The sequence below is a fragment of the Williamsia sterculiae genome, assembly GCF_900156495.1.
Classification (GTDB): Bacteria; Actinomycetota; Actinomycetes; order Mycobacteriales; family Mycobacteriaceae; genus Williamsia_B; species Williamsia_B sterculiae.
Genome location: NZ_FTNT01000012.1, coordinates 115,343 through 173,013 on the forward strand (window position 1 = coordinate 115,343; position 57,671 = coordinate 173,013).

Sequence of the window (57,671 nt, forward strand, 5' to 3'; positions counted from 1 at the left end):
GCCAGGCGCAGCCGATTGCGGCGCACGGCCGCCGGGTCGTCGCCGACGTGGTCGCCGAGGTTGAAGGAGTCGTACGGCGGCGCGGAGAACCCACCGGCCCGGGTGGTGACCACCCGGCGCACCCGGGGTGCGGTCTCCCGCTCGTTCGGTGCGGGCTCGTCGGGTGCCGGCATGGTCCGCTCGGTCAGCGCTTCATGAACGGCGGCACGTCGACATCGTCGTCGTCGAGCGTCACCGGATTACGACGGGGCGCGGCGGGCTGCCGATCGGCGAAGGGATCGCCGCTGGGCTTGTCACCGAACAACGGATCCGACGGTGCGGGCGCGGAGACCTCTCCCGACCGCCCGGCACCGACGGAGGTGCTGCCGGTGACCGTCTCGGCACGCTTCCGCGACGGCGTCCCGCCCTCGAAACCCGCGGCGATCACGGTCACCCGCACCTCGTCGCCGAGGTTGTCGTCGATCACCGTGCCGAAGATGATGTTGGCGTCCTCGTGGGCCGCCTCCTGTACCTGTGTGGCTGCGTTGTGGATCTCGAACAGTCCGAGGTCGCTGCCACCGGCGATGGACATGAGCACACCCCTGGCGCCCTCCATCGACGCCTCGAGCAACGGCGAGTTGATGGCGGATTCAGCGGCCTTCTTGGCGCGGTCCTCGCCGCGGGCCGAACCGATGCCCATCAGCGCGCTGCCCGCGTCGCTCATCACACCCTTGACGTCGGCGAAGTCGACGTTGATCAGACCAGGTGTGGTGATCAGGTCGGTGATGCCCTGCACACCGTTGAGCAGCACCTCGTCGGCGCTACGGAACGCGTCCATCAGGCTGACGGCGGCGTCACCCAGCTGCAACAAGCGATCGTTGGGGATCACGATGAGGGTGTCGCAGGACTCGCGGAGCGCGGAGATGCCCGCATCGGCCTGTCCGCCGCGTCGCTTGCCCTCGAAGGAGAATGGCCGGGTGACCACACCCACGGTCAGCGCACCCAGCTTGCGGGCGATGCCCGCGACCACCGGCGCACCTCCGGTTCCGGTGCCACCGCCCTCACCTGCGGTGACGAACACCATGTCGGCGCCCTTGAGCAGTTCCTCGATCTCGTCCTTGGCGTCCTCGGCGGCCCGCCGACCGACCTCGGGATCGGCGCCGGCGCCGAGTCCGCGGGTGGAATCGCGACCGACGTCGAGTTTGACGTCGGCGTCGGAGAGCACCAGCGCCTGCGCATCGGTGTTGATCGCGATGAACTCGACGCCCTTGAGGCCCTGCTCGATCATGCGGTTGACGGCGTTGACTCCACCGCCGCCGATGCCGACGACTTTGATCACGGCCAGGTAGTTGTGCGGTGGCGTCATGCGCTCGCCTTCCTCGGATTCAGGTCGTGCAGTGTGTACGTGCTGTCTCGCCGGGTCCTCGCCGGAGCCAGCGAGTTCCCTCAACCAAAAACCCTCAACCTAAACCGTAGGGTTAGAGTTATGTCAAGTAGTCGGTTGTCGAGAGGAAAGTTACGCACCGAGCGGCCCACGCCCCGGGAGGCGCGACGGCGTGTCGCTCGATGGCGACGAAATGGACCGGTGGATCGGGTGTCTCAGCGGAATGCGGGGTTGTCCGGGCTGGACACGTCGTAGTGGTCGCCCGGCTGGCTCAGAATCATCCGCAGTGTCGTGGCTTTGTCCCCGCTCCGCTCGGCGTCACCCCATTCGACGGTGCGCTTGTCCTTGAGGACGAGGCCGATGTCGACGCGGGAACGGGCGTCGACCTCGGCGAGCTGACCACGGATGTCGGCGGGCAGACCGGTCACCACGGTCATCACCGCGGTGGTGGCCTCGTCGCCCGGTCCGGGGTGATCGGTCACCAGCTTGGGCACGTCCGGGACCTTGACCCCCTGCGGGAGATCGCCCAGCGTGAACCCGAAACCGGTCTTGTCGTAGTAGGTACGGGCGCCTCCGTTCGCGGCCTGCGCGACGTAGGCGACGGGCACCCGCTCGGTCACCGTGACGTCGATGGTCGACGGGTACGAGCGGCTGACCCTTGCCGACGCGATCCGCGGGATACCCGCGATGCGCTGGGCGGCGCCCATGGTGTCGACCTGCAGCAACGGCACACCGGGCGGAATGGCGGCCCGGCCCAGGATCTCGTCGGAGGTCACCGCGGCGTTGCCGCTGACCGTCGTCGACCGGACCGACATCAGCGGTGTGAAGTAGGCGACCAGGACCAATCCGACCACGGCCAGGATGGCCAGCACCGCGACGATCAGGGTGCGCGCACCGCGGATCCGGGCACGGGGCCGGCGCGGGGCGCGGGTTGCCACCCGCTCGGCCGACGCCTCCGCGTCGACGTCTCGCCCCGCCTCGTCCCGATCCTCGTGGTCGTCCCAGGAGTCGTGGTCGTCCCAGGAATCGTCCTCGTCCCAACTGTTCCGGTCGTCGGCGACCGGGGCCTCGCGCTCGAGCACCGAGGTGCGGCGGGCGATGCGGTCGTCGCGGTACCGGCGATCACGATCAGACATGAGGGCCTCCAGATGTCGGGTCGTCGGGAACGTCGGTGGCCTGGCGCACACGCAGGGCCTCGACGATCTCCGGGCCCTGCATGGTGATGTCGCCCGCACCGACGGTGAGGATGAGGTCTCCCGGGCGAGCCAAGGCCGCGACCTGATCGGCGACCGCGGACAGGTCGGGCTGGTACAGCACCGGAACGGTCACCAGGTCGGCGATGCTACGACCGCTGACCCCGGCGATCGGTTCCTCGCGAGCGCCGTACACGTCCAGCACCACCACCTGGTCGGCGAGGTCGAGAGCGGTGGCGAACTGGGCTGCGAAGGCCTCGGTCCGGGAGTACAGGTGCGGCTGGAAGACGGCGATGACCCGACCGCCCGTGGCGTCGACGATGTGCCGCGCCCCGGTGAGGGTCGCGCGCACCTCGGTCGGATGGTGGGCGTAGTCGTCGTACACCGCCACCCCCGCGACGTCGCCACGCAGCTGGAATCGTCGGTGCACGCCGGAGAACGACTCGACCCCGGTGACGGTCTCGTCGAGGCCGCTGCCGGCACTGACCGCGCCGACGATGGCGCCGAGGGCGTTGAGGGCCATGTGTTCACCGGGCAGGGTGATCGCGAGGGTGCGCTGCCCGACGTCGGCGAAGGTGACGCGCAGCTGACCCCCGGCCGCATGTGGTTGCCATTCGTCGAGCCGGGCCACGTTGGTGACGGTCGGCACCCGATCGGCCAGGGTGCCGCGGCCGTAACCGAGGACGGATCGCCCGTCACCGAAACGGGCGACGGTGCGCTGCGCCAGTGCGACCGCGCCGGGGTCGTCGAGACAGATCACCAGCACCCCACCGGGGGCTATGCGGTCGACGAAGTCGTCGAAGACCTGCACGTAGGCCTCGACGGTGCCGAAGAAGTCCAGGTGGTCGGCCTCGATGTTGGTCACCACCACCACGTCGGGGGTGTACTCCAGCAGCGAGCCGTCACTCTCGTCGGCCTCGGCGACGAAGATGCCGCCCGCGCCGTGATGGGCGTTGGTGCCCGACTCGTTGAGCTCTCCCCCGACCGCGAAGGACGGGTCCAGACCCGCGTGCTGCAGGGCCACCACCGCCATCGAGGTGGTGGACGTCTTGCCGTGCGTACCTGCGATCAGCAGGGTGCGGTGTCCGGCCATCAACATCGCGAGCACCCGCGGTCGTAACAACACCGGGATGCCCCGTTCGGCGGCTGCGACGAGCTCGGGGTTGGTCTTGGGGATGGCGGCATGCGTGGTGACCACCACCGTCGGACCGCCGGGCAGCAGGTCCAGAGCGGCCGGGTCGTGACCGATGCGTATGAGGGCTCCGCGGGCGCGCAGCGCGATCACCCCGCGGCTCTCCTTCGCATCGGATCCGGACACGTCGCCACCGCGGGACAGCAGGATTCGTGCCAGACCGGACATCCCGGCCCCGCCGATACCGACCATGTGCACCCGCTCGAGTTCGACGGGCAACCGCAGGTCGGAGTCCTCCAGTGTCCCCCGGTTCATCGCGACCGACCCCGTGGCCTGCGCCCGTCGGGACGATGCCCCTCGGCGACCTCGATCGCGGCCCTGGCCACCGCGGTCGCGGCATCGCGGTGACCGAATGCCGCTGCGGCGGTACTCATCCGCTGCAGAGCAGAACGGTCGGCGAGCAGTGCGGGCACGTTCTCGGCGACCCAGTCGGTGGTCAGCTCGGCATCGTCGATCAGCAGTCCACCCCCCGCCTCGACCACCGGACGTGCGTTCAGCCGTTGTTCACCGTTGCCGTGCGGTAAGGGTACGTACACCGCGGGCAGACCCGACGCCGAGACCTCCGCGACCGTCATCGCACCGGCCCGACAGATCACCAGATCGGCTGCGGCGTAAGCGAGATCCATCCGGTTGAGGTAACCGACGGCGACGTAGGGCGGAGCACCCGCGGGCGAGTCGGGTGACACCGTGTTCTTGGGGCCGTGTGCGTGCAACACGCCGATCCCCGCCGTTCCCAACGCTTCTGCGGCACCGGCGACGGACTCGTTCAGCGTTCGTGCGCCCTGCGAACCGCCGAACACCAGCAGGGTGGGTGCCTCGGCGGACAGTCCGAAGTAGTTGCGCGCCTGCGATCGTGTCGCGGCGCGGTCCAGAGCGGCCAGTGACCCGCGCACCGGGATACCGACCACGTCGACCGAACCCCGTGCCTCCAACCCCGATCCGGCCACCGCGGCGAGCACCCTGTCGGCGAAGCGGGCACCCACCTTGTTGGCGATCCCGGCGCTGGCGTTGGCCTCGTGGATGACCACCGGGATGCGACGGCCGCCCCGCAGATGCGCGCGAGCCGCCAGATAGGCGGGCAGCGACACGTACCCACCGAATCCGATGACGACGTCGGCCCGGACCTCACGCAGCACCGTGGCGGCCGAGCGGACCGACGACACCAACCGGGTCGGCACGGTGAACAGGTCGGTTCCGACCTTGCGCGGCAGCGGAACCGGCGGGATGAGCCGCAGGTCGTGGCCGCGGTCGGGCACGATGGTGGTCTCCAACCCGCGGGCAGTACCCAGCGCGGTCACCCGGATCGTCGGGTCGATCCGGTGCAGGGCGTCGGCAACGGCCATCGCGGGTTCGATGTGTCCGGCGGTGCCGCCACCGGCGACCACCACCGACAACGCTGCGCCGGTCTGGTTCTCGGCGGTCATCGACGCCGACCGCCACCGGTCGACATCGGCGGTTCGTGATACCGCTGCGGGCCGGCCCGACGCGCGCCGGGAGCGGGCGGGGTGTAGCGCGGTGGCGGCGGATAGGGTCCACCCGGCGCGACCCGACCGTGCAACGGTGCGGTCGACCGCGCGGGCCGCTGGCGGGTCTGTACTCGCTGGGGGGCGGCCTTCGCGGCCGATTTCGGGCGACGGGCCGCCTGACGGCCCGCGGCCGGACGGGGACGCGCATCACGAGATCTCCGACCCGACAGCCGCTCTCGCAGCTGGTCGACCCGCGACGGGGCGTAGGCCACCGGCTGCGGCAGCCGCAGAATCCTGCCCAGGCGTCCTTCGCCGTCGTTCGCCAGGGCCGCCACCGCATCCGGCTCGTGTCGTGCGGCGTTGGCCAGCAACCCCATCATCACCAGGATGGTGAAGGTCGAGGTGCCGCCCGCGGAGAGCAGCGGCAACTGGATACCGGTGACCGGCAACAGCCCGATGACGTACCCGATGTTGATCACGGCCTGCGCGGTGACGAGCACCGTGATGGTCGCGGTCATCAAGCGCAGGAACGGGTCCACCGACCGCATCGCGATCCGCAGCCCGACGAAGGCCAGTACCGCGAACAGTGCGACGACCAGCAGACCGCCGATGAGACCGAGTTCCTCACCGATGATGGCGAAGATGAAGTCGTTGTGCGCGTTGGGCAGATAGTTCCATTTGGCGCGGCTCTGCCCCAGTCCCACACCCCAGATCTGCCCGTTGGCCAGTGCGTACCGGGCCTGTCGAGCCTGGTATCCCGCGCCCTGGGGGTCGTTGCTCTGCCCCAGGAAGCTCATCACGCGTTGTGAGCGGTAACCCTCGGCCATGGCCAGGACCGCGGCGAGCACGATGCCGGAGACGACGAACGCGACGAAGACCCGGATCGGCAGACCGGCGAACCACAGCAGCGCACCCACGATGATGGCGATGGTGATGGTGGTCGAGAGATTCGGCTCCAGGATGATCAGGGCGCAGATCACCACCGCGACCGGCAGCAGCGGGACCAGCAGTTCGCGCATCGACGCGTTCTCCCGGCGGCGTGACGCGAGCAGATGCGCACCCCAGACACACAGGGCCACCTTGACCAGTTCGGAGGGCTGCACCGACAACCCGCCGACGGTGAACCACCGACGCGCACCCTGGGCCAGGGTGCCGATCCCCGGGATGAGGACCAGGGCCAGCATCAGCGTGGTGGCGATCATCGCGGGTGCCGCGGCTCGCCGGAAGAAGCGGATGGGCATCCGCAACGTGACGTAGAACAGCACGGTCCCGAGGATGGCGAACACCACCTGGGTGGTGAACAGCCCGTAGGCCGAACCGCTCTTGGAGTATCCCTCGACCGACGACGCGGAGAGCACCATCACCAGACCGAACAGGGTGAGCAGGAAGGACAACGTGACGATCAGGTGGAACGACGCCAACGGTCGACTGAGAACCGCCGAGGCGACCGCCCGCGGCGACACGGTGCGCGCCACCCGGACACCGGTCTGCAGCGCCGATTCCGAGGACCGGACCTGACGGCGCGAGCGGACGGCGGTGGCACCGCGGGTCGGGGTGGTGTCGGGGGTCGCGTCGGTGTCGGACGCCGTGGTCATCGAGCGTCCCCGCCGAGGCGGCGGGCGGCCGCGGCGAAGTCGTCGCCCCGCGTGCCGTACCCGGCGAACATGTCCAGTGAGGCCGCCGCCGGGGCCAGCAGGACCGGGGTCGCACCGGAGTCGGCCCGACTGAATCGCCACGCGATCCGCACCGCGCGGTCCATCACCGATGCAGCGGTGTCCCGCCGATCGCCCTGTCCGAATACACCGTCGTCCGGCAGATCGTGTGCGGACAGATCAATGCTCGGCACGTCCCCAACTCGACTCGTGGCCTCCACCCGGCCATCGTCCCTTGTGAATACTGTGACGGTTGGGACATCTGGGGCGTGTCGCTCGATCGCCTCGACGATCAGCTCGCGGTCCACCCCCAGCAGCACCACGGCGGCCAGTCGGTCGCGCACCGCGGCGATCAGGTCGTCGACCGAGGCGCCCTTGAGCTGACCGCCCGCGACCAGGACCACCCGTGGGTGCGCCAGGATCGACGCGGCGGCCGCATGGGGGTTGGTTGCCTTGGAGTCGTCGAGGAAATGCACACCGTCGATCTCGGCGACCGACTGCCCACGATGCGCCCCCGGGCTGAACCCGGCCAGGCCGTCGCGCACCGCCTCCGGTGTGATCCCGACCGCGAGGGTGAGCGCGGCGGCGGCGAGAGCGTCGAGGCGTCCGGGCGGACCCGGCGGACGGACTTCGTCGGCATCGATCAGCGGTCGAGGTTCCGGTCCGAACGCGGCGTCGACCAGTGTGCCGTCCACGACGCCGAGTTGACCGGCGATGGGCGCGTCGAGGGTGATGCCGACCGACCGCCCCGCGACCCGCGGGGCCAGCGATGCCGCCCCCGGATCGTCGATCCCGATCACCGACACCGGCCCGCGCAGCGCCCCGCTCTTGGCCGCGGCGTAGGCGGCGAAGGAACCGTGCCAGTCGAGATGATCCTCGGCGACGTTGAGCACCACGCCCGCCGCAGGCACCACCGACGGCGCCCAGTGCAGTTGGAAGGACGACATCTCCACGGCCAGCACATCCACCCGAGGATCGAGTTGCAGGGCGTCGAGCACCGGCAGGCCGATGTTGCCGCAGGCGACCGCGGACGCGCCCGACACGTCCAGGATGGCAGCCGTCATCGAGGTGGTGGTGGTCTTGCCGTTCGTGCCGGTGATCACCAGCCAGCTCCGCGGCGGACCGAAGACACCCGCGGCGTCGAGCCGCCAGGCCAACTCCACCTCACCCCACACCGGGATCCCGGCCGCGGCGGCGGCGGCCAACACCGGGTTGTCGGGGCGGAACCCGGGTGAGGCGACCAGCAGATCCAGTGTCTCGATCCAACCGGGATTCTCGGTCAGCCGGGAGGCGGAGACCACCTCCACACCGAGTTCGTGGCCGATCCCCGACCGGGCCACGGCGGGGTCGAGCAACGCCAACCGGTCGTCGAGGACGGTGACCTCGGCGCCGATGCCGTGCAGGTAGCGAGCCGCCGACGCCCCCGCGGTCCCGCCGCCCGCCACCAGGACGCGCGATCCGGGCAATCCCCGACCGATCGGTGCGACGGGATCGACACCCGTCATCTCACGCCCCGCCGCTGGCCAGGAATTCGCTGTAGAACAGCGACAACCCGAGCGCACACGCGATCGCGGTCAGCAACCAGAACCGGATGATCACCGTCGTCTCGGCCCAACCACCCAATTCGAAGTGGTGATGGAACGGGGCCATCCGGAACATCCGTCTGCCGGTGGTACGGAAGAAGGCGATCTGGATGACCACCGAGACGATCTCGGCCACGAACAGCGCGCCGATGACCACGGCCAGCAACTCTGTGCGGGTGGTGATGGACAGCCCGGCCAGCAGCCCGCCGAGGGCCAGTGAGCCGGTGTCACCCATGAAGATCTTGGCGGGTGCGGCGTTCCACCAGAGAAAGCCCAGGCAGGCTCCGCCACCGGCGACCGCGATGAGGGCCAGGTCCAGTGGGTCGCGCACGTGGTAGCAACCGGGGCTGATCTCGCCGACACCCTTGGGGCCGCCGACGCAGGCGTTGCGATATTGCCAGAAGGTGACCAACACGTAGGAACCCAGCACCATCGCCATCGACCCCGCGGCCAGACCGTCGAGTCCGTCGGTGAAGTTCACCGCGTTGGACCAGGCGGACACGATCAGCCAGCAGAACACCACGAACGCGATGGAACCCATGCCGATCGCGGTGATGTCGCGGACGTAGGACAGGGTGGCCGACGCCGGTGCGTCACCGGACTGGTTGCGGAACTGCAGGGCCAGCACCCCGAACAACAGCGCGGCGATCAGCTGACCCACCGACTTGGCGGTCTTGTTCAACCCCAGGTTGCGGTGTTTGCGGATCTTGATGAAGTCGTCGAGGAATCCGACCCCGGCGAGCACCGTGGACAGACCCAGCACCAGCAGTCCGGAGGCGCTCGGCCCGGGCCCGCCGGTGACCACACCGATGAGCTGGGCCACCCAGTAGCCGACCCAGAGCGCGGTGATGATGGCGACGCCGCCCATCGACGGGGTGCCGCGTTTGGTCTGATGACTCTGCGGGCCCTCGACACGGATCTCCTGACCGAAGCCCTGCCGCGAGAACACCTTGATCAGCACCGGGGTGAGCAGTATCGCCACCGCCAGTGCCACCACACCCGCTACCAGGATCTGCCGCACTACCCGTCCTCATCTCGATGTCCACCCCGATACGCCGTACCCCGCCCCGACGTGGGCCGGGCGTCCGACGTCCCCGGGACATCCAACAGGCTGCGCAGTCGCTGCCACAACTCGGCCGCGCCGCCCGCGACGTGGACTGTGTCACCCTCCTGCAGTTGCCCGGCGATCAGCGTCAGTGCGGCATCCGCGTCGGGGACCGACGCGGCCTCGTCGCCCCACGAACCCTCCATCACCGCACCCTGATGCAGGGCCCGCATCGCACGCGTCTCACCCACCGCGACGACCTTGTCCACCGCGAGGCGCACCGCGAGCCTGCCCACCCCGTCGAAGGCGACCGCCCGATCGTTCTCCGCCTGGCGTCCCTGCGGATCGGCACCGAGGTCGTCGGACGTCGCGGCCGCGTCGCCGACGACGAGCCAGATGCGCCGGCGCCCCTCGGCACGAGCGGCGCGGACGACCTCCTGCACCTGCCGACGCACCTCGGCGGCGTCGACCGGGCCGTCGCCACCGGTGAGGGTGACGTCCGACGGCGTCACGGTCGTGTTCCCGGCAGGCCGGTGTGGTCACGGGTGGCGTCGTCGATGGCGTCGGCGAGCACCAGTCGGTCGTCGAAGGGATACTTCACCCCGTCGACTTCCTGTCCGGCCTCGTGACCCTTGCCCGCGACCAGCACGACGTCACCGGGCCGGGCCCAGTTCACGGCCCGTGTGATCGCCGCGCGGCGGTCACCGATCTCGACCACCGCGGAATCCGGTGGCCGCAGATCGGCCGGGACCTGATAGGCGCCGGCGAGAACGGCGCGGCGGATTTCGGCGGCCGTCTCGGTGCGCGGGTTGTCGTCGGTGACCACCAGCAGATCGGCGCCACGTGCCCCCACGGCGCCCATGATCGGACGTTTCTCGGTGTCCCGGTCGCCACCTGCCCCGACCACCACCGCCAGCCGACCCGTGGTCTGCGCTCGCAAGGTCGCGATCACCGCCTCCAGTGCCGCGGGCTTGTGTGCGTAGTCGACGACGGCGAGGAACGCCTGCCCACGATCGACGGTCTGCACCCGACCCGGTACCGCCACCGACGCGATCGCCCCGGCGGCGACCGCGGGATCGACTCCCACCGCATCCGCGAGGCCCACCGCGACGAGCGCGTTGGCGACGTTGAAGCGTCCGGGTAGCGGGACGTCGAGGGCGAACTCACCGTGCGGCCCATCGACCGTCACCCGCTGCGAACCGTCGGCGGCGACGGCGGACTCCCCCGCGGTCCAGTCCGCGGGGTGTGCACCGGCGGCCACCGTGGTCGCCGACGCCGGGCCTCGTGCCTCGCCAGCGACCTCCACCATTCGTTCGCCCCAGGAGTCGTCCACACAGATCACCGAACGTCGGGCCCGCACCGGCGAACCGCGGCCGAACAGCCTGGCCTTGGCGGCGAAGTAGTCCTCCATGGTCGGGTGGAAGTCGAGGTGATCGCGGGAGAGATTGGTGAACGCACCCACCGCGAAGTCGCAGCCGTCGACGCGACCGAGCTCGAGGGCATGGCTCGACACCTCCATGACGACGGTGTCGACCCCCTGCTCGATCATCGCCGCGAGCATGGCCTGCAGGTCCGGGGCCTCCGGCGTGGTCAACGCACTGGGTTGTCTGCGGCCGGCCACCCGGGTCTCGACGGTGCCCAGCAGTCCGACGGTGCGGCCGCCTGCGGCCAGCGCCGCCTCGGTCAGATAGGACGTGGTGGTCTTGCCGGACGTTCCGGTGATCCCGATCAGCGTCAACCGTCGCGACGGATGGTGGTGGATGAGTGAACTGGCGGCACCCAGAACGGCACGAGGATCGCCGACGACGAGCACGGCACACGCGAAGTCGCCGGACCCGTCCCGGCCGCCGATCATGGCGGCCCCGTCGGCGTCGGTGAGCACGGCGACCGCGCCGCGGGCGACGGCGTCGGCCACGAACTGCGCCCCGTGTGCGCGGCGGCCGGGCAGCGCCGCGAAGAGGTCACCTGGCCGAACCTGCTGCGCCCGCAGGGTGACCCCGCTGACGGTGATACCCGAGGGGTCGACGTCCGCGACGCGGGCGCCGGTTGCGGCGATCACCTCACCCAACGGTGTCGGCTCGGTGTGCCGCGGCCGCAGCGGCCCGGAACCGTCGCCGGTACCCGCAGGTGTCATGTCCCCGTCCTACCTCTCCGCGATGCGCTTCTCCCCCACCGCACGTGGGGTCGCGCACCGACCACCGTCGCGTCCCCGCCATCCGGGGTACGACCCGGTGTCAACTTACCGAGGCCCGGTCAGCCCGCTTGCAGCACCAGCTTCGGCGCCTGCTTCGCCGACAGCGGCACGTGGTTGCGCTGCAACATCCAGCCGGCGATGGTCGAGAACAACGGTGCGGCCGACTGCCCACCCGAACCATCGGTGCTGCGGGTGGGGGCGTCGAGCATGATGCCGACCACGTAGCGCGGATTGTCGGCGGGTGCGATGCCGGCGAAGGTGATGTTGTAGCTCGACTCGGAGTAGCAGCCGCACGCCGGGTCGACCTGTTGCGCGGTACCGGTCTTACCGCTGATCTGGTAGCCGGGCACCGCTCCCTTGGCGCCGGTGCCCTGCTGTTCGCCGGTCGGGTCGTTCTGTATCACCGCACGGAACATGTCGCGGACGGTCCGGGCGGTCTGCGGGCTGACCACCTGCACCCCTGCCGGCTGCTCACGCTCGCCGGTGTCGGACACCGAACGGATCACCCGCGGCGGCACCCGCATGCCGTCGTTGGCGATGGCCTGGTACATCCCGGTCATCTGCAACAGGCTCATCGACAGGCCCTGGCCGATGGGCAGGTTGGCGAAGGTGCCGCCCGACCACTGTGACCGCGCGGGCACCGAACCGCCGGACTCGGCGGGCAGGCCCACCCCGGTGCGAACGCCGAGACCGAACTTCTGCAGCATCTGCGCGTACCGGTCCTCGCCCACGCGCTGCGCCAGCATCAGGGTGCCGACGTTGGACGACTTACCGAAGACGCCGGTCGTGGTGTACGGCGCGGTGCCGTGTTCCCAGGCGTCGTGCACCGTGGCCCCGGCCATGGTGATGCTGCCGGGAACCTGCAGCACCTCGTCGGGGTTCGTCAGTCCGTATTGGATCGCCGCGGAGGCGGTGATGATCTTGTTCACCGAGCCCGGCTCGAACGGCGAGGTGACCGGCAGGTCGCCCAGTTCGGCCTTGCCCTGTTGGTCCAACGGCTGTGACGGGTCGAAGGTGTTGTCGTTGGCCATCGCCAACACCTCACCGGTCTTGGCGTCGAGCACCACCGCCGAGGCGTTCTTGGCCCGGGACATCTCCTTGGCCTTCTGCACCTCGTTCTGCACGAAGTACTGCGTGTCGGCGTCGATGGTCAGTTCCACGTTGGCGCCGTTGACCGCCGGGTGGACGTTGCGGGTGCTGCCGGGGATCACCGCACCGTCCGAACCGCGGTCGTAGGTCTGTGAACCCCCGGTACCGGCGAGCACAGAATCCATCGACGACTCGAGTCCGATCAGCCCGTTGCCGTCGAAGTCGACATCGCCGACGAGGTTGGCGGCGAGTTGCCCGCCCGGGTAGACGCGGACCTGTTGTCGTTCCGCTCCGACCTCCGGGAAATCCTGGGTGATCTGGTCGGCCGTGGCCGGGCTGATGGCCCGCGCCAGATAGACGAAAGTGTCGTTGCTGCGCAGTTTCGACTCGACGTCCTGCGCGCTCACCGAGCCACCGAGTCGATCGTGCACACCCTGGGCGATCTGGGCTATCCGCGTGTCGGTGTCGGGCAGTTGCGGGTTCTTCCGGTGCGCGTCGTCGATCACCGCGCGCTCCTTGACCGGCTGGAAGGTCAGCGCCCGCGCGTCGTCGGTGTACGCCAGCGGTTTGCCGTCGCGGTCCAGGATCGATCCGCGCAGGGCGGGCATCGCCTCGGTCACGGTGCGTTGCTCGGAGGCCTGTTCGGCCAATCCCGGAGCCTGAATCGTCTGTAGCACCAACATCTTCACCGCGACGACCACCACGGCGATGAGGATGACAGCGGTGGCGAGCTTGTGCCGTAGGACGAATTGCCGTCCACCGCCGCCCCCGGAGGTCTTGCCCTTGCCACCGCCCCGCGGTGGGTGGCCCCCACCGGAACGGACCGGACCGGAATGGGTACGCCCACCGCGGCCGTACAGGGCGCGGCCGACTTTGCCGCCGGCCCCGGGACCGTTGCGGGTGGGCGCCGACGGCGTGGCCCGGCCGGGTGCGGGTCGGCGGTACTCGGCGCGGGTCATCGCCGTGCGATCCGGACACCGACCGGAACACCTGCCGGGGCGCGATGGCTACTCATGGTCAGCAATTGTCCACGCTGTCAACGGCTGTTCTGCTGATTTGCCGTCGGCGCGCCGCCGGTCGGTGGCGTATTGGTCACCGCCGAGCCGGCGGACGGGGTCTGACCGGCGTTCGGGGAACTCGCCTGGGGCAACACGTTGGTGGCGATCTGGGTCCCCGGTGCGGTCGGTGCGCTGACCGGGGTCTGTTGGGTCGCACCGGAATTGCTCGTCGATCCGGATCGCGCGGAGGTCGGGGCCGAACCCGACGACGGTGCGGCCGACACCGGAGTGTTCAATGCCCGCTGCGGCTGTCCCTGCACCGGCTCGGGGTCGCCGAGGACTCGGACCTTGCCGTTGGCACCGGTCAGGACCCGGGGGGCGTCGGTCGACAGCACCATGCCCAGTTGCGCAGCCCGCTTGGCCAGTTCCGGGGCGGAATCGCCCGCCTCGAACAACTTCTTCTCCGCATCCCGCTGGTGGAGCAGCGAGTCGTTGCGATCCTTCTCGACGCCGAGGCGGTAGGAGTCCTGCGCCGACCGGGTGGACAAGAAGAGCGTCAAGGCCAGGCCGAGGAACAACATGGCGATGATCACCACCACGAACGGCGTCCGGCGGAGCAGGTCCATCGGCGACCGCAAGGTGAGCGCGCGACGGCTCGGCGCCTGGGCGACAATCGCTTCGGGCGCGGCCGTGCGGCCGGCCAGACGTTTGCGACGACGATCGAGAGCCCGCTGCGCGGCGGGTGACCGATTGGCACGAGCACTACCGTCGGCGGCCCCGGTTCTACCGCGGTTACGGGTGGACGTCGCGGGGCGACGCCGCGATCCGGTGTCGCTGCCGCGCTCATCGACGACGGTCATCGCTTCTCCTTCGACAGAATTCGTTGCACGGCACGCACCCGGACCGACGCGGCACGCGGATTGGTCTCGATCTCGGCCTCGGTGGCCTGTTCCGCTCCCCGCGTCACCAAGCGGAATTCGGCTTCGGTGCCCGGTAATTCGACCGGCAGGCCCGGGGGTGACGTCGACGTGGTGCGATCGACGAACGTGCGCTTCGTGATTCGATCCTCCAGCGACTGGTAGCTCATCACCGTGACCCGCCCGTCCACGGCGAGCCGGTCGAGAGCGACGGGCAACGCCGCACGCAGCGAGGCGAGTTCGGCGTTGACCTCGATGCGCAGGGCCTGGAAGGTTCGCTTGGCCGGGTGACCACCGGTCCGTCGGGTGGCCGCAGGGATGGCCGCGTAGAGCAACTCCACCAACCGGCCACTGGTGTCGAACGGCGCGATCTCGCGCTCGCGCACGATCGCCGAGGCGATACGGCCGGCAAACCGTTCCTCACCGTATTGCGAGAGAATTCGCGCCAGTTCACCGTGCGGGTAGGTGTTGAGCACCTCCGCCGCGGTGAGCGGGTCGTCGGGGTTCATCCGCATGTCCAGCGCGGCGTCTACGGCGTAGGCGAAACCGCGGTCGGAACGGTCGAGTTGCATCGACGACACCCCGAGGTCGAACAGGGCCGCGTGGTATCGGTCCACTCCGGCATCGTCGAGGACGTCGCCGATCTCGTCGTAGCGGGCATGGGCGAAGGTGATGCGATCGGCGAACGGGGCCAGCCGGCTGCGGGCCTGTAGCAATGCGGTGGTGTCCCGATCGATGGCGACGATGCGCAGATCCGGGAACCGCCGGGCGAAGGCCTCGCTGTGGCCGCCCGCCCCCAGGGTGGCATCCACGAACACCGGTCTGGCAGCACCGTCGATGGCCGGGGCGAGCAACTCCAGCATGCGCTCGGCCATCACCGGAACGTGTCCGAATTCACCCGAGACCTGGTTCACCTGCTCACCTTTCGTGGTGACCGCCGTCCCGGTCGGACTGCCGAGGGTGGTGATGAACCGGGGTCTCCGCCCGATCGCGAACCTGGCGCTGGGGAAGTGCGTCAGGGTCGGATCGGGCAGAGGCCTCGGCTCACCGTGGGATGTGGTCGCCCGCATCTCGTGAGCTCGCCACCTACAGGCCCGAGTCCAGCGACTCGAACCCGCCTTGCGAATAGCTCTCCTCGTGCTCACCCTGGTAGTCCTGCCACGCCTGCGCGTCCCAGATCTCCAGGTGGTCCATGTTGCCGATCACCACGCACTCCTTGGCCAGGTTGGCGTAGGTCCGGTGTTTGCTCGACAGGGTGATCCGGCCCTGCCCGTCCGGCCGCTGCTCCTCGGTGCTCGCGGCCAGGTTGCGCTGAAACGACCGCGCCTCCGGATTGAGCTTGGCGGCGGCGATGGCGCGCTGGGCCAACTCGGCGAAGTCCTCGCGCTTGTACACGGCGAGGCTGCGATCCGGTCCTTTGGTGACCATCAACCCTCCCGCAAACTCGTCGCGAAACCTCGCGGGCAACGTGAGCCGCCCCTTGTCGTCCAGCTTGGGCGTGTAGGTGCCGAGGAAAAACGCCACGACACCTCCCGCCTACACCTCGGAGGTGGTATCCCCTGAGCTGTTGTGACCACAGTACCCCACTTTCCACCACTTTCCACCCCGTAGGCGGCACTTCCCCCCACCTCAGCGCAAAGCTGCAGCTCAAAGCGACGATTGGATCGAGGCATTCGAATTCACCCGGCGTGTTCGACACCTGTGTCAGCGCGCTCACCAGCACCTATGCCCACATGCACCCCAGGCACGAGAGAGCGGACACACAAGGTGGAGCAAAGTGGGGTGACGGTGGAATCGCGTGGCGAGAGTGGGGTGATCACCGGCGGGTCTGGCCGGTACGACCAGCTCCGCACGACAGCAGGGCCGCGCATCTCGACGATGCGCGGCCCCGGTCAGCTGACTGACGTGGTGGAGGGTTACTCCTGTTCGAAACGACGGTTGAAGCGGTCCTCCATGCGTTCGGAGAACTTGCGGCTCGATCCACCGCCCTTGCGCTTGGACTGGCCGGTGCCGCCGGACTGGTCGGTCGACGACTGCGCTTCGGATCCCTTGGAGCCGAAACCCCACAGCGCCATCAAACCGGCGCCGAACATGACGAGGAACCCGACAAGACTCAGAATCGGGAAACCGCCGATGGTGACGTTGACGACCAGACCACCGATGAGCAGAACCAACCCGACGACGAAGATGACCGCCGCCTGGGCACGCCTGCGCGTGGTGGAGCCACCGAGACGTCGACGACGGACGCTCGAAGCGAACTTCGGATCCTCCGCGTACAGCGCGTTCTCGATCTGTTCGAGCATTCGCTGCTCGTGCTCCGAGAGTGGCACCGCCCCTCCTCCTCAAACAGATCACAGTTCCGACCACTCCGTGACCACCGGACGATGGCTTCGAAGAAGGCGCGAACCCGCACGCTCGCGGGCTCTTCCACAATGATACGAGCTTGTGGATTCTGCGACCACTATAACCGTGTGACGTCTTCGATTTGCCCGGTGGATCATCTCCGCCGGGTGGGTCGGACCACGGCAACCGACGCCCGGTCAGGCCGAACGGGCGACCTGATCGTGACGGACTCCCCGCTCGTAGTCGGTGATGACGGCATCGACGTCGTCGAGCAGCCCGCGCACCCGGCCCTCGATGTCGACGATGTCGGCATGACCGATGGTGCGGTCGAGACCGGCCTCGATGTCGGAGCGCAGACGCGACATGCCCGCGAAGTAAGAGGCCGCCGCGGCCAGCGACGGCACCGCTCGGGGCAACCGAGCCCAGGCGCTGTTCGAGGTGCGGCGCGCACCGGGGTTCTCGCGAACCGCCAACGCCGCTCCCGCACCACGCAGGGCGGCGACGTACAACAGCCGGAAACGCTCGAGGTGATCAGTGGTGGCGACAGCCTGTCCGACCAGCTCATCCGCGCGGGACAACAGGTCACGCGCCTGCCAGATGGCCCGCGGGTCGGGCGCGGTCACCGCTGCCCCCCGTGCGCGGTTGCTCCGTGCCGTGGTTCCCATTTCCACCACCTCCCTGGCGTGCTCCGCTGTCGACCGATCTGGTCCGGTACAACGCGATCCGATCTCCAGAGCATCCCCGCACCCTCTGACATCCGAGCCGACGTGGGTCGATGCCCACGCCCGGTCCGATGTGTGATGACGGGTCCGGTGGCAGGCGCTTCCCTCGCCCACCACCGGACCGTGGCCGTCGGGTCACAAGTCACTCGCGCTTGCGGAGGTTGAGTACTCGAACACCCGTTCGACCTATTCAATATAACGGGAGCGGTGGCCGGAGTTCAAGGGCCGAGCCGGTCCGCACAGCGACACACCGACCCGACACACCGATACAGGCAGGCGCACCCGTGACCATCCGACTGGTGGAGCTCTCCCCGAGAGATCTCGGCAGCTGGCTGGACCCCGCGTTGTCGGTCTACGTGACCGCCATGGAGTACCCACGCGGCACCGAGAGCCACCGCGCCCCGCTGTGGCGCGAACATGCCCGCAGACCGGGATGGCAGGGCATCGCCGCCGTGCGGTCCGAACCCGGCGCGCGGACCGACACGCTGGTGGGCATCGCCTACGGCTATCGAGGCGGCCCCGGACAGTGGTGGAACGACCAGCTCGCGGCGGGTCTGCGGCGCGCGGGTCGCACCCGACCGCAGATCGACGACGTGGTCACCGACTACTTCGAACTCACCGAACTGCACGTGCACCCGGTCGCGCAGGGACAGGGGGTGGGTCAACTGCTGCTGATGCGGCTGCTGCGCGATCGCGAGGAACGCCGCGTGCTGCTCTCGACCCCCGAGGTGGCGGGCGAGAGCAACCGGGCGTGGCATCTGTACCGACGACTCGGCTTCACCGACGTGTTACGGGGGTTCACCTTCACCGGTGACCCGCGTCCGTTCGCGGTGTTGAGTCGGGCGTTACCCCTGTAGGGCGTCGCGGTGAACGCGCAATCCGCCGACGTGGTGGTGATCGGTGCCGGACACAACGGGCTCATCGCCGCCGCCTACCTGGCCGCCGCCGGTCAGGACGTGCTGGTGGTGGAACGCGACGAGGTGCCCGGTGGGGCGGTGAGCACGGTCGAACGCTTCCCCGGTTATCGAGTGGACCGCGGTTCGTCGGCGCACATCATGATCCGGCACACGCCGATCATCGATGAGCTGCGACTGACCGACCACGGGTTGCATTATCTCGACTGCGACCCGTGGGGTTTCGCCCCGGCCACCGCCGACGGACCGGCCATCGTCTTGCACACCGATCTCGACCGCACCTGTGCGTCCATCGCCGAGGCGTGTGGTCAGCGCGACGCCGACGCGTACCGCACCTTCGTCGGGGTGTGGGCGCCACGGGGCCGAGCCCTGGTACGCGCCTTCTGCGGGCCACCGGGCCCGGTGGCCATGGCGCGCGCGTTCTGGGGTCTGCCCACCCGCGACGGGACCACCGGCCGTGATGCCGGTGGCATGTTGTCGCGGGAATTCCTGCAGTCCGGTGACGACCTGCTCGACAGCTGGTTCACCTGCGAGCGCCTCAAGGCCGCGCTGGCCTGGTTCGGCGCCCAGTCGGGACCGCCGATGAGCGAGCCCGGAACCGCGCCGATGGTCGGGTATGCCGCGCTGCTCCACGACATGCCGCCGGGACGGGCGGTCGGTGGCAGCGGTGCGCTGACCGACGCACTGATGAGCGTGCTCGCGACACACGGGGCACGGGTGCGCACCGGGTGCGCGGCGACGGCGATCCGCGAGTCGCCGGCGGGACCGACGGTCGAGTTGGCCGACGGCAGCGCCGTGCGCGCCCGGCGGGTGGTCGCCGCGTGTCACGTGTTGACCACCCTGGACCTGCTGGACGGTGGCGGGTTCGACCGAGCCACATCGGACCGGTGGCGGCGCGACATCGTGGTCGGCAACGGCATCGGGATGGCGGTGCGCGTCGCCGCCGACGCCCTGCCGCAGTACGCCGGACTGCCGGACGACCTGCCCGAACACGGGGTGCACTCCGCCCTCGGCCTGCTGGTGACCGACCGGGCCCAGCTGTCGCTGGCCCACGGGCAGGCCGCCGCCGGCGTCCTCCCCGACCGACCCGCCCTGGTCGCGATGAGCTACTCGGCCATCGACCCCACACTCGCACCGCCCGGACGTGCATCACTCACCTTGTGGGCGCAATGGCATCCCCGACGGCTCGCCGGTGGACGCGATTGGTCCACCACGGCCGGTGCCGCGACCGCGGGCGTCCTCGCCGAGTTCGAGCGCCACGCACCCGGCTTCGGCGACGGGATCCGCGACGTGTACACCCAGACGCCGGAGGATCTGGAGACCGAACTCGGTCTGCGGGGCGGCAACATCATGCACGTGGAGATGTCGCTGCCGAACATGTTCACCCTGCGGCCGCACCCCGATCTCGCCGGCCGCCGAGTTCCCGGTGCCGACGGGGTGATCCTGGCCGGTGCCTCCACCCACCCCGGCGGCGGGGTCAACGGTGCGGCAGGCCGTGCCGCGGCGGCCATGATCCTGGGCACCGACACCCTGCGCTCACGGGCCGCAGGCGCACTACGTCGCGCGGTACGCGGCCGTCGGACGTGAACCGGCCGTCGTCGACCGTCGCGGTGATCGCGTTGGGGGTCTGCATCGCCGCGCAGATCACCTATCCGCTGGTCACCGCATCCACTCGGGACGCGACCACCGTGGCGGTGGTCCTCGCCGGGGTGGTCGCGATGGTCGCCCATGCCCGGGCGGTCGGCACGTCCCGGCGCACCGTGGCCTGGATGGTGGCGGTTCCGCTCGTGACCTTCGTTGCCGAGACGGTGGGCACCAGGACCGGATTCCCGTTCGGCGCCTACCACTACGCGACCGACCGAGTCGGTCCCGCGGTGGCGTCGGTGCCGCTGGTGGTGACCCTGGCCTGGTTCGTGGGGGTGTACTCGGTGTGGCGGGTGGCCTGCTGGGTGTTCCCACGCCGTCGGGTGGTGCGGGTGGTCACCGCGGTCGTCGCGATGCTCGGCTGGGACCTGTACCTGGACCCGCAGATGGTCGCCGAAGGGCTATGGACCTGGGAACATCCGCACCCGGCGCTGCCCGGAGTCCCGGACGTCCCGCTGACCAACTACGCCGGCTGGGTGCTGGTCGCCGTGGTGGTGTTCGCGCTGGTGGCAGTGCTCGACCGCGTTCGAGGCGGTCATCGGGGGTTCCCGGTGGTCCCGGGTGTCTGGTTCGCGTGGACCTGGCTCGGGTCGGCGCTGGCGCATCTGGTGTTCCTGGACGATCGGCAGCTGGCCGTCGGAGTGCCCTATGGCCTGGTCGCGATGGGGGTGCTCGGGGTGCCCGCGGCCATCCGCGCGATCGAGAAACGGACGGGCCGGACGCGGTGAGAGTCGAGTCGGTGCCGCCGATCGCCGCGGTCACCTGGCACGATGATCCTGTGCCGCATTCTTCCACCGCACGTGCCACGACCACGGGCCGCCGTACCGCCCGGATCGGGCTCGTCGCGACCGTGCTGTTGCTGCTCTGTTCGCCGCTGCTGTCCGGTTGCCTGCAGTCGTCGTCCTACGTCGGAGACCGGCTGTGGGGTGACTTCGTGCTGGCCGAGAAGAACCCGCTGACCGGCAAGGGACCGCAGGTCGACGTACCGCAGTCGATGGCGGGCAACGTCTCGGCGAGCGAGTACAAGCAGGGTGAGATGGTGGGCACCCGGGTCACCTACAACGAGATCAGCATGGGTCAGTTCAACCAGCTCGGTGACCTGATCGGTGAGGCCTACCCCGACTCGACGGTCACCATGGACCTCACCGCCAAACGCAGCGGTGACGTGGTGCGCTTCCGCGGTTCGGGTGACCTGTCGGCGCTGACCGCGGGCAAGGACTACGTGGAGTTCACCGTCCGGTTCTCCGGCCCGGTGTCGGCGAGCAACGGCAAACAGACCACCGACGACTCGGCGACGTGGACCCCCGACCCGTCGCAGCAGGTGCAGATGACCGCCGAGGCCGACTATCCGGATCCGAGCACCGCTGCCTTCGGCGACTGGACCTGGCTGCTGGCCGGGATCACCCTGCTGGTGGTGCTCGCGGTCATCGGCTTGGCGTATGTCTTCCGCGACCGCTCCCCTCGGCCCGGCACGCCGACCGCCGAGAAGGATTCCCGACCGCGGGCCGAGCGGACCTGACGCCGCGCCGGATGCGCAGCGTCGCCGGGTGGGCACCGGTGGTGGTCGCGGCCGTCAACCTCGCGATCGCCGTCGACAACGCACGCCGGTTCCACCGGCTCGACATCCCACACGCCCCGGTCGACACGACTGTCTGGGTGCTGATCCCCGCTCGCGACGAGGCAGCACGGATCGGTCCCCTGATCGCCGATCTGCGGGCCCAGTCCGGTCTCGCCGACCTCCGGGTCCGGATCCTCGACGACGCGTCCACCGACCAGACCCTCGCGGTCGCCGACCGGGCGGTCGACGGTGATCCCCGGTTCGCGGTGCTGGCATCGGCGGCCGCGCCGGCCGACGGTGCGAACCCCAAGGTGGCCGCGCTGCTGACCCTGCTGGACCGCGGGGTCGCGGACGGGACGTCCGACGATCTGGTGATGTTCCTCGACGCCGACGTCCGGCTCTCCCCCGACGCCGTCCCCCGGGCGGCGGCCACGTTCGGCGCGATCACCGCGGACCGCCGTCGTCGGCGGCTACCGGAACCAGGGCTGCTCACCGTCTGGCCCGCCGAGCTGGCCCACGGATGCTTGCAGCAGCTGGTGCAGCCGCTGCTGGCGTGGTCCTGGCTGACGAGTGTCCCGCTGCGCGTGACACAGGGCTCGCTCCGGCCGTCGACGGCGATCGCCAACGGTCAGTTCCTGGTCACCCGACTCGGCACCTACCTCGGGGCGGGCGGACACCGACCGGTGATCGGCGCCGCCGCCGAGGACCTGGCGCTGGCACGACACCTGCGGACGCTCGGATGGGGTACCGAGATCCGCTGTGGCGCCGACACCGCACACTGCCGGATGTACGAGGACGACCACGGTGCCCGCGAGGGGTACCGCCGTTGGCTGGCCGAGCAGTTCGGCGGTGATGCGGGCGCGCTGGCGGTCGCGGCCGTGGTGGTGAGCGTGTACTCGCTGCCCGCGGTCACGCTGGTGTTCGGCACCCGGCGGGTCCGGGCGGCGATCGCCATCGGCCTCGCCGTGACCTCACGACTGCTCAGCAGGCGCGTCGAATGCGGTCGACTGACCGCCGCAGACCTGGCCGGCGCGATAGGTCACCCACTGTCGGCGACGGTGTTCGCCGCCGCGGTCACCGACTCCGTGGTCGCCCGACGGCGCGGGCACCGCAGTTGGCGCGGCCGACGCATCGGTTGACACGACTCAGCTCATCCACCCACGGGTGTGAGCACGTCCAGGCCGAGCCGGGTGAGCACCTCACTGGTCGCGCGCGCGAAGTTCAGGCAACAGAAGTGCAGGGAGGGCGCGCCCTCGGCGATCAACCGTTCCGACAGCTCGGTGGCCAGGTCTATGCCGACGGCTCGCACGGCCTCCCGATCCTCCTCGGGTCCGTCGCCCGCCGCCGCGGTCAACCGGGCCTCGACGGCAGGCGGGATGCTCGCCCCGGACAGCTCGACCATCCGCCGCAACGACTTCAGTGAGGTGATCGGCATGATGCCGGGGATGAGCGGCTTGCGGCCCTGTTCGGGGTCCATCGCCGACACCCGGTCACGCAGCCGGAGATAGTCGTCCACATCGAGGAACATCTGGGTGATCGAGTACTCGGCGCCCGCGCGCAGCTTCCCGACCAGATGGCGGGTGTCGTGATCGAGGTCGGGGGCACGATGATGACCCTCCGGGAACGACGCCACACCGACGTGGAAGTCACCGAGGTCGCGCACCATGCGGACCAGTTCCTCCGCGTATTCCACCCCGTCGGGGTGCTTGATCCATTCACCGAGCGGATCGCCGGGCGGGTCACCGCGCAACGCCAGGATGTTGGTGATGCCCTCGTCGGCGTAGGCACCGACCATCGCACGCAGTTCGGACACGCTGTGCGACACCGCGGTCAGGTGCGCCACCGGCAGCAGCGTGGTCTCGCGGGCCAGTTGCCCGGTGATCCGGGCCGTGCGCTCGCGGGTGGAACCTCCTGCGCCGTAGGTCATGGACACGAACGCCGGTCGCATACGTTCGAAGATGCGGACGGCCCGCCACAACCGGGCCTCGGCCGCGGCGTCGCGAGGTGGCATGAACTCCACCGAGAAGGGCACGGGATCGGAATTCGGGCGGTGGATGACGGCGCCGGGGTGCTTCAGCCGTTCGACGATCGACGACTGGGGACTGGCGTTGCTCACCGGCCCAGCATACGGACACAGGGGGTACACCTTCGGACACCGAGGGGACACGGACACGAACGCCCACCGGCCGGACACGTAATGTTGGCGGTATGAGGCACCGACCCGAGGTCCGCGGGTGACATCCGCGCCCGACACCGGTGTCACGGGTGCGACGGCCCCAGGCGCTCAGCCCTCTCGGACGCCCCGCCGGCTCGCCGACGTGCCGTCGGCGGCGGCCGCGGCCCTCACCGATTTCCTGGACAGTCGTACCGCTCTGACGGGCGCGGTGTCACCGGTGTTCGCCGACGCCGTCGCCGAGATGCGCGCGTTCGTGCTGCGCGGTGGCAAGCGGGTGCGCCCCACCTTCGCGTGGTCGGGGTGGCGATGTGCGGGCGGTGGGGTCGACGTCCCGGAGGCGACGGCGACGCTGCAGGTGTGCGCGGCACTGGAACTGATCCAGGCCTGTGCCCTGATCCACGACGACATCATCGACCTGTCCGACACCCGACGCGGCTTCCCCACCGTGCACCGCGAGTTCGCCGCCCGACACCGCGACCACGGATGGGCAGGCGACTCCGACCATTTCGGGATGTCCACCGCGATCCTGCTCGGCGACCTGGCGTTGAGCTGGTCCGATGACATGGTCGCCGACGCCGGTCTGGCGCCCGAGGCGCGCGACCGGATGGCCCCCATCTGGGCGGCGATGCGCACCGAGGTACTCGGTGGTCAGTACCTCGACATCCTGTCCGAGGCGACCGGCGACGAGTCGCCCGAGGCCGCGCGCCGGGTGATGCGGTTCAAGACGGCCGCCTACACCGTGACCCGACCGCTGCAGCTCGGTGCCGCCCTCGCGGGCGCGTCCGACGACCTGCTCGCGTCGCTGGCCACCGTGGGTGACGATCTCGGCACCGCATTCCAGCAGCGCGACGACCTGTTGGGGGTGTTCGGTGACCCGGCACAGACCGGCAAACCGTCGGGTGACGACCTGGTGGCGGGCAAACGCACCGCATTGCTGGCCGATGCCCTGGCCCGGGCCGACGACAACGACCCGGCCGCGGCCCGCCTGCTGCGGGCTTCCGTCGGCCACCCGCTCACCGACACCCAACTCAGTGAGATCCGGGGCGTGCTCACCGATCTGGGTTCGGTCGCCGCAGTGGAGGACGACATCGCCGCCCGGGTGGAGGCCGCCGTGACCGAACTGCGGTCGGGACCCGCCGACCCCGGCGCCGCCGACGACCTCATCGCGTTCGGCCGCCGCCTCGCCGACCGCGCAGCCTGATGGGCGACGCACCAGACGTCGTCGTCGTCGGCGCCGGACTGTCCGGTCTGTCGGCGGCGCTGCGATTGCAGGGCGTCGGTGCACAGGTCACCGTCGTCGACCCCGCCCCGCGCCCCGGCGGCAAGGTCCGCACCGAGTACATCGGCGGACACGCGTTCGACATCGGGGCGACGGTGTTGACCATGCCCGCCCTGATCGAGGACGCGATGTCCGCGGTCGGTGTGACGCCCGACGAGACCAGGGCCCGACTGGGGTCGGTCCGCCTCGACCCCGCGTACTGGATGCGTTACGCCGACGGCAGCGCCCTACAGGTGCACCGCGACCCGGTACGGTTCGCCGACGCCATCGAGGACACCTTCGGTGCGGACCAGCGGTCCGGGTACCTACGGCTGCGCGACTGGTTGTCGCGACTCTACGACGTGGAGTTCGACACCTTCGTCGACCGCGACTTCGACGGTCTGGCCGACTTTTTCGCCCCGGACACCCGGTCGAGGGCCGCGCGGCTGGTCGCCATGGGCGGGTTACGCACCCTGACCTCGGCGATCGGGCGATTCGTCAGCGACCCACGACTGCAGCGGGTGTTCACCTTCCAGGCGCTCTACGCCGGGGTGCCGCCGAACCGGGCACCGGCGATCTACGCGATCATCTCGCACATGGACGTCGGGCTCGGCGTTTACTACTGCCGTGGCGGTATGGGCACCGTCGGCGACGTGATGGCCGAGGCGTTCACCGCCGCCGGCGGTCGGATGGTGCTCGGTACAGCGGCCACCGGGGTGCGGGTGAGCGGCGGCCGTGCGCGTGCGGTGACCACCACAGACGGTGATCTCGACTGTGCCGCCGTGGTTCTCGGTACCGACACACCCGTCACGGAGCGTCTGCTCCCGCAAGCCGCCCGCCGGCGCCGCATCCGGTGGTCGCCCAGCGCCGTGGTGGTGCACGGCACCCTGCCCACCACGGTCACCGACTCCTGGCCGGGCGGGCATCACACCCTCGACTTCGGCGCCGCCTGGGACGAGACGTTCCGGGAGATCACCGCCACCCCCGGACGACTGATGACAGATCCGTCGTTCCTGCTCACCCGACCCGGCCGCACCGACCCGGACACCTTCATCCGCGACGGGCTGGAGTCGGTGTCGGTGCTGGCCCCGTGTCCCAACCTGCACTCCGCCGATCTGCGTTGGGATGTCATCTCTCGCCCCTACGTCGCGGAGATACTCGACGTCCTCGAGCGTCGCGGTTACCCGGGGATCTCGGGACTACGGGTGCTCCGCGTCGACGATCCGTCCACCTGGGCATCAGCGGATATGCCTGCGGGCACGCCGTTCTCGGCGGCGCACACCCTGTTGCAGACCGGGCCGTTGCGTACCCCGACCACCGTGCCGGGGGTGGCCAACGTGGTGTTGTCCGGTGCGCAGACGCTGCCCGGGGTCGGTATCCCACCGGTGTTGGTGTCCGGGGGTCTGGCCGCGCGCCGAGTGTCCCGTCTTGTCGGTCTGCCGCGGAGCTGAGCGCGGCGTGTCCACCATCGAACTCGGTACCCACGGCGCGACCGCCCGATTCCGGCGCAGCCCGGTCGGGCGGATGGTGATCACCGGGGTGATCGGGTCGGTACTCGTCGCAGTCGGCAGTTTCGGTGTCGGTGACATCCCACGGAACAACGCGTGGCTGCAGAACGTGGGCCTGTCATGGGTGTACTACGGCCATGGCAAGTCGTTGCTGAATGTCGTGTTCTGGGCCGGGGTCGTGCTGCTGGTGCTCGCGTGGATCCGATTGGGACGGCTGTTCTTCGGTGATCGCGGCGCGGGTGATCGTCCGGCGGTGCCGACCCGGGTCCTGCAATGGTCGGCGCTGTCGTGGGCGGCACCGTTGATGGTGGCCGTCCCCGTGTACAGCCGTGACGTGTACGCCTACCTCGCCCAGGGCGCGCTGTTGCACCACGGGTTCGATCCGTACGCCGACGGCCCGGTGCATCGTCCCGGTCCGCTGCTGGATTCGATGGCACAGGTATGGGCCACCACCACCGCCCCCTACGGTCCGCTGTTCATGACGCTGACCCGGGCGGTCACCGCCCTCACCGGTGACCACGCCATCGCCGGCGTGCTGGCCATGCGGATCGTGATGCTGCCCGGACTGTTGCTCACGCTCTGGGCCATCCCCCACCTGGCCCGGCACTTCGGCAGTTCGGTGCCCGCGAGCCTGTGGTTGGTGGCGTTCAACCCGATGCTGCTCATCCACCTCGTCGGCGGGCCGCACGTGGAACTGCTGATGATGGGGGTGCTGGCCGCGGGGCTGGTCTTGGTGCTGCGCGGATCCCACGTCAGCGGGGTGGTGGTGCTGGCACTGGCCACCGCCATCAAGATCACCGCAGGGGTCGCCCTGCCGTTCGTCCTCTGGATCTGGTTGGCCCACCTGCGGGAACGACGTGCGGTGCGGCCGGTGGACGTGGCCCGGGTGTTCGCGGCGATCGTCGGATGCTCGGTGGTGGTGTTCGGGGTGTTCACCCTGATGGTCGGTCACGGCCTCGGTTGGCTGACCGGTCTGGGCTGGGCCGACCGGATCATCAACTGGCTCACCATCCCCACCCTCGTCGCCCACGTCATCACCGTGGCCGCGGCGCCGTTCACCGCGTTGCACCTGTTGCCGGTGCTGTCGGTGACCAGGACCGTGGGCTCGGTGGTGCTGGCGGTGGTACTGCTTGTTTGCTGGTGGCGGTTCCGTGCTTCGGAACGATCGGCGATGCTCGGTATGACCCTCGCGCTGCTCGCGGTGCTGCTGTTGGAGCCGTCCACGCTGCCCTGGTACTACACCTGGGCCCTGGTGCCCGCCTCGGCGTTCGTCCTGTCGCGACGGGTGGCGGCGGTGATCGCCGGTTGCTGTGTGCTGCAACTGATCGTCTTCCAGCCCGACGACTCGATCCTGCTGTACGAACCGGTGCCCGTGGTGATCTGTCTCGCCGTCGCCGCGGTCGCCGGGTGGTCGCTGATCGGCAGACCGCGCCGACCGACGACCCGTCTCCACACCGCGGGGGACGTGCGATGACCACACCGTCCCGACGCCTCGGATATCGACAGGCCCGCGCCGTCACCGCCGAGCACGGAACCACCTACTACCTCGCGACCCGACTGCTGACGCCACCGCAGCGTCGCGCGGTGCACGCCCTGTACGCCTTCGCCCGGCGCGTGGACGACATCGTCGACGTGGACACGGCGGTGGACGTGGATCACGCAGACGTCGGTGACCGGGTCGCAGCGACCGCCGCCATCGACGCCATCGAGACCGAACTGTTCGCCGGGTTGGCGGGCACGACGGTCACCGATCCGGGTCTCGACGCACTGGTCGACACCATCGACACCTTCGCGATACCGCACCATCACTTCCGCGCGTTCCTGCGTTCGATGCGGATGGACGCACCGTCGGATCCACTGTTCCGCAATCGCTACCACAACCAGGACGAGCTCGCGGAGTACATGTACGGGTCGGCGGCGGTGATCGGCCTGCAACTGCTGCCGGTGCTCGGCACCACGACCGGTGGGTCGCTCACCGAGGCCGGTCGTGCCGCGGCGTCGCTGGGTGTCGCCTTCCAGCTCACCAATTTCATCCGCGACGTCGGCGACGACCTGAACCGCGATCGGGTGTACCTGCCCCTCGACGATCTCGCAGCGTTCGGGGTGGACGAGGAGATGCTGTGGGCCTGCCGCCGCACCGGACGTTCCACCCCCGAGCTGCAGCGGGCACTGGCCCACCAGATCGCGGTCACCCGGGCCGAATACCGCCGCGCCGAAACCGGTATCGCGTTGCTCGCCCCCCGGAGTCGACCGGCCATCCGCACCGCGTTCGAGCTCTACCGCGACATCCTCGCCGAGGTGGAGGCGGCCGACTTCCACATCATGCGCACGCGGGTTCGCGTCGGTACCGCCCAGCGATTGCGTCGAGCCGGTCGGGCTTCGCTCGGCCGGTGGTCGGTCGGCTCAGCCTGACGGGGAACGATCAGGCTGACGGGTACGTCCGGGCAACAGGAACGACAGGGCCGCGCCCAGGAGGGTGAGACCGGTTGCCCACCAGAAGGCTTGGTGGAACCCGGATGTTGCGCTCCCACCGCCCCGGGCGGCCGACTCCAGGACGACCGCGAGCACCGCGGTGCCGAAGGATCCGCCGACCTGCTGGGCGACTCGGGTGATGATGCTGGCGTCGGGCATCTGCTGCGGGGCGATGCCGACGAAGGACACGGTCATGATCGGCGTCATCACCAACCCGAGACCGACCCCGCGGATCAGCAGCACCACCATCAGCCACCAGGTCGCCGTGTCTGTCCCGGCGAGCGCGAAGGGCACGGTGGCCGCCGCGAGGATCACGAAGCCCAGCACCGACACGGGCCGGGGTCCGATGTCGTCCGTCAGCCGTCCACCCAGCGTGCGTGAGAGCAGTGCACCGACGCCCTGCGGGATGAGCAGCAGCCCGGCACCCAACGCCCCCTGACCGCGCAGCTGCTGGAAGTACAACGGCAGCAGCAACATCGCGCCGTACAGAGCAATCGCCATCACCGCGAGCAGGAACGATCCGACCGCCAGCGGCCGGTGGGTGAACAACCGGACATCGAGCAACGCACGGCTGCCGCGGCGCAATCCCCACCCGACGAACAGCGCGGTCAGGATGACGCCGATCACCACCGGGGCCCACACGTCACCGCGGCCGAATCCCCCGTTCTTGCTGACATTGCTCAACCCGAAGATCACCCCGACCAGACCGGGGACGATGAGCAGTAGCCCGCCGACGTCGAGCGACGGCCTCGGGCCGGGCGCCGGCCGGTCGTCCGGCAGGATCCGCCAGGCCAACCACGCTCCGACCACGCAGAACGGCACGTTGACCAGGAAGAGCCACGGCCAGTCGAGCCAGTGCAGGATGATCCCGCCGATGACCGGTCCGACGATCGGCCCCAGCGAGGCGGGTAGCCCGATCAGGGCCATCAAGCGGCCCATGCTCTGACCGCGGGCGGCCTGCATGATGAGGGTCATCATCAACGGCATCATCACGCCACCTCCGAGCCCCTGGACCACCCGGAAGGCGATGAGACTCGGCGCGTCCCAGGCCAGCGCACACAGCACCGATCCCAGCAGGAACACCCCCAGCGCCAGTATCCAGAGGCGTTTCCCGCCCAGGCGCGACTGCAGCCAACTCGACGGCGGGATGGCCACGAACATCGCCAGCAGATAGGCGGTGCTGACCCACTGGATGGTGCCGAGCGAGGCGTGCAGATCCTCGGTGAGTTGTCGAAGCGCGATACTGACGATCGTCGCGTCGAAGATGACCGCGATGCCGCCGGCGATGACAGCCATCGCGATGCGTACGACGTGCGGATCGAGTTTCGTCGGCGCCGATGGCGCGGTGTCGGAGGACACAGGTCGGGTCATGAGGCCACCTAAGATGCGTGTGTGTATCTAACGGCACGGTAGACCCGTAGCTTAAGATACGCAAATGGATCTCAACGAACCGCCACGCCGCCGTCGAGGTGCGGCGCTGCAGGAGGCCCTCCTCGAGGCGGCGTGGGCGGAGCTCGCCGAGGTCGGGTACGGCGCGATGACCTACGAGGGCGTCGCCCGCCGGGCCGCGACGAGTCGCCCGGTGGTCTACCGCCGGTGGCCCACCAAGCCGGAGATGACGCGCGCGGCGATCCAGCACTACTACGACCACCATCGGATCACCGCCCCCGACACCGGGAGTCTGCGCGGCGATCTCATCACCCTGCTCGACGACGTGAGCAGTCAACGGGCGGAGGTGGTCGCGACGCTGACCGTGCGCCTGTCCGCCTTCTACGAGGAGACCGGAACCCAGCTCGCCGATCTCCGCACCAGCCTCGTCCACGGTGCACGGCCGATCATGGACCCCATCCTGCACCGCGCCATGGCCCGCGGCGAGATCGACACCACCACCGTCAGTCCCCGCGTGTCCACGGTCCCCCTCGACCTCATCCGCAACGAGTTGATGTTCGGACCGCCGGTCACCCGCGCCACCATCGAGAGCATCGTCGACGAGGTGTTCCTGCCGCTGGTCCGCCGACCAGAAGGCTCGCGCTGAGCCGACCAGAAGGCTCGCGCTGAGCCGAGCAGAAGGCTTGCGCTGAGCCGATCAGAAGGCTTGCGCTGAGCCGATCAGAAGGCTTGCGCTGAGCCGATCAGAAGGCTTGCGCCTGGGCCGATCAGAAGGCTTGCGCCTGGGCCCGGCGGATCATCTCGCGGGCCTGGTGACCGTGGATGGCCACCGCAGGACACACCCCCAGGTCGTCCTGCTCGGTGAACAGCCAGTGCATCGCCTCGTGACGCGTGTAGCCACCGTCGATGAGCACCTCGATGAGACCGGTCAGGTGTTTGGCGATCCCATGGTCGTCGAAGAACAACTCCGGCACCGCCGGCTCACCGTCGCGTCTCAGTGCCAGCAGGTGGTGATCGGTGATCAGGTTGCGCACCCGACCCGTCGACACCCCCAGGCGCGACGCGACGGTCCGTACATCCAGGGTGACGATGTCCTGCGGCAGGAAATCCTCGGTCAGCGGTAAGGAACCCACGGGGCCGAGACTACTCATCCGCCTGCGGGGTTGCCCAACCGCGGCCGGGCACCGATCGTCTCTGAGAGAGGTTCTCAGGCCGCTGCCATGGTTCTCATCGTGCTGTGATCGTTCCGGGACAATCCGTCGATACAGTGACGTGCGTGAACCGTGCCCGCGACGCCCTCCTCGGCGCGCTGATCGATGGGCGCTACCGCATCCGGACGCTCATCGCCCACGGTGGGATGAGCGCGGTGTATCTGGGCGTCGACATCCGTCTCGATCGCCCGGTCGCGGTGAAGGTGATGGACCCGAAGTACGCGGCCGATCCACAGTTCGTCGCGCGGCTCGAATTCGAGGCCCGTGCGGTGGCCAAGCTCAAAGACCCCGGCCTGGTGGAGGTGTACGACCAGGGCGTCGACGGTGACTGCGCATTCCTGGTGATGGAACTCGTCGAGGGTGGCACCCTGCGGGAACTGCTCCGGGAACGCGGGCCGATGCCGCCGCACGCGGTGGTCGCGGCGACGTCCCCGGTGTTGGGTGGGCTCGCCGCCGCGCACCGCCACGGCCTGGTGCACCGCGACGTGAAACCGGAGAACGTGTTGATCTCCGACCGGGGCGAGATCAAGGTCGTCGACTTCGGGCTGGTTCGGGCGATCGCCGACTCCGGACTCACCTCGGCCAGCGTCATCCTCGGCACGGCGGCGTACCTGTCGCCCGAGCAGGTGGCGTCGACCAGCGCGGATGCTCGCAGCGACGTCTACGCCGCCGGAATCCTCATGTTCGAGATGCTGACCGGGCGGACCCCGTTCACCGGCGACACCCCGCTCGCGTTGGCGAACCAACGGTTGCACCGCGACGTCCCCGCGCCCGGTGACCTCATCCCCGGGGTGCCCGACGAACTCGACGAGGTGGTGCTCATCGCCACCTCCCGTGACCCGGCCCACCGCTACCCCGACGCCGGCGTCATGCGGGCCGAACTCGACGCCGTCGCCGATCGACTGGGCCTGCCGCACTTCACCGTGCCCGCGCCATCCCGGTCGGCGGAACACCGGTCGGCGCACAACCTGCGTACCGGCCTGGCCGGTGCGGTCCCGATCGCCGCGGACGACGCGCCGACCACCACCCGATTCGGCGCGGACCCCGCGACCGTGAAGGTCCCCGCGGGCGGTCACCCTCCGGCGGCCGTCGATCCCCGATCGCCTCGACAGCACACCCGGATGGAGACCGGGACGTCGCGCAGGTCCGGTCCGTACCCGGCGCCTGCTCTTGCCGGTGGCGCGACCGCGATGTACACCGGTGATGCCGCCGAGGCGATACCCAGTCCGTCCCTGACCCGGGCGGCCGACGACTATCCGGAACGTCGACGCCGCTCACGACGGCGCACCGCCATCGTGCTCGTTCTGGTGGTGGTGCTCGCCGCCCTGCTCGGACTCGGCGGCTGGTGGCTGGGGTCGGGACGGTTCACCCGGGTGCCGCAGATCACAGGGATGGATCGTGTGGCCGCCGAGCGGGCCATCACGGCGGCGGGTCTGACCGTGGTGGACACCCCGACCTTCCACGACGCGGCCCCGGCGGGCGAGGTGATCGGGGCCGACCCGGCCCCGGGGGCGCAGGTGACGCGCGCCGGCCGGGTGCGGTTGCAGATCTCGGCGGGCCGACCGACGGTACCGGTGATCACGCCCGGCTCTCCGGTCACCGCGGTGCAGGCCGCGCTGCGGGAACGCACCCTGCGCGGCAGCGTCGCCGCCGACGGGGTGCCGTCGGCCTACCCGCGTGGAACCGTGGTCTCGGTGTCCCCGACCTCCGGGTCGTCTATGCCGGTCGACGGGTCGGTCACGATGACCGTGAGCAGCGGACCCGCACCGGTACGGGTGCCCGACGTCACCGGTCGCGACCGCGACGACGCGGTGCGATTGTTGGAGGCGGCCGGTCTGCGGGTCGGGGCCGTGCGGTCGACGTACTCCGCGGCCGAGGACAACGGTCGCGCCATCCGGACCGACCCCGCGGTCGGCAGCCGGGTGGAGTCGGGTAGCACCGTCCAACTGCTGTCGTCCAACGCCATCACCGTCCCCGACGTGACCGGTCTCGACTACTCCGCCGCGCGGGACCGTCTGCAGGACGCCGGCCTGATCGCCGAAGACGGCGGCGAGTCGTCGTCGGGCACCGCGCCTGCGGGCACGGTCACGGCGGCGTCACCGTCGTTCGGCAGCCGCGTGGACCCCGACGACCCGACGGTGCGGTTGCTGATCTCGGACTCGTCGACGGTCCCCGACGTCACCGGCACGACCGTCACCACCGCCCGGGACAAACTCGAACGGGCGGGGTTCGCCGTGTCGGTGCAGGGGCTCACCCGGTCGGGGGTATCGCTCGTGGTCGCGCAGAGCCGTCGCGAGGGTCAGCGGGTCAGGACCGGCTCGACGATCACGATCACCGCCATCCCCTAGACATCGACGGCGCTACCCGCGCAACATCTCCGCGACCAGGAACGCCAGCTCCAACGACTGCTGCGTGTTGAGTCGGGGGTCGCAGGCGGTCTCGTACCGACCGGACAGATCCATGTCGGAGATGTCCTGTGCACCGCCGAGACATTCGGTGACGTCTTCGCCGGTCAGCTCGATGTGGATACCGCCGGGATGGCTGCCCAATGCGCGGTGCACCTCGAAGAAGCCCTGCACCTCGTCCACCACGCGGTCGAAATGCCGGGTCTTGAACCCGGTCGACGACTCGTGGGTGTTGCCGTGCATGGGATCGCACTGCCAGATCACCTTGTGCCCGGTGGCCTCCACCGCGGCGACGATGGGCGGCAGCAGTTCGCGCACCTTGCCGTTGCCCATCCGTGACACCAGGGTCAACCGGCCGGGGACGTTGTCCGGATCCAGCGCCTCGACGTACTCCACGGCGAGTTCGGGGCTGGTGGAGGGCCCGATCTTCAGTCCGATCGGGTTGCTGATCAGTTTGGCCAACGCGATGTGGGCACCGTCGAGCTGGCGGGTTCGATCCCCGATCCAGAGGAAGTGGGCGCTGAGGTCGTAGAGCAGCTTGTCCACACCGTCCGGATCGTGCGGGTCGTCGGCCAGGCGCAGCATGCCGCGTTCGTAGTCGAGCACCAGCGCCTCATGGGAGGCGTAGATGTTGGCCGACTGCAGGTTGGAGTCGGTGACCCCGCAGGCGTCCATGAACCGCAGACCGCGGTCGATCTCGCTGGCCAGCGCCTCGTAGCGCGCGCCCGCGGGCGAGGTCCGGACGAACTCGCGGTTCCAGTCATGCACCCGGTGCAGCGAGGCCAACCCGGCTCCGGTCAACGCGCGGACCAGGTTCATCGCCGCGCTGGCGTTGGCGTACGCGCGGACGAGTCGCGACGGGTCGTGGGCCCGGGCCGACTCCTCGGCGGGGAATCCGTTGACCATGTCACCGCGGTACGACGGCAGGCCGAGTGCGTCGAGGTTCGACGACCGCGGTTTCGCGTACTGGCCGGCGATGCGGGCCACCTTGACCACCGGCGTGCTCGCGCCGTAGGTCAACACCACCGCCATCTGCAGCAGGGTGCGGATGTTGCCCTTGATGTGCGGTTCGGTGTTGTCGGCGAAGGTCTCGGCACAGTCGCCGCCCTGCAACAGGAAGGCGCGACCCTCGGCCACCTCGGCGAGTTGCGCCGACAGCTGCTCCACCTCGGTGGGCATACAGATCGGCGGCACACTCTCCAGCACGGTCCGCATCGCAGCGGCCTTGTCCTCCGGCCAGCTCGGTTGCTGCAGGGCCGGTCGGCTCAACGCGTCGGCGAAGCGCGCGGCCATGTCACCGGGTAACGGCGGCAGTTCGGGGAGTTCGTCGATAGGAACGTCTACGGTCCAGTTCACCACCCGTCCAGCGTAATCCCCGCCACCACGGACTCCGTGACCGAGGGACTTCCACCGGCCGGGATCACCCGGCCGGCTGAGGAACTCACCGGACGAGGGTCTCCTGGATGGCACGCCACTTCGCCAGATTGTGACGCGCATCGGCCAGCGCATCGTGCGCGTCGTCGGGCGCCTTGGGCAGACGGGGACGCTCCGCGGACTCCCACAGCTGCCGCAGTTCGTGGGTGAATCGAGGGATCCCGCGCGGCAGCGCCGTCATCGGACCCCAGAGCTGGCACAGTACGACGTGATCGTAGGCACCCACCCACGCCCACAACTCCACGTCGTCCGGTACGGCCGAACCCGAATCGCCCCTGCCCGACCCGCCAGAGAGGAAGTCCAGGAGATCATCACGGATCCGCGTCCTGCTCTTCCAGACCGGCGAAGCCGGGGACGGGAGCTTGGGCAGCACGTTCGCACGCACCCAGTCTCCCGCGCCCGCCGGGTCGAACTCGGTCGAGACCGCATAGAATTCGCGACCGTCCTCGGCGACGACACCGATCGAGACCAACTCGATGGTGCGGCCGTCCTCGATGAACTCGGTGTCGTAGAAGTAGCGCACCGACCCACCGTAGGCGGTGCCGAACGCCGGAGGTGTCATCAGCGGGCGGGCGTGGCAGAAGGAGTGCGCACGTGAGCGAAAGTGCTCATCCGGGTACGGACACCGTGGGAGGCGTCGACGACGGGCGATCACCTCGGGGTGGGCTCTCCCTGGCCCGACTCGACCGTGCGCTGGCCACCTGGGTCCCGGCCCGACGCACCCGCATCGTGCTGGGCGTGGCGTTGGCGGTGTCCATCGTCTTCGCGGTCGCCGGTGTGCCGTTCACCCCGTCGTTCCTCGACCACCTGCGCTTGGACATCGACGTCTACCGGTTGGGCGCGCAGACCTGGCGGGCCGGGTTGCCGCTGTACAACGACGGGTCGATGCCGTTCACCACCAGCGGTCTGTGGCTGCCGTTCACCTATCCACCGTTCGCGGTGCTGATGTTCCTGCCGTTCACGGTGGTCTCGTTGGCCGCGGCCACCATCGCGATCACCGCGAGCACCGGCGTCTGTCTGGCCGTGGTGGTCGGCGTGGTGTTGCGTCGCCTCGACATCGGTACCGCCGACAACCGCATCTGGCTGACCTGCGCGGTCACCGCGTGTTGTCTGTGGCTCAACCCGGTCTGGATGACGTTGGGCTTCGGACAGGTCAACGTGGTCTTGATGCTGCTGGTGGCGGTGGACATGTACGCGCTGCGACCAGGGTCGCGGTGGCGCGGGGTACTGATCGGGGTGGCCGCGGCCGTCAAGCTGACCCCGTTGGCCTTCCTGCTGGTGTTCCTGGCCTTCCGGGAGTGGCGGGTGGTGGCCCGGGTACTGGGCACCTTCGTCGCGCTCGGTGCCCTCGGCGCGGTGTGGGCGCCACGGGACTCGCTGCACTACTGGTCCAAGACGGTGTTCCACACCGACCGCATCGGCGACCTGTCGGGGGCACTGAACCAGAACATCAACGGGTTCTGGATCCGGGCGTTCCCGGACGCGCACGGCGTGCAACAGGTCCTGTGGATGGTGTCGTCGGTGCTGGTCACCGCCCTGGCGGTGGTGGCCTTACGACGCTGCCCACCGGGCATCTCCACACCTGCCGTCGCAGTGACCGCGGTGTGGGCCCTGCTGGTCTCACCCACCACCTGGGCGCACCACTGGGTGTGGTGCATCCCGGTCCTGCTCACCCTGGCAATGGTCGCGGCGCGCACCGACAGCACCCGAGTGCGACGTGCGTACACGCTGCTGGTGGCGTCCGGACTGTTCGTGTTCGCGGTGGCGCCGTTCCAGTTCCTGCCGCAACAGGAGACCAGGCACTGGACGGTCCTCGGTGACCTGATCGGCAACCTGGACCTGTGGTGGGGGTTGGCGCTGCTGATCACGGTCTGGGCGGTGCCCCCGCGCACGACCGGGAACGGGCCTGGCGTCGACCGCACGACCCGAGACGCGCTACGCGTCGACCACGCACCCGGGGTCGCCGCCACGAGGACGAACGTGCACCCGCGCGAGGCGCTGTCGCCGTTCAGGCAGCGGGTTCGGAGCGCTCGGGCCCGTCGGCCGCGCTCCCCTTCGTGATCGCATCGCCGTCGGGATCCCTCTTGTTCTTCAGGCTCGCGGCGTAGACGTCCACATACTGCTGACCGCTCAGCCGCATCAGCTCGTACATGATCTCGTCGGTGACGGCTCGTTCGATGAAACGGTTACCGCTCATCCCCTCGTACCGCGAGAAGTCCAGGGGCTTGCCGATGCGCACCACCACGCGGGTGGGACGGGGCAGCACGGTGCCGGGCGGGTTGAGCTTGTCGGTATCGATCATCGCCACCGGGATCACCGGCACCCCGGTCTCCAACGCGATCCGCGCCAGACCGGTCTTGCCCTTGTACAGCCGCCCGTCCGGTGATCGGGTGCCCTCGGGGTACATCCCCATCAGCTCACCCGCCTCGAGTTTGCTGCGCGCGGCGATGAGCGCACCCGCGGCGGCGTCGGCACCCGAGCGGTCGATGGGGATCTGGCCCGACGCGCTGAAGAACCACCTCTGGAAGGCACCCTTGAGACCGCTGCCGCTGAAGTACTCCGCCTTGGCCAGGAAGTAGATACGGCGGGGCGCGACGACCGGCAGGTAGAAGCTGTCGACGACGGCGAGGTGGTTGCTGGCCAGGATGGCCGGACCGCGGGTGGGGATGTTCTCGAGACCCTCGGCACGCGGGCGGGCCATCAGACGCAGTCCGGGCCCCATCAGCACGTACTTGAACAGCCAGTACCACATCCCGCGACCAACTCCGTTCGGTTCTTCTGCACGATCACCGATCAAGGTGCTCGCGACCGGATGGCGGCGCCGCGCACATCCGTCGCGTGCGTCCCGACCCCGCCGACTACGACGAGACTCTACCCACCCAGCTGCGCCGTCGGCACCTGCCGCAGGTCCATGCGGGCGGTCTCGGCCGCCCCGATGATGCCCGCCGATTCTCCGAGTTGGGTGGCACGGATCCGGGCGAGTCTGCGGTAACCGGTTCCGGTGACCAGCGCGGCATAGTGCTCGCGTGCCTCGTCCAGGTACAGGCCCGACGCCGCGCCCACACCGCCGGCCAGCACGATGAGGTCGGGATCGAAGATGTCCCCGATCATCGCCAGTCCCAGACCGAGCCAACGGGCGAAGTCGGCGTAGGCGGCCAATGCGATGGGGTCGCCGTCGTTGGCGGCCGCGGCGACCCGGCGCCCGGTGACCGAACCGGGGTCGTCGGCGATGTCGCGGGCAAGCTGACTGACCCGGTTGGGGCCGGATCCGTCCATCGCGCCGTCGACCACCAGCTCGACCACGGTGTCCACCAACGCTGTCCCACTGCAGTACCGCTCCCAGCACCCGAACTTCCCGCACGAGCACGGACGACCGTTGGGGACGACCAGCAGGTGCCCGACCTCGGGCGCCACTCCGAAGCTGCCCCGGTAGAGGCTCCCGTCCTGGAGGAATCCCGCGCCCAGCCCGGTGCCGATGGCCAACACCACGGTGTTGTGCCCGCGGGCGGCCGCTCCGAACCGGTACTCGGCCAGCGCGGCGGCGTTCGCGTCGTGTTCACAGAAGACCGCCATCCCGATCCGCTCGGTCATCTCCGCGGCCACCGCGGCGTCGCGCCACGGTAGATGCGGTGCGAACTGCACGATCTGCCGGTCGGGGGTGAGGAAGCCGGCCACGGCGAGGCCCACCCCGGCGACCGGTCGGCGCGACGCGAGTTCGAACACCACCCGGTCCAGGCACCGCTCCAGCGAACGCACCGTGGTCGGGGTCTGCGCGCGCACCTGGTCCAGGATGCGTCCCTGCTCATCCACCACGGCCGCGCGGATGCTGGTGCCGCCGATGTCGACCCCGATGGTCAGCGCGCTGTCCGTCGGGTCGTCGAGGGCGGATCGGTCAGTCATGGGGAGCCGGCTCGCGTCGGGGGTTGATCTGCACGGTGATCGACTCGAACCCCGTCGGCGGGGGGCTGTCGTCGCCCGCGCGGGTACGGTGCGCGCGCTCGGCCATCGCCGCGTCCAGCGCGGCCTCGATCGACTCGAGAATCGCGATGAGCTGACCGATGAGCGAGGTGAGCAGGTCGACGACCTCGCCGATCACCAGGTCCACGGTCAGTCGGCCGGGGATGTCGGTGCGTCCGGGGGGCACGGTGTCGGAGTTCGGGCCCGCGCCGGGCGCACCGTCGCGTACCAGGATCGACGCGACCTGGTCGATGCGGTCGATCAGTCCGAGGACGGCGCCGCGCAACAGGTCGCCGCGGTCGTCGTCGGCACCGGCACCGGCGCGCGGGGGATCGTCGTCCATCGGGCGATCCTCCGTTCTCGATTGCCTGCGGTCAGACCCCGCGGACCGGCCACACGGCCGCGTCGGGGCGGAACTCGATGCGGAGTTCACCGTCTGAGTAGGTGGCGCCGTCGACGATGCACCGGCGCAGCACAGACGGTAATCGTACTGTGCGCCGCAGTCCGCACACGGTCACCAACAGATCGTCGCCCGAGCGACCCAGCGCCAGCCCGTCGGGGTCGGGCAACGGCTGACGCCACCGCATCGCGTACCGGCTCTGCAGGCCGCTGCCACCGAGCTTGTCGACGTGGGCCGCTGCCGGGCCCACCGGAACGCCGGCGGGCGCCGCGAACCGCGTCTTGAGCTTGCGCAGCGCGGCCACCGTCGCCGGCGGCGTTGCCAGCGCCGTGACCGCGATCACCGGCACGGGCCCGATCTCGCCCAGCCGTGCCAGCGCCGAACGATGGCCGGGTTCGTCGGTGTCGGCGCGATTGGCGTACACCGCCACCGTCGGGATGGTCATCAGATCGAGCACCGCCCGGTACCGCTGCGCCATCCGGACCCCGTGGTCGTCGGGGGTGACCACCAACTGCGCGGCCATCACATCGGGGTCGGTGCACAACTCGGTCACGTCGGCGCAGTCCCGGTCCAGCGCCTCCACGGCCGCCACCGCCCGGGCGATCCGCGGGTTGTCGTGTGCGGCGGCCAGGCGGCGATGTCGCGGCCACAACCGCTCCAGATGATCGACCAGCAGCCGCGGAGCGTTGAGCAGGGTGAACACGTCGATGTCGCCCGAGCAGTCCACGACGACCTTGTCCCAGCGACCCGAGGTGGCCTCGTCACGGATGCGACGCAGCGCCAGCACCTGCTCCACCCCTGGTAACCCCGTCAGCTCCCCGGGATCCACGGCGGCGACGGATGCGGTGAACGACCCTGCGGCCCGTGGCAGTCCGTGCACGACCTGCCGCCAGACCCCCTCCAGCAGACCCAGCGTGTCCAATTCCAACAGGTCGGTGTGCTGACTGACCGACACCGGTTCACCGGGGCGGGAGAACACCCCGAAATTCGCCGACTGCTGCCGGAATCGGTCCATCGAGACCAGCAGGGTGCGGGTACCCGCCGGACCGCGAGTCGCCAGGCCGGCTGCCGACAGTGCCCCCGAGGTTCGCGCGGACCCACGGCGCACAGCGGCGACCGACCCGGCGGCGGCGATGGTCGACACCCCAGCTCCCCCGGGACCGAGGACGAGGTGGATCGGTACCAGATCGATCAGGCTTCGACCCTCTTCTTGAGTTCGTGCAGCGCGATGTCGGTGATCGCCTTCTCGGCACGACGTTTCAGCGGCGCGATCATCGGCACCACCACGTCGACGGTGAGGGCGTAACTGACCTTCGTGGACCCACGCGCCAGTTGCGCGAGCTCGTACCGCCCGTGCTGCGCCTGCTGCAGGTCGCTCTTCATCAGATCCCACTCCACCGCGCGCCCGTCCGGCGACCAGCTGTACCGCAATTCGTAGGTGTCCCGGAGCACGCCGGCGTCGAGGACGAAACGCACGGTGGTCGCTCGGCCGTCGTCGTCGGTGTCGAGGACCGTCACCTCGCGCGCCGCGGACACCCACTCCGGGTAGCGCTCGAAGTCGGCGATCACCGCCATCACGGCAGCGGCGTCGGCGTTGACCACGATCGTCTGTTCGGTGGAGTCCGGCATCAGCTACCCATCCGCGTGCTCGTACCGACGTCGCCCGCGGACGTCACGGCCGGGTCGCCGGCGGCGCGCCCGTTCTCCAGGGTGTGCTTGACCTCGGAGGCGGCGGCACGACCCGCCACCCGGAACCGCCGGGTCACCTCGGTCAGCCGCGCGACCCGCCGGCGGTGGTCGTCGGGCAGGTTCTCGACGGGTTCGCCGTGCAGGAACCAGCTCAGCACGAAGCCGTCCAACACGGGCCGCAGCCAGAACTCGGCGGTGCCGGTGACCGCGCCGGACACGGTCCACCGGATTCCCTGCGGTCCACGGTCCTCGGTCACCTGCAACCGCAGATCCGGCCACCACCGACGCCACCGCGCCGGGTCGGCGACGACGGACGGCGCGAGCACCGGATCGGCAGCGACAAACGTCTCGTCGGCCACTTGGATGCTGGTCACCGCATTAGCTTCACACACGCGCCACCGTCGGTGCGAGATCCCCCGGCCTCCGGGACCCGCCCGAATTCATCCGAATCCCCACACCGGCACACCCCGGCGGACGCACTGACTAGGCTTTGGCTGTCGCCCATAGGCCGAAGGAAGGCAGGCAACGGTGCGCGAATACAGCGTCCCAGCAGAATTCACCCTCGACGAGAAGGCCACGTGTGGCGACATCGTCTTCGACCTCCGCGACGCGGACGCGAAGCAGCCGGTGTTCCGGCGCAAACGCGGCGACCGGTGGGAGCAGGTGACGGCGGGTGAGATCGCCGATCAGGTGACCGCGGTCGCCAAGGGGCTGATCGCCCAGGGTCTGCAGCCGGGTGACCGGGTGGGGCTGCTGTGCTCCACCCGGATCGAGTGGCCGATCCTGGATTTCGGCATCTGGGCGGCGGGCGGGGTCACCGTACCCATCTACGACTCGTCGTCCTCCGGGCAGGTGGACTGGATCCTCGAGGACTCGGACGCCACCGTGCTCGTGATCGAGAACCAGGCTCACCGCGAGGTCATCGATCAGATCTCCGACGGTCTGCGATCGGTGACCAAGGTCTATCAGGTCGACGCCGGTGACGACGGCCAGAACGCGCTGGACGAGCTGACCGCGCAGGGCGCCGACGTCTCCGACGACGAGGTGACCGGACGTCGACGGAATCAGTCGTCGTCGGATCCGGCGACGTTGATCTACACCTCGGGCACCACCGGACGCCCGAAGGGCGTCGAGCTGACCCACGCCAACCTCCTCGGGGAGACCGCGGCGGTCAAACAGTCGTCACTGGGCGATTTCATCTCCGACGGTCGCCGGACCCTGATGTTCCTGCCGATGGCGCATGTCCTGGCCCGCGCGATCACCATCGTCTGTGTGCAGTCGAAGGTGGAGGTCGGGTTCACCAGCGACATCCCGCAGCTCGTTCCCGAGTTCGGCCGTTTCGCACCCGATTTCATCCTGTCCGTACCCCGGGTGTTCGAGAAGGTCTACAACACGGCGCGGCAGCGCGCGCACGACGACGGCAAGGGCAAGATCTTCGACGCCGCGGCCGAGGTGGCCATGGACTACAGCCGCGCGGAGGAGAAGGGTGGCGCGGGACTGCTGCTGCGCGCCAAACACACGCTGTTCGAGAAACTGGTGTACACGAAGCTACGGGCCGCTCTCGGCGGTCGGTGCGAGCTGGCCATCTCCGGCGGCGCCCCGCTCGCGGAATGGCTCGGCCACTTCTTCCGCGGTGTCGGGCTGCCCATCTACGAGGGTTACGGCCTCACCGAGACCACTGCGGCCGTCGCGGTGAACACCCCCGCCGAGTATCGGGTGGGCACCGTCGGCAAACCGTTGCCGGGCAATTCGGCGCGCATCGACGAGGACGGCGAGCTCTGTCTGAAGGGCAACGTGGTGTTCGGCGGGTACTGGCACAACGAGGACGCGACCAAAGAGTCGGTCACCGACGGTTGGTTCCACACCGGTGACATCGGCAGCATCGACGAGGACGGCTACCTGCGGATCACCGGGCGCAAGAAGGAGATCATCGTGACCGCCGGTGGCAAGAACGTGTCGCCGTCCGGTCTCGAGGACAGCCTGCGCACCAACCCGCTGATCTCCCAGGCCATGGTGGTCGGTGACCAGAAGCCGTTCATCGCCGCGTTGATCACCATCGACCCCGACGGTTTCGACGACTGGAAGAGCAACCACGGCAAGGACTCGTCGGCCTCGGTGAGCGATTTCGTGGACGACGAGGACCTGCGCAAGGAGGTCCAGGCCGCGGTGACGGAGGCGAACAAGACCGTCTCGCACGCGGAGTCGATCAAGAAGTTCCGCATCCTGCCCGCCGACTTCAGCGAGGAGACCGGTGAGATGACCCCGACCATGAAGGTGAAGCGCAACGTGGTCGTCGACAAGTACTCCGACGACATCGAGGCCATCTACGCCAAGTGACCCCAACCGCGAACGACAGGCACACGATCAGAGCAGGCGCGACAACCGGTCGGCCATCTGATCCCATCGCCACGAGGACGTGACCCACTCGCGCCCGGCCGCACCCATGGCCCGGGCGCGGGCGGGGTCGGCCAGCAGATCCGAGACCGCATCGGCGACCGCCCGCACCGACCGGCCGTCGAGCACCACGCCGGTCTCGTTCTGCCGCACCGTCTCCGGTGCTCCCCCGGATCGTCCGGCGATGACCGGGACCCCGCAGGCGGATGCCTCGAGGTACACGATGCCGAGACCCTCGACGTCCAGTCCGCCGCCCCGGGTGCGCGACGGCATGGCGAACACGTCGGCGACGTTGTGATGATCGGCGAGTTCGTGTTGCGGCACCGAGCCGGTGAACATCACCCGGTCGGTCACCCCGGTCCGTGCCGCGAGGTCGCGGAGTCGGTCGCCGTACGGCCCGCCACCGACGATCAGCAGCACCGCGTCGGGTAGGTCGGCCAGGATCCGCGGCATCGCCCTGATGAGGGTGTCCTGCCCCTTGCGTGGAACCAGCCGGGACAGACACAGTACGACCGGCGCGTCGCCGATCCCATACCTGGCCCGGAGTCGTTGCCTCGCAATCGGGTCGGGTGCGAAACGATCGCTGTCCACCCCGGGTGGCAGATGGTCGAGCGCGGCGGCGGCCCCGAACGCGGTGGCGAAGCGCCCACGGGTGTAGCGGCTGACGTAGGTGATCACGTCGGTGTGACGGCCGATGTGACCGAGGACCTGCCGCGCCACCGGCAGCATCGACCACCCCACCTCGTGCCCGTGCGTGCTGGCGATGACGCGTTGCGCTCCCGCGCGGCGCAGCGTCGGCGCGAGCAGGGCCAAGGGTGCGGCGGCCCCGAACCACACCGTCTCGATGTCGCGGTCGCGGACCAGTCGGGCGGCCCGGCGTGCCACCCCTGGCCCGGGCAGCATCAGGCTTGTCGGGTGGCGGATCACCTCGAATGGTTGCGCCCGGTCGAAGTCCTCGTGGCCGCGCCAACGGGGTGCGTACACGGTGACCCGATCGGCGGGCAGCCGGGTGACGAGGTCGTGCAGGTAGGACTGGATCCCTCCGGGGCGCGGCGGAAAGTCGTTCGTCACCAACAGGGTTCGCCGCATGTGCCCACCGTAGTGCACGGTGGACCCACCGGTCAGCGTACGGCCTGTTGGCGTAACCAGCCCTGCCACCCGGCGATCAGGTCGGCCCGAGACGATCCCAGCACCGACCGCATGGACGCGTCCTGCTGGGCGTCGGTGGCCGGCCCGGCGGCTGCGGCGATGTAGAAGAGCTTGAGCCGTGGGTCACCGAAACGCTCGCTCAGATAGGCCATCATCGACCACGCAGTCTGATAGCTGAGCTGCGCGGTGGCGCCGTCGACGCCGAAGGCGTTGTCGGCGGGGAGGTTCGCGGGCACTCGCCCGGACACGACCTCGGCGACCAGGTCAGGTGCCGCGTCGGCCAATCGGCGGTACGAGCCCTTGCGACCCACGTATTCGGCCAGCCCCTCGGTCACCCAGAGCGGTGCTCCGGTGGCCGTCTGAGCACGCGCCGCGACGTGGGTCAATTCGTGGCGGAGCACCACGTCGAGTGCCCCACCCGGGAGAGCCTGTTCCGCCTGCGGGGTGAAGACCACTCGCTGCCCCACCGCCGTGCGACCATCCAGCTTCTGGAAGACGGTGGCCGCGGCGGCGGCCTCGGTCTGTGACCCCGACGACGCGGTCAGACCGTCGAACGCGGCGGCGGTGTCGGTGGCGACCAGTGCGGCACGACGCGGCCAACTGTCACCCCAGAAGGCGGTCACCGCCGAGACCGCCGACGGCACCGCGGCGGCCAGTCGCTGCGCAAGGAGCGCGCTTCCCGGATAGGAGACGACCACCGACCGCCCGCCCAGGGTGGCGACCGTCTGCGCGGAGGCACCCGCCTCGTCCCACAGTTGTGGGGTCACCGTCGCATCACCGAGCACGGTTCCGGAGTCGCCGACGATCTTCCAGTCGTCACCCTGGCGAGCCAGTACCATCGGCGTCTTCAGCGTCACCTGTGGTTCGTCGACACCGGGCAATGCGTACGTCAGCTGCACCGGGGCCACCCAGACGTCGCTGGCACCCTCGTTGTCCAGTGTCGTCTGCAACTCGGCCGGGACCTGCAGGTCCACGTGGTTGGTGGTGTCGACGTGGTACCGGAACGTGGGAAGCCGCAACCCGCTCACCGACCCGGTCTCGGTACGGATCTTGTCCCGGTAGGCGGGCTGCGCCGCGCCGTCGATCACTTCCTGTGCGGCGTTCACGTCTCCGGCGTTCTCCGCGGACGACAACCGGTCCAACGTCGCCGAGACCGCCGACGAACGTTGGTCGAGGTAGGCGTTGGTGGTCGACGCGGCCGCCGGGGACGGGGCGGGGTGCGCCGACGGACCGCCGCATCCGGCCAGGACCGCGACAGCGGCGACCGACAGCGACAACACCCGCAACCGGGTACCGGCCGACGCACGCACCGGGACACGACGGGCGCGAGCGGACACTGCGGGCGCGATCAGTAACGCCGCGCTGAGTTGTACGGACCTGCGGCGTCGATGGGCACGACCTTCACCGGCACACCGAACGTCGAGGCGTGAATGACGAAGCCCTCTCCGACGTACATGCCGACATGCGTGGCGTCCGGGTAGTAGATGATCAGGTCACCGGGTTGCAGGTCCTTGCGATCGACCGCGGTGCCGGACTGCAGTTGGGCCTGACTCGACCGGGGCAACAACTTGCCCGCCTGTTGGTACGCCCAGACCATCAGTCCCGAGCAGTCGAACTGATCGGGCCCGGTGGCCCCCCATACGTACGGGTCGCCGATGCGGGTGAGCGCGGCCTGCACCGCGATCACGGCGGCGGCGGTGCCGCGAGGCAGCAGCCTGGGGTCGAACGAGAAGTTGGGGCCCGTGAGCGCCGCGAGTTGTGAGCCGGTCAGCGATTCGTAGACCGCCTTGACCTGGGCGATCTGCATCTGGAGTTGACTCTGCCGGGCCTGCAGGTCGGCTCGGGTCTTCTCGGCCGCCGCGACAGCCGCCGACGCGGTCTTGGTGGCGGCGTCAGCCTGCGTCTTGGCCTCCTCGGCACGCTTCTTGGTGGCCGAGTAGTCACGCAGGTCGGCAGAGGTCTGCCGGGACACCATCTCCAACCCCGACATCTGGTCGAGCAACGACTGCGGGGAGTCGCTGACCAGGACGGCGTACAGGCGGTTGACGCGGGCACCGCGATAGCTCGCCGAGACCAACGCGTCCACGTTGTGCTGCAACTGGTCCTGTTTGGTCCGCAGGTCGGCGAGAGTCTGCTGCGCCCGCGCGGCGCCCGCGGCGGCCTGCTTCATCTCCCGGCTGCGGCTGTCGAAGTCGATCTGCGCGTCGTGCATGGCCTCCGACGCCTTCTCCGCGTCGTGACCGAGAGCCTTGTATCGACTCAGCAGGTCCTGCGGGGTCTGGTTCGGTGCGGCCGTGGCCGGCCCCGCCAGACCGGCGAATGCCATGACCACCACCACTGCCGCGACCACCGTGCGGATCACACGACCGGTCATCGCCGTCGGGTCACCTGCTGGGACCCTCACGCGCGGGACTCTCGACAACGAACGGACTCCTCGACTCCACGTCACACACACCCACGAATCGCCCGAACCGGGCCGGCACCGCCGGTCGCGGCCCCTGGACGAGGCTACGCGACCCGCGGTGGCCGGGAGAGCGATTCACCGACCCTCACAGGCGGCCGGAAAAGACCACGGTCAGTAACGACGAGCGCCGGTCAGCTCCATCGAACCCAGGCTCGCCTTCTGCACCGGAACACCCTCGGTGGACGCGTGCACGAACTTGCCGCCACCGACGTAGATGCCTGCGTGGCTGCCGCCGTTGAAGATCAGGACGTCACCGGGCTCCAGCGCCGAGGCCGGCACCGGGGCGCCGCCACCGAGCTGGCCATAGCTGTCGCGCGGGATGGTCTTGCCTGCCTGCTTGTAGGCCCACTGGACGAGACCGGAGCAGTCGAAGGCGCTCGGTCCGGCCGAACCGTAGGAGTACGGCGCACCGATCTTGCTGACCGCGGCGTCCGCGGCGACCTGACCCTCGCTGTTGGCGCGCGGCGGGAGCTTCGGCAGACCCTTGATCGGACCGGGCGCGACCTTGCCCGGCTTGAACTGATTCGGAACCTGCTTCTCGTTCACGCCGGGCAGTTCGAACGTGCCGACCCCGGGGATCGCGACGGGTGTGGCCAGCGCGGGGCCTGCCCCGATGGCGACGCCACCGAGCGTCAGCGTCCCGGCGACCATGGCGCCCTGTGCGATCCGGGCACCTTTACCCGACTGTTCCAAACGGTGTTTCGCCACGAAGCGATGTCTCCTAGTTTCTTCCCGTCCGCCGACCGGGTTAGCTGTCGGATTCGGGCCGGAAGAATGGCCCTACCCACCGGGCCGCTGGACACGCGTGATCTCACGCGGCCCCGACAGCCAAGCAGGATTCACCCCAAGTGGACATGCGTCCAGCAAAGCGGTTCCCCGGTTCGCTCGTACACGAGCGATTGAGCGGCGACCCGGCGACCCGACTCGGTGTGAGACAGGAGGCTCCGCAAGGTCTCGGAAAGGTTACGAAACGTCACCAGCCGTTGTCCACTACAGCCGCACTCCGCGTCGTCGGCGTGTCCCCGGCTCAGCCCGCGCGTCGTACCGCCGTGTCGGGCAGCGCAGATAGACTGCGCGGCAACGTCTTCCGATCGACCGTCGAGACCGGGGTGCGGTCTCGGAGCATCCCGGCGTCTCGGAACGTATCCACGGCCGCCTCGAGCCGGAGCTCGTGGTCAATCTCGAATTCATTACGGTGAACCTCCACATCCGCGCTGGCACGGGCCTCGAATGGCGCCACCAGAAGGGTCATGATGCATCCGTCGCAGGCGCGCGGGCGGCCGGGGCAGGTGTCGCAATCGATGTGCACTGTGATCTACCTCTCATTCGTCTCGGACGGCCCGTTGCGGCCGTTCGGTCATCGATCGCGGTCTGCGATTCGCTGGTCGGGACACTAACGACGGGGTACGACACTCGACTCGCGTCCCAATTACCCCAGAGGCCACTCTGACCTCATCGGCACCTCGGGCCCGTCACGAAATCTGCTGTCACACCCTCGAACTAACGTTCGCCTCATGCAGACGGGTACCGGCGCATTCCCCGCGCAACTGTCCTTCGCCGACCTGACCGCGCCGGAGAACAGCGAATCCGACGGTGCCACCGGGCCGGCTTTCGACATCCCGTTGTTCGCAACCACGTTCGTCGTCGTCGACCTGGAGACCACCGGGACCCGAGCGGGCAGCGACCGGATCACCGAGATCGGCGCGGTCAAGGTGCGCGGGGGCGAGGTGCTCGGCGAACTGGCCACCCTGGTCGACCCCGGCCGAGCGATACCGCCGCAGATCGTCGCGCTGACCGGGATCACCCAGGCAATGGTCTACTCCGCCCCCACCATCGGTGAGGTCCTGCCCAGTTTCCTGGAGTTCGCGCGCGGCTCGATCCTGGTCGCCCACAACGCCCGCTTCGACATGGCCTTCCTGCGGGCCGCCGCGGCGGATTCGGGAGTGCCGTGGACCTTCCCGCCCGCTCTGTGCACCGTCACCCTGGCTCGTCGAGTGCTGCCCCGCGACGAGGCACCCCGAGTGAAACTCGCGGCATTGGCGCAGCTGTTCGACGTACAGACCACTCCGACCCACCGCGCCCTCGACGACGCCCGCGCCACCGTCGAGGTGATGCACAACCTGTTCGAGCGGATCGGCAACCTCGGCGTGGACACCTACCGCGAACTGCGCGACTACCTACCGGGGGTGCCGCGAGAGGTCCGGGCCAAGAACGTGATGGCACGGCACCTGCCGCACCGACCGGGTGTCTACCTGTTCCGCGGACCGTCCGACGAGGTCCTGTACGTGGGAACCGCGACGGACCTGCGTCGTCGGGTGGCCGGCTACTTCACCGGGTCGGAGACCCGCACGCGAATGCGAGAGATGGTGGCGTTGGCCACCCGCGTCGACCACGTGGAGTGTGCGCACCGGTTGGAAGCGGGGGTGCGGGAACTGCGACTATTGGCCGCACACGCCCCCGCGTACAACCGTCGATCCAAGTATCCGCGACGGGGTTGGTGGGTGTGCCTGACCGATGAGGCGTTCCCCCGTCTCAAGGTCACCCGAACGGCATCGACAGGTGATGCGGTGGGGCCGGTGACCTCGCGGGCCACCGCACAGCAGATCGCCGATGTGATCGCCGAGGCGTGCGGCCTGCGCAGCTGCACCACCCGGTTGCCGCGGTCGGGCAGCCACGGCTGCGAGCTCACCGCCGACGGCCGACGCCCGGCCGGTGGTTGCCACGCGGCGGGTGCGAGCGCCGAGCCACCCGAGCAGTACGCGCCGCGAGCCGCACGGGTGCGTGCCCTGCTCCGCGGGGAGTCCGACGACGCCCTGCACACCGCCACCGCTCGACTGGCGAGTCTTGCCCGGGCGGAGATGTTCGAGACGGCGGCCCGGATCCGCGACCGCCTGGCCGACACCGTCACCGCATTGGACCGCTGCCAGCGACTGACCGCGCTCTGTGCGATCGAGGAGGTGGTGATCGCCCGACCGGACGGTGAGCGCGGCTGGGAGATCGCAATCGTCCGACACGGCAGACTCGCCGCGGCCGGCGTGGCCCACCGCGGGGTGGCACCGATGCCGGTGATCACGGCGCTCACCGCCACCGCGGAGACCGTCGTCGTCGCCGACGGTCCGCTGCGGGGCGCGCCACCGGAGGAGGCGGGTCTGATCTATCGGTGGATGACCGAGCCCGGGTGCCGCATCGTGCGCACCACGTCGGGCCTGGGTCTGCCTGCCCACAGCGCCTGTCGCTGGACCGCGTGGTCGCGGCGGGTGCACGATGCGCGGGAGACCGGCCGCCGGTTGGCAGCGATGCCGGTCGAGGCGGGGTGACACCTCATTACTGTGAAGCCATGATCACCGCGATTGTCCTCATCCAGGCCGACGTCCATCAGATCCCGGAGACCGCACAGGCGGTCGCGGACGTGCCGGGCGTGGTCGAGGTGTTCTCCTGCGCAGGCGACGTGGACCTCATCGCCAAGGTGCGGGTGCGCGATCACGCCGAGGTCGCCGCGGTGGTGACCGGGTCGATCAACCGGCTTCCCGGGGTACGGCACACGGCCACCCACATCGCCTTCGCCAGCTATTCCAGCGCCGACGTGGAGGCGGGGTTCTCGATCGGCGACTGACCCGGATCCGCTCGCCCTAGGTGCGGTCGGGTGCGTCCGAGCCCGGTGCACTGACCTGTACCCACCGGGCCAGGACCCGGGCGGCCCCGCCGGTGTCGATCGCCTCCGCGGCGCGGGCACAGCCGCGGTCCAACAGATCCGTCAACGCGGCCCGGTCGCCCGTCTCGACGACCGTGGCCAGTGCCGCCCGGTCGTGGGCCACGAGGGCGCCCGCCGCGTTGAGCACGACCGCGTCGCGGACCGGCCCGGTCTCACCCGCGAACACCGCGCGCGCCACGGCGGCGTTGTGGTCGGCATCGCCACCGACCAGCGCCGCCAACGCGACCCGGTCGATACCGATCTCACGCGGGTCGACGGTCAGCTCGACCACCCGCCCGCCCGCGGCCACCCACACCGTGGACGTGGCGGTGGTGGTGAGCTCGTCGAGCCCATCGTCACCGCGGACCACCAGCACCGAGTTCCCCCGGTCGGCGAAGGTCTGCGCGATCACGGGCGCCACGTCGGCGAAGGCGCATCCCACCAACCCGCTGTCGGGCCGGGCGGGGTTGGTGAGCGGCCCCAACACGTTGAAGACCGTCGGGATGCCGATCTGCTTTCGGGGTGGTCCGGCGAATCGAAGGGCCGGGTGGAAGACCGGCGCGAAACAGAACCCGATCCCCGCCTCGGCGACGGTGCGCGCGACCCCGTCGGCGTCCAGGCCGATGGTCACCCCGAGCGCCTCGAGGACGTCGGCACCACCGCTCTTCGACGATGCGGCACGGTTGCCGTGTTTGACCACCGGCACACCGGCAGCGGCCACCACCACCGCGGACATCGTGGAGATGTTCACGGTGTTCGACCGGTCACCGCCGGTCCCGACGATGTCCACGCAGTCGCGGTCCACCGGCACCGGCACCGAATGGGCCAGCATGGCGTCGGCCAGGCCGCGGAGTTCGTCGGCGACGGGCTTCTTCATCTTCAGCGCCACCCCGAAGGCGGCGATCTGGGCGTGCGACGCACTGTCGGTCATGATCTCGTCCATCACCCAGCGCGCGCCGTCGACGGTCAGGTCGCGGCCGGCGGTGAGGTCGCCCAGCACCGACGGCCAATCGCGCACGTCACGCGGCGAGTCGGGACCGGTCGAACCCCCAGCTGAAGTCACCCGGTAACTCTATCCACCGGCGCCTGCAGCACCTCCCACGCCAGCACCTCACCGTCATGCCGCGCGGTGAGTCCGGCCATCCGCGAACGCTCCTGCGAACAATGCAACGCGTCGACGAGTTGTGGTCGGGCCAGCACCACGCACCTCGACCCCGCATCGAGGTCGGCGCCGAGCGCGGGTGGCAGCACGTCGGTGGGTCGATATCCGGCCTGCGCCGCGAGATCGAGGACCGCGTCCACCGACCGATCGGGCAGCACCAGCACGTGTCGCAGCACCGCTTGCCGGTCGGCGACGAACGCCGACGCCTCGAGGACCGCGCCGCTCGATGCGGCGGGGTCGTCGGAGACCGCGACCACCACAAGCGACGGGTCGTCGACGTCGAGATCGTCCTCGGCACGATCGCGACGGAACAACCGTCGCAACACCGAGTCCCCGGAGGTCAGCGGGGCACCGTTCAGGTCGCGCGCCATGACCATCACCCTGACAGCCGAACCGCCCGCGCGGCAACGGTGGAACGCCTCCGCGACACGCCGGTCGGGAGGCGGTCGGAGATGTTTTGGCCCGTCATCGCCGTGGCCCCGACACACGGGCGACTTTTTCCTCGACCCAAGTGGTCACGAGATACTACGAACCGTCATACTTCTGTCTGTGACGAGTGCTGCAGGTACCTCAGGGACAGCCATCACCTCGCGAGTCCACTCGCTGAACCGGCCGAACATGGTCAGCGTGGGCACCATCGTGTGGTTGTCCAGCGAGCTCATGTTCTTCGCCGGCCTGTTCGCGATGTACTTCGTGGCCCGGGCCAACTCGGGCGGCAACTGGCCGCCGGAGCCGACCGAGCTGAACCTCTACCTGGCCATCCCGGTGACCACCGTGCTGGTGCTGTCGTCGGTGACCTGTCAGATGGGTGTGTTCGCGGCCGAACGCGGTGACGTGTTCGGTCTGCGCCGCTGGTACGTGCTGACCTTCCTGATGGGCGCGTTCTTCGTCTCCGGCCAGGGGTACGAGTACTACCACCTGGTCAAGGAGGGCACCACCCTCTCGTCGAACGTCTACGGCTCCGTCTTCTACATGGCGACCGGGTTCCACGGTCTGCACGTCATCGGCGGTCTGATCGCCTTCATCTTCCTGCTGGTCCGGACCAAACTGAGCAAGTTCACCCCGGCGCAGGCGACGGCGGCGATCGTTGTCTCTTACTACTGGCACTTCGTGGACATCGTGTGGATCGCACTGTTCGCGACCATCTACTTCATCCGTTAGCCCCTCGGGTCGTCACACAGCTCAGCAGTTCCGTCCGCTACGTAGAGAGAGACAGATGAGTTCATCTCCACCGCTCCCGTCGCCTGCCACAGACGACGGTGATGGCGTCGGCGCGTCCGACCGCACGGCGAAGGCCGCCATCGACCCGAAGAAGGCGAAGTCACGACGCAAGCTGCGTCGGCGTGCCTCGGGTGCGGTGTTGCTGCTCGCCGGACTGCTGACCGCCGGTGGTCTGGCCACCGCTCTGACCCCGAGCCCGCAGGTCGCGACCGCCGACGCGCAGTCGCCCGCGGCGCTCATCGCCGACGGCAAGAAGCTGTACGAGACCTCGTGTATCACCTGCCACGGCAAGAACCTCGACGGCGTCCAGAGCCGCGGTCCGTCGCTGGTCGGCGTCGGCGACGCGGCCGTCTACTTCCAGGTGTCCTCCGGACGCATGCCCGCCGCACGCGGTGAGGCCCAGGCCGCCCGCAAGCCGTCGAAATTCACCGACGCGCAGATCGACCAGCTCGGCGCGTACGTGCAGTCCGTCGGTGGCGGCCCCTCGGTGGTGTACGAACACAACGCCGACGGTTCGGTGAAGATGGAGAACGGCCTTCCGGTCATCGCCCAGGGTCAGCTCCAGGGCCACGACATCGGCCGCGGCAGCGAACTGTTCCGCCTGAACTGCGCCTCCTGCCACAACTTCACCGGTCGCGGTGGCGCACTGTCCTCGGGCAAGTTCGCGCCGAACCTCGATCCGGCGAACGAACAGCAGATCTGGACCGCGATGCTGTCCGGCCCACAGAACATGCCCAAGTTCTCCGACCGTCAGCTCACCCCTGACGAGAAGAAGGACATCGTCGGCTACATCAAGTACGCCACCACCTCCAATCCGCAGGGTGGTTACGACCTCGGCGGCTTCGGGCCGGTGTCCGAGGGTATGGCCATGTGGGTCATCGGGGTGGTCGCCGTCGTCGCCGGCGCGATGTGGATGGGATCACGATCATGAGTGACACGAGCAAGCCCACGCCGTCCGACGACGAACTCCGGGGGATGTCCAACGAGGAACTCGTCACGCTGGGCACCAACCTCGACGGCGTCGAGATCATCCACCGGCGCGCCCGCTTCCCCGAACCAGGGACCAAGAAGGAGAAGCGCGCCGAGAGGACCGTCGCGTTCTGGTTCGCGCTCGCGGGCGTGTCCGCGGCGGCCTGCTTCGGCATCTTCATCTGGAACCACTGGCAGTTCGCGCTGCCGGAGGACAAGAACTACTGGTGGTACACGCTCAACACCCCGCTGCTGGGCATCACCTTCGGCGTGGCGGTTCTCGCCCTGGGCATCGGACTCATCCAGTTCACAAAGAAATTCATTCCCGAGGAGATCTCGGTGCAGGACCGTCACGACGGTCCGGGCTCGGCCGAGGTGGACAAGAAGACCACCGCCGCGCTGCTGTCCAACGCGCTGAACACCTCCACCCTCCCCCGCCGCAAGATGATCCTCGGATCGGCGGGCTTCGGTGTGGGCATCTTCGCGATCACCGGTGTGGTCGCCCTGCTCGGCGGCATCGTCAAGAATCCCTGGGCCAAGGGCAAGGACGCCCCGCTGTGGCACACCGGCTGGTCGCCGATCTACAACGACCCGAAGAACCCCAACGAGACGGTGTTCCTGCGCCGCGACACCGGTAACCCCGACCAGGTCGCACTGGTGCGACCGGAGGATCTCGACGCGGGCGGCATGGAGACCGTGTTCCCGTGGCGTGCCTCCGACGGACTGGGTGAGACCGAGGAGTCGCGGGAGAAGCTGCGGGAGGGTCTCAAGCTGGTTCGCAACCCGGTGATGCTCATCCGGTTGCGTCCCGAGGACTCCGCGCGCGCCATCCAGCGCAAGGGCCAGGAGAGCTTCCACTACGGCGACTACTACGCCTACACCAAGGTCTGCTCACACCTCGGTTGCCCGACGTCGCTATACGAGCAGCAGACCAACCGCATCCTGTGCCCGTGCCACCAGTCGCAGTTCAACGCGCTGGAATACGGCAAGCCCGTGTTCGGACCCGCCGCCAGGGCCCTGGCGCAATTGCCGCTCACGGTGAACAATCAGGGATACCTGGTGGCAGCGGGGGACTACATCGAGCCCGTGGGGCCCGCATTCTGGGAACGCGGCCAGGGGAAGGATCGACCATGAGCTTCGTCGCAGAGCGCGCGGCTGTCCAAGCAGAGGAAGTCGACTCGCGCTATCACCTGGCTGCCGGTATGCGGCGCCAGATCAACAAGGTGTTCCCCACCCACTGGTCGTTCCTGCTGGGTGAGATCGCGCTGTACAGCTTCGTGGTACTGCTGATCTCCGGTGTGTACCTGACCCTTTTCTTCGACCCGTCGATGGCCGAGGTCACCTATCACGGTGCCTACCAGCCGCTCAACGGTGTCGAGATGAGCAAGGCGTACGAGACCGCGCTGAACCTGTCGTTCGAGGTGCGCGGCGGCCTGTTCGTCCGCCAGATCCACCACTGGGCGGCACTGCTGTTCGCGGCGTCGATCATCGTGCACATGGCGCGTATCTTCTTCACCGGTGCGTTCCGCCGTCCGCGTGAGGCCAACTGGATCATCGGTTGCTTCCTGCTCGTATTGGCCATGTTCGAGGGCTTCTTCGGCTACTCGCTGCCCGACGACCTGCTCTCGGGCACCGGTGTCCGCGCGGCGATGTCGGGCATCGTGTTGGGTATCCCGATCGTGGGGACCTGGGTGCACTGGGCGTTGTTCGGTGGCGACTTCCCCGGCGACATCATCATCCCGCGGTTGTACGTGCTGCACATCCTGTTGTTCCCAGGGATCATCCTGGCGTTGATCGGGGCGCACCTGGCTCTGGTCTGGTATCAGAAGCACACCCAGTTCCCCGGTCCTGGCCGTACCGAGAAGAACGTGGTCGGCGTGCGGATCCTGCCGATCTTCGCGGTCAAGTCCGGTGCGTTCTTCGCCGTGACCTTCGGTGTGTTGTCGATCATGGCGGGCGTGTTCCAGATCAACCCGATCTGGGTGTTGGGACCGTACAACCCGGCGCACGTGTCGGCCGGTTCGCAGCCCGACATCTACATGATGTGGACCGACGGCATGGCCCGTCTGATGCCGGCCTGGGAGATCTTCTTCGGCAACAAGTACACGATCCCGGCGATCTTCTGGGTCGTCGTGATCATCACCATTGTCTTCGGCTTGATGTTCAGCTATCCGTTCATCGAGAAGAAGTTGACCGGTGACGACGCGCATCACAACCTGCTGCAACGTCCGCGTGACGTCCCGGTGCGTACCGCGATCGGATCGATGGCGTTGGCGTTCTACGCGGTGCTGACGGTGAGCTGTATGAACGACATCATCGCGCTGAAGTTCCACATCTCGCTGAACGCGACCACCTGGATGGGCCGGATCGGGCTGATCATCCTGCCGCCGATCGCGTACTACGTCGCGTACCGCTGGGCGCTGGCCTTGCAGCGCAGCGACCGGATGGTCCTCGAGCACGGCATCGAGACCGGCATCATCCGCCGCCTGCCGCAGGGTGAGTACATCGAACTGCACCAGCCGCTCGGACCTGTCGACGACCACGGCCACCCGGTGCCCCTCCCCTACCAGGGTGCGGCCATCCCGAAACGGATGAACAAGCTCGGGTCGGCGGGGGCCCCGGGTACCGGATCGCTGTTGGTCGCCGATCCCGTCGACGAGCAGAAGCGCAACGCCGAACTCGACAGGGAGTCGCACCGCACCGAGCATGAGGTGCTCAACGAGTTGCAGGCCAAGGGCGGCAACATGCTCGAGTGAGCCGTCCTACAACCGCTCAGATGAGGCCCCGTATCCGTTCGGATGCGGGGCCTCGTCGTGATTGCGTGGCGCGTCTGGCTCATGGTCGGTGGG

Annotated in this window: 53 protein-coding genes and 1 riboswitch (1 of these 54 cut by a window edge); of the genes, 19 read left to right on the forward strand and 34 right to left on the reverse strand. The window is 69.3% G+C overall.

The features are described from left to right. The 16 genes from pgeF to BW971_RS17965 all read right to left on the reverse strand — a co-directional run. A protein-coding gene (pgeF, locus tag BW971_RS17890; RefSeq protein ID WP_076482407.1) for a peptidoglycan editing factor PgeF crosses the window boundary here: on the reverse strand, nucleotides 1-173 show its beginning. The gene continues 595 nt to the left of window position 1, outside the view; the window shows 173 of its 768 coding nt (coding positions 1-173); it begins with the start codon at nucleotides 171-173; the stop codon falls past the left edge of the window. 11 nt (nucleotides 174-184) lie between these two features. Further along, on the reverse strand, nucleotides 185-1,345 hold the full coding sequence (gene ftsZ / locus BW971_RS17895) for a cell division protein FtsZ (protein ID WP_076482409.1): 1,161 nt from the start codon (nucleotides 1,343-1,345) through the stop codon (nucleotides 185-187). 233 nt (nucleotides 1,346-1,578) lie between these two features. Beyond that, on the reverse strand, nucleotides 1,579-2,499 hold the full coding sequence (locus tag BW971_RS17900; RefSeq protein WP_200799467.1) for a cell division protein FtsQ/DivIB: 921 nt from the start codon (nucleotides 2,497-2,499) through the stop codon (nucleotides 1,579-1,581). After that, nucleotides 2,492-4,003, reverse strand: coding sequence for a UDP-N-acetylmuramate--L-alanine ligase (gene murC, locus BW971_RS17905; RefSeq protein ID WP_076482410.1), 1,512 nt, complete (start codon nucleotides 4,001-4,003; stop codon nucleotides 2,492-2,494). Before murC ends, BW971_RS17900 begins: the two co-directional genes overlap by 8 nt. After that, nucleotides 4,000-5,172, reverse strand: a complete 1,173-nt coding sequence (gene murG, locus BW971_RS17910) for an undecaprenyldiphospho-muramoylpentapeptide beta-N-acetylglucosaminyltransferase (protein ID WP_076482412.1) — start codon at nucleotides 5,170-5,172, stop codon at nucleotides 4,000-4,002. The genes murC and murG overlap by 4 nt, the downstream gene beginning before the upstream one ends. Then, nucleotides 5,169-6,809 (reverse strand): putative lipid II flippase FtsW, encoded by a 1,641-nt coding sequence (ftsW, locus tag BW971_RS17915; protein ID WP_083710271.1) that lies wholly within the window; start codon nucleotides 6,807-6,809, stop codon nucleotides 5,169-5,171. Before ftsW ends, murG begins: the two co-directional genes overlap by 4 nt. Further along, nucleotides 6,806-8,371, reverse strand: a complete 1,566-nt coding sequence (gene murD / locus BW971_RS17920) for a UDP-N-acetylmuramoyl-L-alanine--D-glutamate ligase (RefSeq protein ID WP_076482413.1) — start codon at nucleotides 8,369-8,371, stop codon at nucleotides 6,806-6,808. The genes ftsW and murD overlap by 4 nt, the downstream gene beginning before the upstream one ends. A 1-nt stretch (nucleotide 8,372) precedes the next feature. Then, nucleotides 8,373-9,470 (reverse strand): phospho-N-acetylmuramoyl-pentapeptide-transferase, encoded by a 1,098-nt coding sequence (mraY, locus tag BW971_RS17925; protein WP_076482415.1) that lies wholly within the window; start codon nucleotides 9,468-9,470, stop codon nucleotides 8,373-8,375. Further along, nucleotides 9,470-10,006, reverse strand: a complete 537-nt coding sequence (locus tag BW971_RS21740; RefSeq protein ID WP_076482417.1) for a hypothetical protein — start codon at nucleotides 10,004-10,006, stop codon at nucleotides 9,470-9,472. The genes mraY and BW971_RS21740 overlap by 1 nt, the downstream gene beginning before the upstream one ends. After that, nucleotides 10,003-11,628 (reverse strand): UDP-N-acetylmuramoyl-L-alanyl-D-glutamate--2,6-diaminopimelate ligase, encoded by a 1,626-nt coding sequence (locus BW971_RS17935; RefSeq protein WP_076482418.1) that lies wholly within the window; start codon nucleotides 11,626-11,628, stop codon nucleotides 10,003-10,005. The genes BW971_RS21740 and BW971_RS17935 overlap by 4 nt, the downstream gene beginning before the upstream one ends. 119 nt (nucleotides 11,629-11,747) lie before the next feature. Continuing rightward, nucleotides 11,748-13,736: a peptidoglycan D,D-transpeptidase FtsI family protein gene (locus BW971_RS17940; protein ID WP_083710274.1), complete on the reverse strand. Its 1,989-nt coding sequence runs from the start codon at nucleotides 13,734-13,736 to the stop codon at nucleotides 11,748-11,750. A 77-nt stretch (nucleotides 13,737-13,813) separates the two neighbouring features. Continuing rightward, a complete protein-coding gene (locus BW971_RS17945) occupies nucleotides 13,814-14,635 on the reverse strand; it encodes a cell division protein FtsL (protein WP_083710277.1) in 822 nt (273 codons plus the stop codon). Further along, entirely contained in the window at nucleotides 14,632-15,606 is a 975-nt protein-coding gene (rsmH, locus tag BW971_RS17950) for a 16S rRNA (cytosine(1402)-N(4))-methyltransferase RsmH (protein WP_268811137.1), read from the reverse strand. The genes BW971_RS17945 and rsmH overlap by 4 nt, the downstream gene beginning before the upstream one ends. A 172-nt stretch (nucleotides 15,607-15,778) precedes the next feature. Then, complete coding sequence (gene mraZ / locus BW971_RS17955; protein ID WP_076482420.1) at nucleotides 15,779-16,216, reverse strand: division/cell wall cluster transcriptional repressor MraZ; 438 nt, start codon at nucleotides 16,214-16,216, stop codon at nucleotides 15,779-15,781. A 392-nt stretch (nucleotides 16,217-16,608) separates the two neighbouring features. Continuing rightward, nucleotides 16,609-17,022: a DUF3040 domain-containing protein gene (locus BW971_RS17960; RefSeq protein ID WP_076482421.1), complete on the reverse strand. Its 414-nt coding sequence runs from the start codon at nucleotides 17,020-17,022 to the stop codon at nucleotides 16,609-16,611. A gap of 210 nt (nucleotides 17,023-17,232) precedes the next feature. Then, nucleotides 17,233-17,700 carry an SAV_6107 family HEPN domain-containing protein gene (locus BW971_RS17965; RefSeq protein WP_076482423.1) on the reverse strand — a complete coding sequence of 156 codons (468 nt, stop codon included), beginning with the start codon at nucleotides 17,698-17,700 and terminating at the stop codon, nucleotides 17,233-17,235. Between the two features lie 341 nt (nucleotides 17,701-18,041). On the opposite strand from BW971_RS17965, the gene BW971_RS17970 reads away from it, so the two are divergent. From BW971_RS17970 to BW971_RS17990, 5 genes are read left to right on the forward strand one after another with little or no spacing between them, the layout of a single operon-like run. Next, a complete protein-coding gene (locus BW971_RS17970; protein ID WP_076482425.1) occupies nucleotides 18,042-18,614 on the forward strand; it encodes a GNAT family N-acetyltransferase in 573 nt (190 codons plus the stop codon). Nucleotides 18,615-18,623: 9 nt separating this feature from the next. Continuing rightward, complete coding sequence (locus tag BW971_RS17975) at nucleotides 18,624-20,258, forward strand: phytoene desaturase family protein (RefSeq protein WP_076482427.1); 1,635 nt, start codon at nucleotides 18,624-18,626, stop codon at nucleotides 20,256-20,258. Next, nucleotides 20,255-21,043 (forward strand): carotenoid biosynthesis protein, encoded by a 789-nt coding sequence (locus tag BW971_RS17980; protein WP_076482429.1) that lies wholly within the window; start codon nucleotides 20,255-20,257, stop codon nucleotides 21,041-21,043. Before BW971_RS17975 ends, BW971_RS17980 begins: the two co-directional genes overlap by 4 nt. Before the next feature lie 50 nt (nucleotides 21,044-21,093). Then, entirely contained in the window at nucleotides 21,094-21,834 is a 741-nt protein-coding gene (locus BW971_RS17985) for an LppM family (lipo)protein (RefSeq protein WP_076482492.1), read from the forward strand. Nucleotides 21,835-21,845: 11 nt separating this feature from the next. Next, nucleotides 21,846-23,012: a glycosyltransferase family 2 protein gene (locus tag BW971_RS17990; RefSeq protein ID WP_076482431.1), complete on the forward strand. Its 1,167-nt coding sequence runs from the start codon at nucleotides 21,846-21,848 to the stop codon at nucleotides 23,010-23,012. Between the two features lie 11 nt (nucleotides 23,013-23,023). Here the strand turns inward: BW971_RS17990 and BW971_RS17995 are convergent, their stop codons facing one another. After that, entirely contained in the window at nucleotides 23,024-23,989 is a 966-nt protein-coding gene (locus BW971_RS17995) for a methylenetetrahydrofolate reductase (protein ID WP_083710302.1), read from the reverse strand. A gap of 118 nt (nucleotides 23,990-24,107) precedes the next feature. Here BW971_RS17995 and BW971_RS18000 point away from each other — a divergent pair, with 118 nt between their 5' ends. The 4 genes from BW971_RS18000 (at nucleotide 24,108) to BW971_RS18015 (ending at nucleotide 29,227) form a co-directional block, all read left to right on the forward strand. Further along, nucleotides 24,108-25,250, forward strand: a complete 1,143-nt coding sequence (locus BW971_RS18000; protein ID WP_407701235.1) for a polyprenyl synthetase family protein — start codon at nucleotides 24,108-24,110, stop codon at nucleotides 25,248-25,250. Then, the gene (gene crtI, locus BW971_RS18005; protein ID WP_076482435.1) at nucleotides 25,250-26,758 is read left to right on the forward strand and encodes a phytoene desaturase family protein; all 1,509 of its coding nucleotides are present in this window, start codon (nucleotides 25,250-25,252) and stop codon (nucleotides 26,756-26,758) included. Before BW971_RS18000 ends, crtI begins: the two co-directional genes overlap by 1 nt. A 73-nt stretch (nucleotides 26,759-26,831) precedes the next feature. After that, nucleotides 26,832-28,289: an alpha-(1->6)-mannopyranosyltransferase A gene (locus BW971_RS18010; RefSeq protein ID WP_083710306.1), complete on the forward strand. Its 1,458-nt coding sequence runs from the start codon at nucleotides 26,832-26,834 to the stop codon at nucleotides 28,287-28,289. After that, nucleotides 28,286-29,227 carry a phytoene/squalene synthase family protein gene (locus BW971_RS18015; RefSeq protein ID WP_076482494.1) on the forward strand — a complete coding sequence of 314 codons (942 nt, stop codon included), beginning with the start codon at nucleotides 28,286-28,288 and terminating at the stop codon, nucleotides 29,225-29,227. The genes BW971_RS18010 and BW971_RS18015 overlap by 4 nt, the downstream gene beginning before the upstream one ends. Here the strand turns inward: BW971_RS18015 and BW971_RS18020 are convergent. Further along, nucleotides 29,219-30,658, reverse strand: coding sequence for an MDR family MFS transporter (locus tag BW971_RS18020; protein WP_076482439.1), 1,440 nt, complete (start codon nucleotides 30,656-30,658; stop codon nucleotides 29,219-29,221). The genes BW971_RS18015 and BW971_RS18020 overlap by 9 nt on opposite strands. Before the next feature lie 64 nt (nucleotides 30,659-30,722). Here BW971_RS18020 and BW971_RS18025 point away from each other — a divergent pair, with 64 nt between their 5' ends. Further along, on the forward strand, nucleotides 30,723-31,322 hold the full coding sequence (locus BW971_RS18025) for a TetR/AcrR family transcriptional regulator (protein WP_076482441.1): 600 nt from the start codon (nucleotides 30,723-30,725) through the stop codon (nucleotides 31,320-31,322). A 121-nt stretch (nucleotides 31,323-31,443) separates the two neighbouring features. Here BW971_RS18025 and BW971_RS18030 read toward each other — a convergent pair whose 3' ends face one another. Further along, nucleotides 31,444-31,809, reverse strand: a complete 366-nt coding sequence (locus BW971_RS18030; RefSeq protein WP_076482495.1) for an Rv2175c family DNA-binding protein — start codon at nucleotides 31,807-31,809, stop codon at nucleotides 31,444-31,446. Nucleotides 31,810-31,952: 143 nt separating this feature from the next. On the opposite strand from BW971_RS18030, the gene pknB reads away from it, so the two are divergent. Continuing rightward, on the forward strand, nucleotides 31,953-34,235 hold the full coding sequence (pknB, locus tag BW971_RS18035) for a Stk1 family PASTA domain-containing Ser/Thr kinase (protein WP_083710285.1): 2,283 nt from the start codon (nucleotides 31,953-31,955) through the stop codon (nucleotides 34,233-34,235). A gap of 12 nt (nucleotides 34,236-34,247) precedes the next feature. Here pknB and BW971_RS18040 read toward each other — a convergent pair whose 3' ends face one another. Together BW971_RS18040 and BW971_RS18045 are read right to left on the reverse strand one after the other, a co-directional pair. Continuing rightward, nucleotides 34,248-35,651 carry a class II 3-deoxy-7-phosphoheptulonate synthase gene (locus BW971_RS18040; RefSeq protein WP_076482445.1) on the reverse strand — a complete coding sequence of 468 codons (1,404 nt, stop codon included), beginning with the start codon at nucleotides 35,649-35,651 and terminating at the stop codon, nucleotides 34,248-34,250. Between the two features lie 82 nt (nucleotides 35,652-35,733). After that, complete coding sequence (locus tag BW971_RS18045) at nucleotides 35,734-36,249, reverse strand: polyadenylate-specific 3'-exoribonuclease AS (RefSeq protein ID WP_076482496.1); 516 nt, start codon at nucleotides 36,247-36,249, stop codon at nucleotides 35,734-35,736. 71 nt (nucleotides 36,250-36,320) lie between these two features. On the opposite strand from BW971_RS18045, the gene BW971_RS18050 reads away from it, so the two are divergent. Further along, the gene (locus BW971_RS18050; protein ID WP_234974469.1) at nucleotides 36,321-37,787 is read left to right on the forward strand and encodes a glycosyltransferase 87 family protein; all 1,467 of its coding nucleotides are present in this window, start codon (nucleotides 36,321-36,323) and stop codon (nucleotides 37,785-37,787) included. Here BW971_RS18050 and BW971_RS18055 read toward each other — a convergent pair. From BW971_RS18055 to BW971_RS18080, 6 genes are all read right to left on the reverse strand, one after another. Continuing rightward, on the reverse strand, nucleotides 37,735-38,478 hold the full coding sequence (locus BW971_RS18055) for a lysophospholipid acyltransferase family protein (RefSeq protein WP_076482449.1): 744 nt from the start codon (nucleotides 38,476-38,478) through the stop codon (nucleotides 37,735-37,737). The genes BW971_RS18050 and BW971_RS18055 overlap by 53 nt on opposite strands. A 119-nt stretch (nucleotides 38,479-38,597) precedes the next feature. Continuing rightward, a complete protein-coding gene (locus tag BW971_RS18060) occupies nucleotides 38,598-39,626 on the reverse strand; it encodes an ROK family protein (RefSeq protein WP_076482451.1) in 1,029 nt (342 codons plus the stop codon). Beyond that, complete coding sequence (locus tag BW971_RS18065; RefSeq protein WP_076482452.1) at nucleotides 39,619-40,026, reverse strand: hypothetical protein; 408 nt, start codon at nucleotides 40,024-40,026, stop codon at nucleotides 39,619-39,621. The genes BW971_RS18060 and BW971_RS18065 overlap by 8 nt, the downstream gene beginning before the upstream one ends. Nucleotides 40,027-40,057: 31 nt before the next feature. Further along, the gene (locus BW971_RS18070; RefSeq protein ID WP_234974470.1) at nucleotides 40,058-41,227 is read right to left on the reverse strand and encodes an ArsA family ATPase; all 1,170 of its coding nucleotides are present in this window, start codon (nucleotides 41,225-41,227) and stop codon (nucleotides 40,058-40,060) included. Between the two features lie 47 nt (nucleotides 41,228-41,274). Further along, nucleotides 41,275-41,712 carry an SRPBCC family protein gene (locus tag BW971_RS18075; protein ID WP_076482454.1) on the reverse strand — a complete coding sequence of 146 codons (438 nt, stop codon included), beginning with the start codon at nucleotides 41,710-41,712 and terminating at the stop codon, nucleotides 41,275-41,277. Further along, complete coding sequence (locus BW971_RS18080; RefSeq protein ID WP_076482455.1) at nucleotides 41,712-42,146, reverse strand: hypothetical protein; 435 nt, start codon at nucleotides 42,144-42,146, stop codon at nucleotides 41,712-41,714. Before BW971_RS18080 ends, BW971_RS18075 begins: the two co-directional genes overlap by 1 nt. 154 nt (nucleotides 42,147-42,300) lie before the next feature. Here BW971_RS18080 and BW971_RS18085 point away from each other — a divergent pair, with 154 nt between their 5' ends. Continuing rightward, nucleotides 42,301-44,109, forward strand: a complete 1,809-nt coding sequence (locus tag BW971_RS18085) for an AMP-dependent synthetase/ligase (protein WP_076482457.1) — start codon at nucleotides 42,301-42,303, stop codon at nucleotides 44,107-44,109. 27 nt (nucleotides 44,110-44,136) lie between these two features. Here BW971_RS18085 and BW971_RS18090 read toward each other — a convergent pair whose 3' ends face one another. From BW971_RS18090 to BW971_RS18110, 5 genes are all read right to left on the reverse strand, one after another. Further along, nucleotides 44,137-45,255, reverse strand: coding sequence for a glycosyltransferase family 4 protein (locus tag BW971_RS18090; RefSeq protein WP_076482498.1), 1,119 nt, complete (start codon nucleotides 45,253-45,255; stop codon nucleotides 44,137-44,139). A 32-nt stretch (nucleotides 45,256-45,287) separates the two neighbouring features. Continuing rightward, on the reverse strand, nucleotides 45,288-46,652 hold the full coding sequence (locus tag BW971_RS18095) for a hypothetical protein (RefSeq protein WP_083710286.1): 1,365 nt from the start codon (nucleotides 46,650-46,652) through the stop codon (nucleotides 45,288-45,290). Nucleotides 46,653-46,663: 11 nt separating this feature from the next. Next, entirely contained in the window at nucleotides 46,664-47,689 is a 1,026-nt protein-coding gene (locus BW971_RS18100; RefSeq protein ID WP_076482460.1) for a C40 family peptidase, read from the reverse strand. 201 nt (nucleotides 47,690-47,890) lie between these two features. Beyond that, nucleotides 47,891-48,487 carry a C40 family peptidase gene (locus BW971_RS18105; protein ID WP_076482461.1) on the reverse strand — a complete coding sequence of 199 codons (597 nt, stop codon included), beginning with the start codon at nucleotides 48,485-48,487 and terminating at the stop codon, nucleotides 47,891-47,893. 14 nt (nucleotides 48,488-48,501) lie between these two features. Further along, a riboswitch (cyclic di-AMP (ydaO/yuaA leader) is annotated at nucleotides 48,502-48,695 on the reverse strand. Between the two features lie 111 nt (nucleotides 48,696-48,806). Continuing rightward, nucleotides 48,807-49,031 (reverse strand): hypothetical protein, encoded by a 225-nt coding sequence (locus BW971_RS18110; protein WP_143690449.1) that lies wholly within the window; start codon nucleotides 49,029-49,031, stop codon nucleotides 48,807-48,809. A gap of 262 nt (nucleotides 49,032-49,293) precedes the next feature. Here BW971_RS18110 and BW971_RS18115 point away from each other — a divergent pair, with 262 nt between their 5' ends. Both BW971_RS18115 and BW971_RS18120 read left to right on the forward strand, forming a co-directional pair. Next, nucleotides 49,294-51,096, forward strand: a complete 1,803-nt coding sequence (locus BW971_RS18115; protein WP_076482463.1) for a DEDD exonuclease domain-containing protein — start codon at nucleotides 49,294-49,296, stop codon at nucleotides 51,094-51,096. A gap of 20 nt (nucleotides 51,097-51,116) precedes the next feature. After that, on the forward strand, nucleotides 51,117-51,392 hold the full coding sequence (locus tag BW971_RS18120; RefSeq protein ID WP_076482464.1) for an Lrp/AsnC family transcriptional regulator: 276 nt from the start codon (nucleotides 51,117-51,119) through the stop codon (nucleotides 51,390-51,392). Nucleotides 51,393-51,408: 16 nt separating this feature from the next. On the opposite strand, the gene trpD is transcribed toward BW971_RS18120, so the two are convergent. Both trpD and BW971_RS18130 read right to left on the reverse strand, forming a co-directional pair. Next, nucleotides 51,409-52,533, reverse strand: a complete 1,125-nt coding sequence (gene trpD / locus BW971_RS18125; RefSeq protein WP_234974471.1) for an anthranilate phosphoribosyltransferase — start codon at nucleotides 52,531-52,533, stop codon at nucleotides 51,409-51,411. Further along, nucleotides 52,530-53,003, reverse strand: a complete 474-nt coding sequence (locus BW971_RS18130) for a hypothetical protein (RefSeq protein ID WP_234974472.1) — start codon at nucleotides 53,001-53,003, stop codon at nucleotides 52,530-52,532. Before BW971_RS18130 ends, trpD begins: the two co-directional genes overlap by 4 nt. Before the next feature lie 178 nt (nucleotides 53,004-53,181). On the opposite strand from BW971_RS18130, the gene ctaE reads away from it, so the two are divergent. From ctaE to qcrB, 4 genes are read left to right on the forward strand one after another with little or no spacing between them, the layout of a single operon-like run. Beyond that, the gene (gene ctaE / locus BW971_RS18135; protein WP_076482466.1) at nucleotides 53,182-53,793 is read left to right on the forward strand and encodes an aa3-type cytochrome oxidase subunit III; all 612 of its coding nucleotides are present in this window, start codon (nucleotides 53,182-53,184) and stop codon (nucleotides 53,791-53,793) included. Nucleotides 53,794-53,848: 55 nt separating this feature from the next. Further along, nucleotides 53,849-54,784, forward strand: a complete 936-nt coding sequence (qcrC, locus tag BW971_RS18140; RefSeq protein WP_076482467.1) for a cytochrome bc1 complex diheme cytochrome c subunit — start codon at nucleotides 53,849-53,851, stop codon at nucleotides 54,782-54,784. After that, nucleotides 54,781-55,956 (forward strand): cytochrome bc1 complex Rieske iron-sulfur subunit, encoded by a 1,176-nt coding sequence (gene qcrA, locus BW971_RS18145; protein WP_076482468.1) that lies wholly within the window; start codon nucleotides 54,781-54,783, stop codon nucleotides 55,954-55,956. The genes qcrC and qcrA overlap by 4 nt, the downstream gene beginning before the upstream one ends. After that, nucleotides 55,953-57,578 (forward strand): cytochrome bc1 complex cytochrome b subunit, encoded by a 1,626-nt coding sequence (gene qcrB / locus BW971_RS18150; protein WP_076482469.1) that lies wholly within the window; start codon nucleotides 55,953-55,955, stop codon nucleotides 57,576-57,578. Before qcrA ends, qcrB begins: the two co-directional genes overlap by 4 nt. The last annotated feature ends 93 nt before the right edge of the window (nucleotides 57,579-57,671 follow it).

What these genes read in the sequence shown, in the direction of transcription:
- ftsZ (WP_076482409.1), bottom strand. Translation starts at nt 1,345, where the DNA reads ATGACGCCACCGCACAACTACCTGGCCGTGATCAAAGTCGTCGGCATC.
- qcrC (WP_076482467.1), top strand. Translation starts at nt 53,849, where the DNA reads ATGAGTTCATCTCCACCGCTCCCGTCGCCTGCCACAGACGACGGTGAT.
- BW971_RS18025 (WP_076482441.1), top strand. Translation starts at nt 30,723, where the DNA reads ATGGATCTCAACGAACCGCCACGCCGCCGTCGAGGTGCGGCGCTGCAG.
- BW971_RS17940 (WP_083710274.1), bottom strand. Translation starts at nt 13,736, where the DNA reads ATGACCCGCGCCGAGTACCGCCGACCCGCACCCGGCCGGGCCACGCCG.
- BW971_RS17900 (WP_200799467.1), bottom strand. Translation starts at nt 2,499, where the DNA reads ATGTCTGATCGTGATCGCCGGTACCGCGACGACCGCATCGCCCGCCGC.
- BW971_RS17965 (WP_076482423.1), bottom strand. Translation starts at nt 17,700, where the DNA reads ATGGGAACCACGGCACGGAGCAACCGCGCACGGGGGGCAGCGGTGACC.
- qcrA (WP_076482468.1), top strand. Translation starts at nt 54,781, where the DNA reads ATGAGTGACACGAGCAAGCCCACGCCGTCCGACGACGAACTCCGGGGG.
- BW971_RS18090 (WP_076482498.1), bottom strand. Translation starts at nt 45,255, where the DNA reads ATGCGGCGAACCCTGTTGGTGACGAACGACTTTCCGCCGCGCCCCGGA.
- murD (WP_076482413.1), bottom strand. Translation starts at nt 8,371, where the DNA reads ATGACGGGTGTCGATCCCGTCGCACCGATCGGTCGGGGATTGCCCGGA.
- BW971_RS18015 (WP_076482494.1), top strand. Translation starts at nt 28,286, where the DNA reads ATGACCACACCGTCCCGACGCCTCGGATATCGACAGGCCCGCGCCGTC.
- BW971_RS17945 (WP_083710277.1), bottom strand. Translation starts at nt 14,635, where the DNA reads ATGACCGTCGTCGATGAGCGCGGCAGCGACACCGGATCGCGGCGTCGC.
- BW971_RS18115 (WP_076482463.1), top strand. Translation starts at nt 49,294, where the DNA reads ATGCAGACGGGTACCGGCGCATTCCCCGCGCAACTGTCCTTCGCCGAC.
- BW971_RS18010 (WP_083710306.1), top strand. Translation starts at nt 26,832, where the DNA reads ATGGTGATCACCGGGGTGATCGGGTCGGTACTCGTCGCAGTCGGCAGT.
- BW971_RS18020 (WP_076482439.1), bottom strand. Translation starts at nt 30,658, where the DNA reads ATGACCCGACCTGTGTCCTCCGACACCGCGCCATCGGCGCCGACGAAA.
- ftsW (WP_083710271.1), bottom strand. Translation starts at nt 6,809, where the DNA reads ATGACCACGGCGTCCGACACCGACGCGACCCCCGACACCACCCCGACC.
- BW971_RS17935 (WP_076482418.1), bottom strand. Translation starts at nt 11,628, where the DNA reads ATGACACCTGCGGGTACCGGCGACGGTTCCGGGCCGCTGCGGCCGCGG.
- crtI (WP_076482435.1), top strand. Translation starts at nt 25,250, where the DNA reads ATGGGCGACGCACCAGACGTCGTCGTCGTCGGCGCCGGACTGTCCGGT.
- murC (WP_076482410.1), bottom strand. Translation starts at nt 4,003, where the DNA reads ATGAACCGGGGGACACTGGAGGACTCCGACCTGCGGTTGCCCGTCGAA.
- BW971_RS18055 (WP_076482449.1), bottom strand. Translation starts at nt 38,478, where the DNA reads ATGTGGTACTGGCTGTTCAAGTACGTGCTGATGGGGCCCGGACTGCGT.
- BW971_RS18065 (WP_076482452.1), bottom strand. Translation starts at nt 40,026, where the DNA reads ATGGACGACGATCCCCCGCGCGCCGGTGCCGGTGCCGACGACGACCGC.
- BW971_RS18060 (WP_076482451.1), bottom strand. Translation starts at nt 39,626, where the DNA reads ATGACTGACCGATCCGCCCTCGACGACCCGACGGACAGCGCGCTGACC.
- BW971_RS18110 (WP_143690449.1), bottom strand. Translation starts at nt 49,031, where the DNA reads ATGACCCTTCTGGTGGCGCCATTCGAGGCCCGTGCCAGCGCGGATGTG.
- BW971_RS18100 (WP_076482460.1), bottom strand. Translation starts at nt 47,689, where the DNA reads ATGACCGGTCGTGTGATCCGCACGGTGGTCGCGGCAGTGGTGGTGGTC.
- BW971_RS18130 (WP_234974472.1), bottom strand. Translation starts at nt 53,003, where the DNA reads ATGGCGCGCGACCTGAACGGTGCCCCGCTGACCTCCGGGGACTCGGTG.
- BW971_RS18075 (WP_076482454.1), bottom strand. Translation starts at nt 41,712, where the DNA reads ATGCCGGACTCCACCGAACAGACGATCGTGGTCAACGCCGACGCCGCT.
- BW971_RS18120 (WP_076482464.1), top strand. Translation starts at nt 51,117, where the DNA reads ATGATCACCGCGATTGTCCTCATCCAGGCCGACGTCCATCAGATCCCG.
- murG (WP_076482412.1), bottom strand. Translation starts at nt 5,172, where the DNA reads ATGACCGCCGAGAACCAGACCGGCGCAGCGTTGTCGGTGGTGGTCGCC.
- BW971_RS17990 (WP_076482431.1), top strand. Translation starts at nt 21,846, where the DNA reads ATGCGCAGCGTCGCCGGGTGGGCACCGGTGGTGGTCGCGGCCGTCAAC.
- qcrB (WP_076482469.1), top strand. Translation starts at nt 55,953, where the DNA reads ATGAGCTTCGTCGCAGAGCGCGCGGCTGTCCAAGCAGAGGAAGTCGAC.